The following is a 57671-nucleotide window of genomic DNA, read 5'->3' on the forward strand; positions in this document are numbered from 1 at the left end:
GACAACGTGAACCCCACGATCGTGCCGCGCACCTCTACCGCGCGCAGCCGTGCCCCGCGGGAGAAGTCCGCCTGACCTGCCACCCGCCGAGGTAGAGCCCCGGTCCGCCGAGGGAGAGCCCCGGTTGGCTGAGGTAGAGGCGTGGTCGGGTTTCAGGCCCGCGGGGTCGGGTCCGCGGTGGGGGTGGTCTCGGTGCTCGGGGCTGCGGCGCCGTCGCCGTGGTCTGTCGGGTGTGGGTTCTAGGAGCGCCGCTTTGACGCCCTTTCGCATCCGAGCCCACCCCCACCGCTCGGCCGTCGCCGGACCGTGGCTCGGGCTCCGGGCCAACTCGCCGAGGTAGAGGCCTGGCCTGCCGAGGTAGAGGCCTGGTCCGATGACGTCCGCTCGCCCTGCGTTGCAGCGTCGCCGACGGATCGGACGGCGGTCCGGTCGCCCAGAAGACATCGGCCGGCCGACCCCTCGGCTGAACCTGACACCGCGGGCGGTCGCCCGAGGTGAGCGACGACCAGGGCGAGACCACCCCGCCACCCAAGGTGACCAGACCGCCGTCGGGCACGTCACCACGCCATCACCTCGGCGGGGCGGGGCTCTGCCTCGGGTCAGGCGTCGGCGCCGACCTTGGAGCCGTAGAGGGTGTCGATCGTGTCGGCGAAGTCCTTGATGACGAGCCCGCGCTTCACCTTGAGCGACGGCGTGAGGTAGCCGTTCTGCTCGGTGAAGTCGGTCGTGAGCACGGTGATCTTGCGGATCGACTCGGCGCGGGAGACGGCCTCGTTCGCGTGCGCGACGGCGCGGTCCAGCGCGGCGAGGACGTCGGGGTCCTGCGCGGCGGTGTCGACGTCCATGGCCGGCAGGCCGTGGGTCGAGAGCCAGCCGGGCAGCATCTCGGCGTCGAGCGTGACGAGGGCGCCGATGAAGGGGCGCTGGTCGCCCACGACGACGACCTGGCTCACGAGCGGGTGGGCGCGCAGGCGGTCCTCGAGCACGGCGGGGGCGACGTTCTTCCCGCCGGCGGTGACGATGATCTCCTTCTTGCGGCCGGTGATCCGCAGGTACCCGTCGTCGTCGAACGCACCGAGGTCGCCGGTGCGGAACCAGCCGTCCTGGAGCGCCTCGGCGGTGAGCTCGGGCTGGTTCCGGTAGCCGCGGAAGACGTGGTCGCCCTTGACGAGGAGCTCGCCGTCGTCGTCGATGCGCAGCGAGGTGCCGGGGAACGCGGGCCCGACGGTGCCGATCTTGGTGAGGCCGGGCAGGTTCACGGCCGTGGGGGCGGTCGTCTCGGTGAGGCCGTAGCCCTCGAGGATGCGCAGCCCGACGCCTCGGTAGAAGTGGCCGAGCCGCTCGCCGAGGGGCGCGCCGCCGGAGATGGAGTACGTGAGCTGCCCGCCCATCGCGGCCCGCAGCGTCGAGTAGACGAGCCGGTCGGCGACGGCGTGCTGGACGCGCAGCCCGAACGACGGTCCGCCGGCGGTGTCGAGCGCGCGCGACCAGGTGATGGCGACCTTCGCGGCCCGGTGGAAGACCTTGCGCTTGGCGCCCGTCCCGGTCTTCTGCTCGGCCGTGTTGTAGACCTTCTCGAAGACGCGTGGCACGGCCAGCAGGAACGTGGGGTGGAAGGTCCCGAGGTCGGCGACGAGGTTCTTCGTGTCCCACGAGTGCGCCAGCACGGCGTTCGACGCGACGACGACGACCTGGATGAAGCGTGCGAACACGTGAGCGAGCGGCAGGAAGAGGAGGGTGCGGGCGCCGTCGGAGTCGAGGATCTCGGCGAGGCCCGCGCGGCCGTTGAGCGCGAGGTGGACGAAGTTGCGGTGCGTGAGCTCGACGCCCTTGGGCCGCCCGGTCGAGCCGGAGGTGTAGATGACCGTCGCGAGGTCGTCGACCCGCTGGGCGGCGCGACGGCGGTCGATCTCCGCGGCGGGGACGTCGGCGCCCGCGGCGCGCAGGGCGTCCACGGCGCCGTCCTCGACGACGAGCACGTCCTCCAGGTCGGGGAGCCGGTCGCGGACGGACGCGACCTCCGCGGCGTGGGACGCGGTCTCCACGACGGCGAGGCGGACCGCGGCGTCGGAGCAGATCCAGTGCACCTGCTCGGCCGACGACGTCTCGTAGACGGGCACGGGGACGGCGCCGACGGCCCACGTGGCGAAGTCGAGGAGCGTCCACTCGTAGCGCGTGCGGGACATGATCGCGACGTGGTCGCCGGGCTCGATGCCCCGGGCCACGAGCCCGCGCGCGACGGCGACGACGTCCGCCTCGAACTCCTGCGCGGTGACGGGCTCCCAGGGGCCGTCCGCGGTGGTCCGGCGCTCGACGAGCGTCGTGTGGGGACCACGGGCGACGCGGTCGGTGAGGAGGGTGCTGATGGTCGCCGTGGGGGAGACCTCGACGAGGCTCGGCGACGCGTGTTCCGTCATGGGACTCTCCGCTGAGTGGGACGGCAGGTAGGGACGGCGTGACACTTTACTCCGTACTCCGAGTATCGCGTTCCTCGGCGGTCGGCGGGCGCGCCTAGGATCGGTGGGTGACGAACCAGCCCGGCCCGCCCGCCGTCCCCGCCGAGATCCTCACGCTGCGCGCGAGCATCGACAACATCGACGCCGCGCTCATGCACCTGCTCGCGGAGCGCTTCAAGTTCACGCGCCGCGTCGGGGAGCTCAAGGCGCAGGGCGGGTTGCCCCCGGCCGACCCGGACCGGGACCGGCAGCAGATCGCGCGACTCACGGGGATCGCCGACGCAGCGGGCCTCGACCCGGAGTTCGCGGAGCAGTTCCGTGAGTTCATCGTCCGCGAGGTCATCCGTCACCACGAGCGGATCGCGGCGGAGCACGCCTCGGGCGAGGGCGCACCCGTCCTCGACACCTACTCCTGACGGCGTCCTGACCGTCGGCGTCCGCCGGCGCCAGCCCCGACGCGCGGTGGCGACGGCGGTCGATCTGACCGACCCTGGAGGGGTCCCAGGGTGGGCCCCGGCGTCGGCAGGACCTGCGCGCCGGGCGGCCCGCCCGCCACGCCGACGGACGCTAGAGGTGTTCGCATGAAGATCGATTGGCTCAAGCCCCTCCTCGGCCACCCGGGCCCCTTCGCGACGGTGTACATCGACGCGACGCGGGCCAACGAGGCCGGGGACCGCGAGGTCGAGAACCGCTGGAAGGGCGTGCGGCGCACGTTGCGCCAGGAAGGCGCGCCCGACGCCGTCCTCGACGACCTCGAGGAGGTGGTGCTGCGGCCGACGCGGGTCGGCGGCACCCACGGGCGCGTGCTGATCGCGGACGACACGGGCGTGCTCGTCGACCGCGTCGTCAAGGACCCGCCGGCGCTCACCAAGGGGTCGTGGGGGCCCGTCCCCGCGCTGCTCCAGGCGGCGCGCGCGGCGGACGAGTCCGTCGACTACGTGCGCGTCGTCGTCGACCGCCAGGGCGCGGACCTCACGTGGTCCGTCGCGGGGGGACACCTGCCGTACGCGGAGCCGGAGTCGGTCGAGGGCGGCCACGACGTCATCAACAAGGTCCGGACCGGCGGCCTGTCCCACAAGCGCATCGAGTCGCGCGCGGAGGACTCGTGGGAGCGCAACGCGGAGGCGGTGGCGGCCGAGCTCGAGCGCCAGGCGGCGGAGTACCACCCCGAGCTCGTCCTCCTCACCGGGGACGTGCGCGCGGTGCCCCTCGTGCGCGGGGCGCTGGGTCGCGCGACGGCGGAGCGCGTCGTCGAGGTCCCGGGCGGCGGCCGAGGCCCGGGCATCAACGAGGCCGCGTTCGAGTCGAACGTCGCCGACGCGCTCGACAGCTTCCGCGAGCGGCGGCGCGAGAAGGTCCTCGCGGAGTTCCGCCAGGAGCAGGGCCGCGAGTCGGGCGCCGTGACGTCCGTCGAGGACGTCGTCGCGGTCCTCGCGCGCGGCCAGGTGAAGGAGCTCGTCCTGGCGGACGAGTACGGGCAGGACGCAGCGCTCGACGGCCGCACGCTCTGGATCGGGCCGAGCCCGATGCACATCGCGGCGTCGCGCGAGGAGATCCAGGACCTCGGTGTCACGGACGGTCTGGAGAAGCTCCCCGCGACGGTCGCGCTCGTGCGCGCCGCGATCGGCCAGGACGCCGGGCTGACGTTCGCGCCCGAGGGCAGCGTCGAGCTCATCGAGGGCGTGGGGGCGACCCTGCGCTGGGCCGACGAGGGCACGCCGCGCGAGGTCGCGGCGACGATGTCCGGCGACGACGCCAGGCTGCGCGGCGAGATCATCTGACCCGCCCGCTGCTGTGGGCATGGAATGGGCCCGGTTCTGACCGCAGAACCGGGCCCATTCCATGCCCACAACGGGTGGGGGTCAGGCCTTCTTGCGGGCCTCGGGCTCGCCGAGCTCGGAGGAGACGACGACGATCCCGCCCTGGACGGCCGAGTCGCCCTGGCCCTCCGTGGCCGCGACGAGGTCGAGCGTGCCGGTGACGCGCCCGCCGTTGCGGACGTCGACGACCGACGCCTCGACGCCCGCGAGGGAAGCCGCCGGGACGGCGACCTGCGCGGCGAGGATCGGCGTGCGCATGGAGACCTTCGCCTCGGACTTGATCTTGCGCAGCGCGGCGAGCGCGTGGCCCGCGGCCGTGAGCACGGCCGGGTCGGCGTCGCCGGCGGCCGTGCGCGCGACGTCGGAGGTCGGCCACGGCGCGCGGTGGATCGAGCCCTCCGACGCGCGCCACCACGACCAGACCTCCTCGGTCGCGAACGGCACGAACGGCGCGAAGAGGCGCAGCAGCGTGTCGAGCGCGATCGCGAGCGCGACGCGTGCGGACCGGGTCTCGGCCGAGACGTCGGACGCCGCGGCCCCGGCGCCGTACGCGCGGTCCTTGACGAGCTCGAGGTAGTCGTCGCAGAACGTCCAGAAGAACGTCTCCGTGGTCTCGAGGGCGCGCGTGTGGTCGTACGCCTCGAACGCCTCGGTCGCCTTCTCGACGACGGTCGCGAGGCCCGCGAGCATCGCGCGGTCGAGCGCCTCGGTGACGAGCGCGGGGTCGAGGACGATCTCGCCCGTCCCGGTCTCGGCGTCGACCCCGAACGACAGCGCGAACTTCGACGCGTTGAGGATCTTGATGGCGAGCCGGCGGCCGATCTTCATCTGGCCGACCTCGAACGCCGCGTCGGTGCCCAGGCGGGCCGAGGCGGCCCAGTACCGGACGGCGTCGGAGCCGTGCTCCTCGAGCAGGCCCATCGGCGTGACGACGTTGCCCTTGGACTTCGACATCTTCTTGCGGTCGGGGTCGAGGATCCAGCCGGAGATCGCCGCGTTCTTCCACGGCAGCGAGCCGAACTCCAGGTGCGAGCGCACGACGGTCGAGAAGAGCCAGGTCCGGATGATGTCCTGGCCCTGCGGGCGCAGGTCCATGGGGAACACGCGCTCGAACAGGTCGGGGTCGACCTCCCAGCCGCCCGCGATCTGCGGCGTCAGCGACGACGTCGCCCACGTGTCCATGATGTCGTTCTCGCCGACGAACCCGCCCGGCACCCCGCGCTGGTCCTCGGTGTACCCGGCGGGCACGTCGGACGACGGGTCGACCGGAAGGACGGCCTCCGACGGGACGAGCGGGTGGTCGTGGTCGATCTCGCCCGACTCCAGCACCGGGTACCAGAGCGGGATCGCCACGCCGAAGAAGCGCTGGCGCGAGACGAGCCAGTCGCCGTTGAGGCCGCCGACCCAGTTCTCGTAGCGCACGCGCATGAAGTCGGGGTGGAACGCGAGCTCCTTGCCCCGGCCGAGCAGCTCGGCGCGCAGGTCGCGGCGCGTGCCGTCCTCGGCGACCCAGTCGCGGCCGCCGTTCCGGATGTACCACTGGCGCGAGGTGACGATCTCGAGCGGCTTGTCGCCCTTCTCGAAGAAGTTCGCCTTGCGCTGCGTCGGCACGGGCTCGCCGTCGAGGTCGCCCGCGTCACGCAGCGCGTCGACGACGACCTGGCGCGCGGAGAACGTCGTCTTGCCCTCGATCTCGGCGAACACGCCCTGGCCGGAGTGCGACGTGATCCAGTCCGGCGTCTCGCGCACGATGCGGCCGTCGCGCGTGATGATCGAGCGCGTCGGGAGCTGCAGCTCGCGCCACCACTGCACGTCGGTGAGGTCGCCGAACGTGCAGCACATCGCGATGCCCGCGCCCTTGTCGCGCTCGGCGGCGGGGTGGGCGAGGACGGGCAGCTCGACGTCGAACAGCGGCGAGCGCACCGTCGTGCCGAACAGGTGCTGGTAGCGCTCGTCGTCCGGGTGCGCGACGAGCGCGACGCACGCGGCGAGCAGCTCGGGGCGCGTCGTCTCGATGTACACCGGCGCGCCGTCGTCGGGCGTGCCCGGCGCGACCCGGTGGAACGCGACCTTGTGGAAGTGCCCGGGGTAGTCGCGCGCCTCGAGCTCGGCCTGCGCGACCGCGGTCTGGAACGTCACGTCCCACAGCCCCGGCGCCTCGGCCTGGTAGGCCTCGCCACGGCCGAGGTTGCGCAGGAACGCGCGCTGCGCGGCCGTGCGCGACCGCGCGTCGATCGTCTGGTAGTGCTGCGCCCAGTCGACCGAGAGCCCGAGCCGGCGCCACAGCGCCTCGAACTGCTTCTCGTCCTCGGCGGTCAGGCGCTCGCACAGCTCGATGAAGTTGCGGCGGCTCACCGGGACCTGGTCCGCGGCCTTGACCGACTTGCCCTCGCCGCCCTCGTGCGGGGGCTCGAAGCCCTCGACGTAGGGCAGCGTCGGGTCGCAGCGCACGCCGTAGTAGTTCTGCACGCGGCGCTCGGTGGGCAGGCCGTTGTCGTCCCAGCCCATCGGGTAGAACACCTCGAGGCCGCGCATGCGCTGGAACCGCGCGACGACGTCGGTGTGCGTGTAGGAGAACACGTGCCCCACGTGGAGGGAGCCGGAGACCGTCGGCGGCGGGGTGTCGATGGAGAAGACCTGCTCGCGGGTCTTGGAGCGGTCGAACGCGTACGTCCCCTGCTCGGCCCAGCGGGCGTCGTACGTCTCCTCGAGCCCGTCGAGGCTCACCCGGTCGGGTACTCCCGCGACCACCGCGCGGACGACGTCGCCGGCTACGCGGCCGGCGGAGGAGGTCGTTGCTGCAGTGGCATCGGCCGCGCCCGTCGGCGCGTTCGTCGGGAAGTCGCTCATGGTCGCCCATTCTCCCAGATCTCGGGGCCGCTCCCGACGGCGTCTCGCGTCCCGGCCGCCGTCGTCACCGGGTGCCGGGCGCGGTGCCCGGGCCGTCGGGCCCGTCCGTGCGGGACAGCCGCGCGGCCAGGTCGGTGGCCGTCCCCAGGAGGCGTTCCCAGACCGCCGGGTCGAGCAGGTCGAGCGCGTGCTCGCTGAACAGGAAGAGCCGGTCCCCGGCCACCTCGGCCGCGAGCGGGAGGGGACCGCGCACGAGCGTCTCGACGATCTCCGGGGTGAAGACGGCGCGCGCCGTGCCGGCGGGGGACCGCACGGGCCCGTAGGCGCGGTGGCGGTCGCCGAACGGGCCGTCGACCGGTAGCTCCCACACGCGCTCGACGCCCCGCGGAGCCCGGGCACCCCGCAGCCCCCGGGCGGGCATCGTCTCCACGACGACGCGCGGCAGGGTGCGGTCGAGCGCGACCATCGCATAGGTGAACGCGAAGGGCTCGCCGTTGCGGTAGCCGGCGCTGTAGGTGTAGGTGGCGACCTCGACGGGGCGGCGACCGCGGGTGCGGACCACGTTCCGCGCGACGCGGAGGATGCCCAGGTGGAACGCCCCGCTGGGGAGCGCGGGCTCCTCGACCCGCGGGTCGACGTCGAACCCGTTCGCCGCGGCGAACCGGCTCAGCCGGTACGCGAGCTCCCGCCCCTCCTGCGACGCACGGCGTGCCCCGCGCACGACGAGCAGGACGACGAGGGCCGTGACGGCCGCCAGCACCAGAACGACGAGCGGGCGCCCGGCGCCGAGGGCCGTCAGACCGAAGGCGAGGAAGCCGTAGACCACGGTGGCGCACAGCGCGGCGACGGCCACCAGGAACGCGACGAGCACGACGCGCAGCACGAGACCGAGCACCTGGACGACGACCGACGTCGAGGGCCGCGTTCGCGTGTCGCGAGCGTGCTGTCGCAGGGCGCGGTGGTGCGCGCGCACCGCACCGCGGTCGACGGGATCGACGAGGGCCCGCACGTCGAGGGTCACGGGCCTCGGGGGAATGGTGCTCACCACGAGAGGCTAACGGTCGTCCCGCGGCGGCGGTCCGGTCGTCTGCCGGGGTGGGGGCTCGTGCGTGCGGGACGGGCTCCCACGCCACAACAGGTCCAAGGTCCCTGGGGGTGGTTGGTCATCGACTCGTAACCTGCACGCAAAGGTACGGGTGCTCGTGGGCGCACCTCGATCTGATCCTCGCGCCGACCACCTGGGAGCTGCCATGACCCTCACGACCACCGACAGCGCGCGCACGACCGGGGCGCTGCCGCCCGGCGTCGTCCTCCCGCAGGCCCTCGACGCGGCGCTCGCGGCATGCCCGGGCGTCGTCGTGCCGTCCTCGCGCGACGAGCTGTACCGCCTCGCGCTCGGGCCCGACGGCGGTCCGCGGTTCGTCGTCGAGTACGACGCCGACGGCACGCTCGTGCCCGAGGCAGAGGTGGTGCGGTGCCGGAACGGCATCGCCGTGAACTATCCCGAGGACTACATGCGCCGGCGCGACCCGGACTGCATGCGCATCGCCGACGACCTGCCCACCGACAAGCCGCGCTACCGCGACGTCTTCGGGACGGGGTTCGGCGCCGTGAGGGACGAGACCCTCGCGTGGCTCGCGACCCAGGAGCTCGTCGTCGTGCCGTTCCGTGCGGGCGGACGCACCCACGGCTACCCGTCGCTCGCCGTCTGCCCGGTCAACGCGGCGTTCTTCGCCCTCGCCCTCGTCGACCTGCAGGGGTGGGCCACGTTCGACGAGCTGGGGCCGTTCGAGCCGCGCTCGATCCTCTACGTCGCCCCGCCGTTCCGCCACACGCGCTTCGACGGGCGCCAGGTCGTCGTGCACGACCGCTCCGAGACGCTGCACGAGGTCTTCGCCTACAACCTCTACCCCGGTCCGAGCGCGAAGAAGGGCGTGTTCTCGGTGCTGCTCGACGTGGGCGAGCGCGAGGGGTGGGTCACGGCCCACGCCTCGTCGGTCCGCGTCACCACGCCGTACGAGAACGAGACCGTCGTCATGCACGAGGGCGCGTCGGGCGGCGGCAAGTCCGAGATGTGCCAGGAGATCCGGCGCCAGGAGGACGGGCGGATCCTGCTCGGCACGAACGTCGTGACCGACGAGCCCTACGTCATCACGCTGGGGGAGACGAGCGCGCTCGACCCCGTCACCGACGACATGACCCTGTGCCACGCCGCGCTCCAGACGGGTGACGGCCGCCTCGTCGTCACGGACGCGGAGGAGGGCTGGTTCGTGCGGGTCGACAACCTCACCGGCTACGGCCAGGACGTCCACCTGGAGCGCGCCTGCATCCACCCCGACGTCCCGCTCGTGTTCTTCAACATCGACGGCGTCCCCGACGCCACCGTGCTGCCGTGGGAGCACTCGCTCGACTCCGACGGCCGACGGTGCCCCAACCCGCGGGTCGTCGTGCCCCGCCACCTGCTCACCGACGTCGCGGGGCCGGCGGAGGTCGACGTCCGGACCTTCGGCGCCCGCATGCCGGCGTGCACCCGGGACCACCCGACCTACGGGATCATGGGCATGACCCACGTCGTCCCCGCCTCGCTCGCGTGGATCTGGCGGCTCGTCGCGCCGCGCGGGGACAAGAACCCGTCGATCGGCGAGTCGCGGTCGGCGACGGAGGCACTGGCCCACGGCGGCATGGTCGCCGAGGGCGTCGGGTCGTACTGGCCGTTCGCGACCGGGACGAAGGTCGCGGCCGCGAACCTCCTGCTGCGCCAGCTCGTGGAGATGGACCGGACCCGGTACGTCCTGACGCCGAACCAGCACATCGGCGCGTACAAGGTCGACTTCGCCGCCGAGTGGCTCACGCGCGAGTACCTGGCGCGGCGTGGCGGCGGGCGGCTGCGCCCCGAGGAGCTCACCCCGGCCCGCTGCCCGCTGTTCGGGTACACGCTCACGGAGATGAAGATCGACGGCCAGCTCGTGCGGCCCACGTTCCTGCGGCCCGAGCTCCAGTCCCAGGTCGGGCTGGAGGCCTACGACGCCGGGGCGCGGATCATCACCGACTTCTTCGCCAGCGAGCTCCGGCAGTTCCTCACCGACGACCTCGACCCGCTGGGGCGCCAGATCATCGAGGTCTGCCTGCGCAACGGCTCCGTCGAGGAGTACGCGGCGCTGACCCCCGTCTACGTCTGAGCGCACGGCCGGGACCGCCGCAGCAGGCGGCCCCGGCCCGCTCGGGCGAGACCTCGCCCGGCGCGTACTAGGGTCGGAGCATGGGTCTGACGATCGGCTACGCCGCCATGCTCGAGCAGTTCCACCCGACCGAGGCCGTCGCGCTCTCGGCCTACGCGGAGGAGCACGGCTTCTCCGGCACCATGGCGGCCGACCACTTCCAGCCGTGGGTCCCGGCGCAGGGCGAGTCGTCGTTCGTGTGGAACGTGCTCACCGCGCTCGGCGAGCGCACGACGGGCGACCTCGGGCCGGGAGTCACCGCGCCGACGTTCCGCTGGCACCCCGCGATGGTCGCGCAGGCCTCGGCGACGCTCGCCGCCATGTACCCCGGCCGGCACTGGCTCGGGCTGGGTTCGGGCGAGGCGCTCAACGAGCACGTCGTCGCGGGCTACTGGCCGGAGGCGCCCGAGCGCATCAACCGCATGTTCGAGGCGATCGACGTCATCAAGAAGCTGTTCCAGTCGGGGCTGGACAACAAGGACGTCAAGCACTCCGGGCAGTTCTACAAGATGGAGTCCACGCGCCTGTGGACCATGCCTGAGGTCGCGCCCGAGATCCTCGTCGCGACGGCCGGCCCGGTCACGGCCAAGCGCGCCGGCCGCCACGCGGACGGCCTCATCACCGTCGGCGCGCCGCTGGAGAAGATCTCCATGTTGTTCGGCAAGTTCGACGACGGCGTGCGCGAGTCCGGCCGCGACCCGCAGGCGATGCCCAAGGTGCTCCAGCTCCACCTGTCCTGGGCCGCGACGGACGAGGAGGCGCTCGCCAACGCGATGACCGAGTGGCCCAACGGCGGCATGAAGTTCCCCAAGGCCGACATCCGCTCGCCGCACGACTTCGAGCAGATGGCCAAGCTCGTGCGCCCCGAGGACTTCGAGGGCCGGATGGTGATCTCGGCCGACCCCGACGCGCACCGCGCGTACATCCAGAAGTTCGTGGACCTCGGCTTCGACCGGATCTATCTCCACAACGTGGGCCGCAACCAGCGGGAGTGGATCGAGGTCTTCGGTCGCGAGGTCCTGCCGAAGCTGGCCCGATGACGCCCGACGCAGGTCCCCTCGTGCCCGACGGCGTCGCGCGCGAGGGCGACGACGCGCGCCTGTCCGCGTGGGCGCCGTCGGGCCTCGGCGAGGTGCGTCCTGGCGACGACCTCGCCGCGCTCGTCGGTGACCTGCTGGCCGGGGCGGCGCCAGGCGACGCGCTCGCGGAGGGCGACGTCGTCGTGGTGACGAGCAAGGTCGTGTCCAAGGCGGAGGGCCGCGTCGTCGCCGCCGCCGACCGCGAGCAGGCGATCACGGACGAGACGGTGCGCGTCGTGGCGACGCGCGAGCGCCCGGGACAGCCCCCGCTGCGCATCGTCGAGAACCACCTCGGCCTCGTCATGGCCGCCGCGGGGGTCGACGCCTCCAACACGCCCGAGGGGACGGTACTGCTCCTCCCGCTCGACCCGGACGCCTCGGCCCGGGCGCTGCGGAACGCGCTGCGAGCCCGGTTCGGGCTCGCCCGCCTCGGCGTCGTCGTCACCGACACCGCCGGCCGTGCGTGGCGCGACGGGCTGGTCGACGTCGCCATCGGCGCGGCGGGGATCGTCGTCGCCGAGGACCTGCGCGGCGGCGTGGACGCGCACGGCCGCCCCCTCTCCGTCACGGTCACGGCCGTCGCCGACGAGGTGGCCTCCGCGAGCGAGCTCGTGCGCGGCAAGACGGCGGGCCGACCGGTCGCCGTCGTCCGCGGCCTCGGCCGGTACGTGGGCGACGACGACGGCCCGGGGGCGCGCACGCTCGTCCGATCCTCCGCCGACGACCTCTTCCGGGAGGGCAGCGCCGAGGCCTACGACCGCGGGTACCGGGACGGGTTCGGCGAGGGCTTCCGCGAGGGGTCGGGGAACGAGCCCCTCCCCGCCGGCTGACCCGCGCGCAGGACGGGCGGCAATCTCCTGGCTCGCGGGTCGACCGGCGGGCTAGCCTGCCGGGATGCTGCCCGCCGAGTGGATCCCGCACCGCCGCCCCGACGACCGTGAGCACGTCGGCTGGATCCGTCCCGACGGCGACGCCTGGGTCGCCGTCTCGCTCCTCGGGCGCGAGCTGACCGGCCCGGTGGAGTGGCTGGAGGCCGAGGAGGCGCTCGACGGGCTCAGCCTCGCGTGGCTGGCCGAGGTGTGGATGCTCGAGCAGGAGGACGCGCCGCCGCTGCGTGTCCGGCTGGTCGAGGTCACCCCGGACGGCGTGGTCGTGCAGACCGACGACTTCGGCGCGATCGACGTCCCCGTCGAGCGCTACGACCTCCCGTGGCCGCCCCCGCCGACGCTCCGGCCACGCCGGCCCGGCGACCCGGACGGTCGTGTGCTGTCGCTCTGACCGCGACGACCGCCCGGGCGAGCGCCCCCGGCGCGGTCAGCCCGCGTCCGTCGTGCCCTCGTAGAGGCCGATCTGGTTCCCGTCGGCGTCCTCGAACGCCGCCCACCAGGACGTCGGGCTGATCTCGGACTTCTCCAGGATCACGCTGCCCCCGAGCTCGCGGACCTTCGCGAGCGTGTCCTCGATCGAGTCGACCTCGACATAGCTGCGGGGGGTCGTGAACCCTTCCGACCGCGGCGCGAGCCCGCCGCCGCTGATCTGGTTCGGGGCGCGCCACATGGGGTAGCCCTCGAAGCCCGGGATCTCCGCGATCTGCCAGCCGAAGAGCTCGCCGTAGAACTGCGTGGCCCGGCCGCTGTCGCTCACCGGGATGTCGATGTGCGTGATGTCTCCGTGCGCCATGGTTCCTCCCCGTGCCGGTGACGGGCGGACACCCGCCGTCTGCCAGCCTAAGGACCACGGACGCGGTCGCAACACCGGTGCGCGGCTACGCCGTCTCCGGGGCGGGGGCGCCCTCCGACGCCGAACCCTCAGCCTGGACCTGAGGGTCACGCCCGGGCTCCGGGTCGGGACTCGCGCCCCGGGGAGGGGCCGCCTCGTCGCGCTCCGCCGCGGTCGGATCGTCGACCTCGGCGGTGTCGGGCGCAGAGCCCGTCCGACGGTCGCGGGGCACGTCGTCGCCGGAGAGCCAGCGCAGCCAGCCCGACCCGGGGTCGGGCTCCAGCACGAGCGCGCGCACGAGCAGCGTGAGCGGGATCGCGAGGATCGCCCCGAGCGGCCCGATGACGAAGGTCCAGAACACGACGGAGACGAAGCTGAGGGTCAGGCTGAGGTTCACGGCGTCCGCCACGAACTTGGGCTGGACGAGCACCTGGAGCACGACGTTCACGACGCAGTAGACCGCGACGACGGCGAGCGCGAGCTGCCACCCGCCGACGACGAACGCCATGATCGCGGGCGGGACGAGGCCGAGCACGAAGCCGATGTTGGGGATGAAGTTCGTGACGAACGCGAGGATGGCCCACACCGTCGGCGCGGGGACCGAGAGCAGCCACAGCGCGACGCCGTCGACGACCGCCACGACGGCGCCGAACGACGCGTTGACGACGAAGTAGCGCCGCACCCCGCCGCTGAACCGGGACGCGCGGTCGATCGTCGCGGCGCGCTCGGTGCCGAAGACGGTCATCGCGGTCGAGTAGCGCGCGGCGTCCGCCGCCATGAAGATCGCGTAGGCGAGCACGAAGAAGAAGGCCGTCGCGATGCCGAGCGCCATGCCCGACACGTTCCCGGCGAGGCTGAGGACGCGGGCGGGCTCCAGCCAGGACGTCGCCGCCTCCGCGACGTCCGTGTCGATCCCGACGGCGGAGAGCTGGTCGACGACGTCCTCGACCGAGCGCACCAGCGCCGGCAGATACTCGCGCACCAGGTCGGCGAACCGGAAGCCCGCGAACACGAGCATCGCGACGAGCACGGCGAGGATGAGGTAGGCGACCACCACGACTGCCGTCGTCGCTGCCCACCGGGGCCAGCCCCGGCGCTCGAGCGGGAACCGCACGGGGTGGCAGATGATGACGATCACCGCCGCGAGGAGGATCGGTGCGAGCACCTCCCGGGCCGTGTGGACGCCCGCGAGCACCACCACGCCTGCGGCGAGCGCCAGGAGCGTGCGGGTGGAAGGAGGCAGCGCCGAGGCGCGCGACGTCGTCGTGGTCACGCGCCGACGATAGCGGGCGGGCGTCGTCGCGCACGCGCGCGCCTGCCGCGGTGCGGCCGGCGGCGCGTCCGCGCGGTCAGGCCTTCGCGGCCTTCGCCGCGGCCTTCTGCGCCTTCTTGAACGTGCGGACCTCCGCGAGCGACTCCGGGCTCGTCACGTCGGCGATGGACCGGCGCGACCCCTCGTCCCCGTAGTGGCCCGCCGCCTCGCGCCACCCCTCGCGCTGCACGCCGCGCTGCTTGCCGAGGAGCGCGAGGAAGATCCTGGCCTTCTGGTCGCCGTACCCGGGCAGCGCGCGCAGCCGGGCGAGGACCTCCGCGCCGGTCGGCGCCGCCGTGCCGCCGTCGCCGGCGCCGGGCGCGGTCCAGACCCGGGTCGCGTCGCCGTCGTACTCGTCGACGACGACGCGCGCCAGGTCCTGCACCCGGGCCGCCATGGAGCGCCCGTACCGGTGGATGGCCGGGGGCGTCGTCGCGAGCGTGACGAACTCGTCGGGGTCCGCCTCTGCGACGGCGCGCGGGTCGATGGAGCCGAGGCGGTCGCGGATCTTGCGCGGTCCCGCGAACGCGTGCTCCATCGGGTACTGCTGGTCGAGGAGCATGCCGACGAGGAGGGCGAACGCGTCGTCGCTGAGGAGAGCGTCCGCGTCGGGGTCACCGGTGATCCAGAGCTGGTCGGTCATGCCGTCCATCATGGCAGGACGGCGGCGCGCGCGTCCGGGCGCGGGCTCGGCGAACCCGGGCGACGGGTCGTCGCCCGGGGCATCCGTATACGGGGTGCTACGGACGCGTAGATCGCGAAAGATACGCAATCGCACCGATGGGCGCGGGTCGCGGACGCCGTAGCGTCGATCCGTCGGTCGCCCGGTGCGCCGACGTCTCCCGCACCCGGCGCCACGGACGGCGCCGGCCTGGACCGGAGGTTCCCATGTTCCGAAGGAAGCTGCTCACGCTCGCGACCACGACGGCGCTCGCCGTCGGCGCGGCCGTCGGCCTCGTCGCGCAACCGGCGTCCGCCGCGACGCCCGTCCCCGACCACGTCTTCTCGCCGTACTACGAGATGTGGCTGGGCGACGACATCAGCGCCGTGTCCCAGCAGGCGGGCGCCGACCACATCACGCTGGCGTTCGCCCAGACCGAGCGGCAGGGGTCGTGCACCCTCTACTGGAACGGCGACACGTCCCTGCCGATCGCCCAGTCGAGCTTCGGCGCCCAGGTCGACGCGATCCAGGCGCGCGGCGGCAACGTGATCCCGTCCCTCGGCGGCTGGACGGCCGACGACGCGACCGAGGACGGGCAGCTCACGGAGCTGGCGGACTCGTGCACGGACGTGAACAAGATCGCGGCGCAGATCCAGAAGCTCATCACGACGTACGACGTCGAGCGCATCGACTTCGACATCGAGGCGGACTCGATCAACAGCAGCGCCGGGGTGGACCGTCGCAACAAGGCGCTGAAGATCGTGCAGGACTGGGCCAAGGCCAACGGCCGGACGTTCGAGGTCCAGTACACGCTGCCCACCACGACGCAGGGCCTGGCCGCGGCGGGCAAGAACCTGCTGCGCAACGCCGTGACGAACGGCGTCGAGGTCTCGGTGGTCAACGTCATGACGTTCGACTACTGGGAGGGTGACCGCGCGAACATGGCGCAGGACACCGTCACCGCGACGACCGGCCTGGTGAGCTTCCTCACGACGATCTACCCGTCGAAGACCGACGCGCAGCTGTGGAACATGGTCGGCATCACGGAGATGATCGGTGTCTCCGACTGGGGCGTCGGGGAGACCTTCTCGCTCGCGAATGCCGACTCCGTGCTCGCCTTCGCACAGCAGAAGGGCGTCGCCTACCTGTCGTTCTGGGCGCTGCACCGCGACACGGGCGGCTGCGCGGGTGCGCAGACGACGCAGGACGACTGCTCCGGTCTGGCGCAGCAGAAGTTCGAGTTCTCGAAGAAGTTCGCGTCGTTCACGTCCGGTGCGACCGACCCGACGGACCCGACCGACCCGACCGACCCGACCGACCCGACCGACCCGACGGACCCGACCTGCACGGCGGCGCCGTGGAGCGCGTCGCAGGTGTATGTGGGCGGGACGACGGCGTCCTTCGAGGGCCACACGTGGAAGGCCAAGTGGTGGACTCTCGGGGAGAAGCCGGGTGCCGCGACCTGGGGCCCGTGGACCGACCTCGGCGCGTGCTGATCCGCTAGCGCTCGCGGACGCCCGGTCGGACTTCCGGCCGGGCGTCCGTCGTCTCGTGCGGCACGGCCGTGGGCCGGGCGACGAGGCGCGCGCGCAGCTACGCAGACGTCGCGGTCGACGCCCGCACGAGTCTCCCGGTCCGGAACTGGTCCACCCCCGTGCGGCGCAGGACGGCGCTCGTCCAGCCGGGCAGGAGCCGCAGCCCGTCCTGGCCCGTGACGCGTCGCAGGTCCTCGACGCGGAACTCCTCGCCCCGGCGCTCCAGCACGAACTCACTCGCGGCGTCGACGTTGCGCACCCAGTCGACGTCCGGCCCGTACGTGAGGGCGAGGACGACGCGGACCGGTTCGGTCGGCGAGTCGCGGTACGCGAACGCGAAGACGGGCGTGCGGTAGACGCGGCCGCTGCGTCGGCCGACGTGGCGCACGACCGCCATCGGCCCGACCCCCGTCGCGACGCGCAGCATCACGGGGTTGAGGAAGCGCTTGTTGCTCCGGGTCACCCAGTGCGGGATCGGCATGGCGACCATCCTGCCCGGGTCCGGCGTCGTCCGCCTCAGGCGGCGCCCGCGCGCGCCCGGTGCGCGGCCGGGCTCACCCCGCGCACGCGCTTGAAGGCGGCGCTCAGCGCGAACGGAGACGCGTACCCCACGGCGCGTGCGACGGACGTCAGCGTGGCGTCGGGCTCCAGCAGCAGGTCGGCGGCGAGGTCGAGGCGCCAGCCCGTGAGATAGCTCATCGGCGGCTCGCCGACGAGCGCGGTGAAGCGGCGCGAGAACGCCGCGCGCGAGAGCCCGACCTCCCGCGCGAGGGAGTCGACGGTCCAGGCGCGGGCCGGGTCGTGGTGGATGAGGCGGAGCGCCGCGCCGACCACCGGGTCCGCGTCGGCGCGGTACCAGCCCGGCGCGTCGTCGCGTGAGAGCCAGGTGCGCAGGCAGGAGATGAGGAGCAGGTCGAGCAGGCGGTCGAGCACCGCCTCCTGCCCGGGCAGGTCCTGGACGACCTCGCGCGCGAGCATCTCGACGAGCGTCCCGTCGACGTCGCCGCTGCGCAGCACCACGCGCTGCGGCAGCACGCGCAGCACCCGACGGCCCACCTCGCCGTCGAGCGGATAGGTGCCCGTGACGATGACGGTCTCGCCGCCGGGGTCGTTGCCCCACGAGCGCACGCCGAGCACCGTCATGGGGGAGGGCCCGCCGTCGACCGCGCGGCACATGTCGGACTCGGGGCCGACGACCACCTGGGGCGCGGTCGTCGGCGCGTCCGCCACGACGTAGTGGGCGGGGCCGCGCAGCAGGACGACGTCCCCCGCACCGACGTGCACGCCCGGGTCCGTCCCGTCGTCGCCCACGGCCGGCCCGACCCAGCCCGACCCGCGCAGGACGGGCACGATCGTCAGCGGCGCCTCGTCCTCGATGCGCATGCCCCAGGGGGCGCGGAGGTGGCTGCGCAGGAGAAAGGCACCGCGGGCGCGCGGCCCGTCGAGGAGCCCGGCGACGACGTCCATCCGGTCAGGGTACGCACGGTCCCGGGTCCGCGACCAGACACCGAACGGCGCGGGCGGCGAGAGACGATCGCGTATGGAGTCGAGCGGTAGAGCCATGTTGCGTCTCGCCGGTGCCCGGTTGACTGGCATTCGTCCCCGCACGAATCCTCGACAGGAGAGACGCCATGAGCGCCACGACACCGCGCCCGACAGCCGCCCCGACGGCCGCCCCGACCGACGCCCCCGCACCCGGCCCGGTCCTCGTCCTCGGCGCGACGGGCAAGACCGGCCGCCGGGTCGCCGACCGCCTCGACGCGCTCGGGCTCCCCGTGCGCCGCGCCTCCCGCTCCGGCGCCGTCCGCTTCGACTGGGAGGACGAGACCACGTGGCGCCCCGCCGTCGAGGGGGCAGCGGCGGTGTACGTCGTGTACGTGCCCGACCTCGCGGTCCCGGGCTCCCCGGAGACCGTCGCCCGGTTCGCGGCCCTCGCCCGGGAGGCGGGCGTGCGCCGGCTCGTCCTGCTCTCGGGTCGCGGCGAGGTCGAGGCACAGCGTGCGGAGGTGCTCGTCGCCGACGCGTTCCCCGGCCGCACCGTGGTCCGGTGCGCGTTCTTCGACCAGAACTTCAGCGAGAGCTTCCTGCTCGAACCCGTGCTCGACGGCGTCCTCGCGCTGCCGGTGGACCAGGTCGCCGAGCCGTTCGTCGACCTCGAGGACGTCGCCGAGGTCGCGGTCGCGGCGCTCGTCGACGAGGCGCACGCCGGCCGCGTCTACGAGCTCACCGGGCCGCGCGCGATCACGTTCGGCGAGGCCGTGGCTCAGATCGCGGCCGCGAGCGGGCACGACGTGCGGTTCGTGCCGATCACCATGGACGAGTTCGTCGCGGGGCTGCGGGCGATCGGGCTGCCCGACGACGTCGTGGGCCTCATGCGCTACCTCTTCACCGAGGTGCTCGACGGGCGCGGGACCCCGGTTGCCGACGGGGTCCGGCAGGCGCTGGGTCGGGACCCGCGGGACTTCCGGGAGTTCGCCGCGCGCGAGGCCGCGACCTGGTCGGCGACGGTCGCGTCGACGTCCGGGCAGCCCTCGTGAGCGTCTTCGCCGTGCTCGTCGTCGCGGGTGCGGTCGCGACGGGGCTCGCGGGCGGGGTGCTCTTCGCGTTCTCCACGTTCGTCATGGGCGGGCTGCGCCGCCTCCCCGCCGCGGACGGGGCTGCGGCCATGGTTGCGATCAACAAGGACGCGCTGCGACCCCCGCTCATGCTCCTGCTCGCGGCGAGCGTGCTCGTGCCCGCGGCGGCGGCCGTCGTCGGCCTCGTCGGCGGGACGCCCGGAGCGGGGTGGGCGCTCGCGGGCGCCGTGGTCGCGCTCGTCGGGATCCTCGGCGTGACCGCGGTGGGCAACGTCCCGCTCAACGAGCGCCTCGACGCGGCGGCGGCCCGGCCCGCGGACCTCGCCGCCGCGTGGGGTGCGTTCCTCCCGCGCTGGCTCGCATGGAACCACGTGCGGACCGTCGCGGGCGCGGCCGCGACCGCGCTGCTCGCGCTCGCCCTCGTCTGACCCCCGGCGCGCCCCGCCCGAGGCGCCCGAGACGGCCGAGACGTTCCGAGCCTCGGCCGCGGAATAGCCGCGGCCGGGGCCCGGTTGCGCACGACATGAGCGACGTCACAGCGGCCGTGCCCGCCGATGAGCACGAGACCATCCGTCGGGTGCTCGAGGGCACCGAGACCTGGGCCGTCGTCGGCCTGTCGAACAACACGTCGCGCGCCGCGTACGGCGTGGCGCGCGTGCTCCAGCAGCACGGCAAGCGCATCGTCCCCGTCCACCCGTCCGGGGAGACCGTGCACGGCGAGGCGGGCTACGCGACGCTCGCGGACGTCCCGTTCCCCGTGGACGTCGTCGACGTGTTCGTGCGTTCCGAGCTCGCGGGCGACGTCGCCGACCAGGCCGTCGCGATCGGCGCGAAGGCCGTCTGGTTCCAGCTCGACGTGATCGACGAGGACGCCGCGCGCCGCGTCCGTGAGGCCGGGCTCGACATGGTCATGGACCGCTGCCCCGCCATCGAGCTGCCGCGCCTCGGCGCGACCACCACCACGAAGGAGGCGTGACCGTGACCGCGATCGACACCACGTCCGACCTGGGCTCGCGCGCCGCGACCCGTCTCACCGACGAGCTGGTCCTGTGGTTCGTGAGCGTCGACCCGCACGACGCCCCCCAGCCGACCCCCGTGTGGTTCCTGTGGGACGGCGCGGACGAGGTCGTGGTCAAGTCCCAGCCGCGCACCGCGAAGCTGCGCAACGTCCGCGGCAACGCTCGGGTCGCGGTGCACCTCAACAGCACCCGATCGGGGGACGACGTCGTCGTCCTCACCGGCACCGCCGCGATCGACGACTCCGGCCTCTCGCCCGACGAGCGCACCGCGTACGACGCGAAGTACGCCGAGGGGATCCGCGGCCTCGGCATGACTGCCGACGGCTTCCACGCGGACTACTCCGTGACCGTGCGCGTCCGCCTGGAGCGCCTCCGCGGCTACTGATCGAGCACTGCTCAGCGCTCGAGGCGGGCGGTGGCCTGGTCGAGGGCCGTGTCGAGCTCGTCCTTCGGGATGCGCACCTCGCCGATCGACACGGAGAAGGGCGACTCGTCCAGCCCGAGGGCCCGAGCCGCGGGATCGAGGTCGAGACCCTCTCCGTCCTCGGAGACACCGGTCCTGACGTAGACGGGCATGCCCGACACCTCGGGCAGCACGACCACCAGCACCGCGGCCAGCGCGTCCGGGTGCAGGTCGGGGTGTCGCGCGTCCTCGCCCGGGAGCAGGCTCACCCCGACGCCCAGGTCGCACGCGCCCTCGCAGTTACTCGAACCGGTGTAGAGGCTCGCCTCGACGGGGAGCTCCGCCTCGTCCAGCGCGTCCTGGACCGCGGGCAGGGCCCGTTCGACGTCCGCGTACGAGACGTTCGAGGTGTCGAACGGGGAGCGCCCGTCGAGCACCGCGCAGCCGGAGAGGAGCACGACGCACGTCGCGACGAGACCGGTCGCGACGAGGGTCCGCACGGTGCGGGGGACCAGGGAGAGGCGCACCCGCCGAGGGTACGCGAACGGGCGCTCAGTCCTGCGGCGCGAACGTCAGCACCGGCCGGCCCGTGCGCGGGTGCGTGAGCACCTCGCACCGCACGCCGTAGACCGGGTCCAGCACCTCGGGGACCAGGACCTCGCGCACGTCGCCCGCGGCGACGACCCGGCCGTCCGCGAGCACGACGACGTGGTCGCACGTCTGGGCCGCGAGGTTGAGGTCGTGGAGCGCGGCGAGGACGGCCACGCCGTCGTCGGCGAGGTCGCGCAGGACGCGCATCGTGTCGAGCTGCGCGGCGATGTCGAGGTGGTTGGTCGGTTCGTCGAGCAGGAGCAGCGCGGGCTCCTGGGCGAGCGCGCGCGCCAGGTGCACGCGCTGGCGCTCGCCGCCGGAGAGCGTCGCGACCTCCCGCTCGGCGAACCCGGCCATGCCCGCCCGGGCGAGCGCCGCCGTCGCCACCTCCCGGTCGTGCGCGGAGTCGCCCGCGAGGAGCGAGCGGTGCGGGATGCGACCCAGCAGGACGGCGTCGAGCACGGAGAGCGGGAGGTCGGTCGTCGCGTCCTGCTCGACGAGCGCGAGGACGCGCGCGCGCCTCCGCCGCGGCATCGCGAGCAGGTCCGCGCCGTCGAAGCGCACGTGCGCGGGATCGTCAGGCCCGGAGGACGGGGCGCGCACCCCGGCGAGCACGCGCAGGAGCGTCGACTTGCCGGACCCGTTGGGCCCGAGCAGCCCGCTCACCGCGCCGGTCGGGGCGGTGCAGTCGACCCCGTCGAGGATCAGGCGGCCGTCGACCGACCACGACACGCGCGCGGCGTCCAGCCCGCCGGGACTCCGCGGACCCGGGCTGCGCCGGGCAGCGTCGCCGAGGCGGTCCCGTACGACGGCCTCGCCGACCGCGGGTGCCTCCTGAGCCGTCGTGCGCGTCGCCTCGCTCATGCGGTCTTCCTCCCGCGCCACAGGAGCAGGGCGAACACCGGCGCGCCGATCGCGGCGGTGACGATCCCGACGGGCAGCTCGCGCGGCGCGAACACCGTGCGCGCGAGCGTGTCCGCCCAGACGAGGAACGTCGCGCCGAACAGCGCGGACAGCGGCAGCAGCAGGCGGTGCCGCGCGCCCGTGAGGAGTCGGACCGCGTGCGGCAGGATCAGCCCGACGAACCCGATCGACCCCGACTGGGAGACGAGCGCCCCGGTGAGCAGCGCGACGCCCACGAGCAACGTCCAGCGCACGCGCGCGACGTCGACGCCGAGCGTGGACGCCGCCGTGTCGCCGAACGTGAAGGCGTCCAGCACGGAGCCGGTCGAGGCGAGCAGCGTCCCGAGCACGAGGGTCGCGCCGCCCGCGACCGCGACCGACGTCCACGTCGCGCCCGCGACGGACCCCATGAGCCACGAGAGGATCTCGCGGTAGGAGTCGCCGGTCGCGGACCAGAAGATGACGAAGCTCGTCGCGGCCGCGGCGAGCTGGCTCACCGCGAGGCCCGCGAGCACGGTCCGCGTGGGCGTGAGCGCCCCGAGAGCGCCCGCGAGGCCGAGCGCCGCGACGAGCGCGAGCACGGCGCCCCCGAACGCCGCGACCGGCAGGAGCACGGTCCACCCGGCGACGAGCACGAGCACCGCGCCGAGCGACGCGCCCGACGACAGGCCGAGGAGGTACGGGTCCGCGAGGGGGTTGCGCGTGAGGGACTGCATGACGACGCCGCACACGGCCAGACCGGCGCCGACCGCCGCGGCGGTGAGCACGCGGGGGAGGCGGAGCTGCCACACCATGCCGTCCTGGAGCGCCCCGAGCGGTTCGAGGCCGAGCAGCCCGCCGAGCCCGAGGTGCGTCGCGACCGAGCGCCACACGTCCCCGACCGCGAGGTCCGCCGGGCCGATCGTGACGGTGACCAGGACCGTCACGACGAGAGCGCCGACGCCGGCCGGCACCCACCAGCCCGCGCCGCGGCGCGCGCCGGTCCCCGCGCCGTCCCGTGGGGCGGGCGGCGCGGGTGCGGGCCGGGTGCGCAGCGTGGTCACAGGCCGAGCGCCTCCAGCTGTGCCGCGAGGTCCACGACGGCATCGACGTTGCGCACGCCGGCCTCGGTCGCCGGGAACGGGATCGTCAGGTAGCGGCCTTCGCGCACCGCGGTCATCTCGGCCGTCGCCGGGTTGGACTCGAGCCGCTCGATCTTGGCCTCGGCGGTGTTCCACGCGGCGTCGACGAGGACGAGGACGTCGGGGTCGGCGGCGATCGCCTCCTCCCACGCGAACGCGGTCCAGGTGTCGTGCACATCGCCTGCGACGTTCTCGAGCCCGACGGCGTCCATGATCATCTGCGGCGCGCCGATGCCCGCGCCGACGTACGGGATGTCGTCGCCGGACGAGTACCACAGGGCCGTGAGCTCGCGCTCGTCCCGGGCGACGCCGTCGAGCGTCGCGCGCTGCTCCGCGACGAGGTCGGCGGCCGCGTCGTGCGCGTCGAAGATCGTGCCGACCTCGGTGATCTCGGCGAACACGTCGTCGAACGTCAGCGGGTCCGGCATGTACTCCGGCGCCTTGCACGCGGCGGGGGAGACGTACGTCGCGACCCCGAGCTGCGCGAGGGTCTCCCGGTCGCCCGCACCGTCGGCCGTGAGGTTGGACTCCCAGCCCGCGTAGACGAGGTCAGGCTCGGTCTCCAGGACCGCCTCCGCGCCGGGCACCTGGTCCGAGAGCGGCTCTGCGACCGCGGGGACGTCCGCCGCGGCGTCGGCGAGCGACTCGGGGACCGGGCCGTCCGCGAAGGCGCTCGCGACGATGCGGTCGCCCAGCCCGAGCGCGAGCAGCATCTCCGTGGTGCTCGACTTGATCGTGACCACGCGCTCGGGTGCCGCGTCGAACGTCACCTCGAACCCGCAGTCGTCGAGCGTGAGCGGGTAGGTCGTCGCTGCCGCACCGCCCGCCGGCGCGGTGTCGCCGCCCGCGGTCGGGTCGTCACCCGGCGTGGTGCCCGACGAGCAGGCGGCGAGCAGCAGGGCGAGCGTGGCGGTCGGGAGCGCGAGGACGGCGCGGCGGGCGGGCTGGCGGTGCACGGTGGGGGAAGAGGTGCGGGAAGAGGGCACGGGCGAGGTCTCCGGGGGTCGGGCGCGGTGCGGCGTGCTCTCGGCGGGCACGCCGCTGCGGCGGTGCGTTCTCGATGCCGACCGGCGAGCGCCGGCCGGGACCGACGCGTCATCTCGCGTCGCGCGGACCCGCGGCACAGACCCGTGCCGCCCGGACGGGCCAGTGCAGGGCCCGTGGTCCTCCGTCAGCCTAGTCCTTCCCACGGTCCGGCGTGGCAGAGTGTCCGTCGTGACAGCGCCATCGAACCTGCCTGCCCAGAGCCCCTCGACCGCACCGCTGCGCGCGGTGGTGACCGGCGCGTCGTCGGGCATCGGCGAGGCGTGCGTGCGGTACCTGCGCGCCCGCGGCTGGGACGTCGTGGCGTTTGCGCGACGCGCGGACCGGCTCGCCGAGGTCGCGGAGCGCACGGGCGCCCACCCGGTCGTCGGGGACGTCACGTCGGACGAGGACGTCGCACGCCTCGTCGCGGAGGCCGGTGCGCGCGGGCCGGTGCACGCGCTGCTCAACATCGCCGGGTTCGGGCTCGGCGTCGACCACGTCGACGAGGCGAGGATCGACGAGTGGCGCGCGATGTACGAGACGAACGTGCTGGGCACCGTGCGCGTGACGAAGGCGTTCCTGCCGCTCCTGCGCGCGTCGCGCCGGGGCGACATCGTGCTCATGACCTCCACGGCGGGGCACGACACGTACGTCGGCGGGTCCGGCTACGTCGCGTCCAAGCACGCGCTGCTCGGGGTCGCGAAGACGCTCCGGCTGGAGCTCGTCGGCGAGCCGATCCGCGTCATCGAGATCGCCCCCGGCCTCGTGCACACGCCGGAGTTCTCGCTCAACCGCTACCACGGGGACCAGGCGGGGGCCGACGCGGTCTACGCGGGGGTCGTGGACCCGCTCACCGCGGACGACGTCGCGGACGTCGTGACCTTCGCCGTGACGCGCCCGCACCACGTCAACATCGACTCGCTCGTCCTGCGTCCCGTCGCCCAGGCGTCGACGTACTCGCTGTGGCGCGCTCCGCTCGTCCCCAGGGGCGTCGACCCCGTCTGAGCGCCGGTCGAGCACGGCTCGGCGGCCGGGACCGTGGCGTGAAGGCCGCGACGGGCGTTGACTGGGAGCGACGAGAGGGCGGCAGATGAGGGGCAGCGTGCGGCAGCGTGAGCACGCCGGGGCGTGGGCGGCGCTCGCGGGGGTCGTGTGCGCAGCCGTCGGGTTCGCGGTCGCCGAGCTCGTCGCGGCTCTCGTCGGGCCGGGGTCGAGCCCGCTGTTCGCGGCCGGGGCCGGGGTGGTCGACGCCGTGCCCGGCCCGGTCAAGGAGTGGGCGGTCGCGACGTTCGGGACCGCCGACAAGGCGGTGCTGCTCGGCGGCATGGCGGTCGTCCTCGCCGTGGGCGCGGCGCTCGCGGGCTGGCTCGAGCTGCGCCGCCCGCCGTGGGGGTCCGTGCTGCTGGGCGCCGTCGGCGCCGTCGGAGCCGTCGTGGCCGCGGCCCGGCCGGGCGCGAGCGTCGCGTGGGCGCTGCCCTCGCTCGTCGGGGTCGGGGTCGCGATCCTGCTGCTCCGCGCATCCCTCGCCCCGCTGCGCGGGCCCGCGGGGGCGACTCTCGCCGGTGGCAGCCTGGACAGCGACGCGGCGGGCACCGGCGCCGCACGTGCGTCGATGGACCGTCGTCGCTTCATCCTCGTCACCGGCCTGGCCGCCGCGGCGGGCGTCGTCGCGCTCGCGACGTCCCGCGCGGTCTCGGCCGGGTCGCGCGCCGTCACGGCCGCACGCGAGGCGCTGCGGCTGCCACCGCCGGCGACGCCTGCCCCTGCCGTCCCCGCCGGGGCGGACCAGGGCGTCCCAGGCCTCGCGCCGTACGTGACGCCGAACGGCGACTTCTACCGGATCGACACCGCGCTGCGCGTGCCGCAGGTCGACCCCGCCACGTGGACGCTCCGTGTGACGGGGCTCGTCGACGAGCCGTTCGAGCTCACGCTCGACGATCTGCTCGCGCTCCCGCTCACCGAGCACCACGTGACGCTGACGTGCGTGTCGAACGAGGTCGGCGGCGACCTCGTGGGCAACGCGCGATGGCTCGGGTACCCCGTGCGCGAGCTGCTCGCGCGCGCCGGGGTCGGCGACGGCGCCGACATGGTCCTGTCCACGAGCGCGGACGGCTGGACGGCGAGCACGCCGCTCGACGTGCTCACCGACCCCGACCGGGCATGCCTGCTCGCGGTCGGGATGAACGGCGAGCCGCTGCCCGCGGAGCACGGGTTCCCCGCGCGGCTCGTCGTCCCGGGGCTCTACGGCTACGTGTCCGCGACCAAGTGGGTCACCGAGCTCAAGGTCACGACCTTCGCCGACGACGTCGCGTACTGGTCCACGCGCGGCTGGTCCGAGCGCGGCCCGATCAAGCTCGCGTCGCGCGTCGACACGCCGCGCGCGGGGGCGCCGGTGCCGGCGGGCGTCGTGACCGTCGCGGGTGTTGCGTGGGCGCAGCACACGGGGATCGCGGGCGTGGAGGTCCGGGTCGACGACGGCACGTGGCACCCGGCGACGCTCGCCGAGACGGTGGGACCCGACACGTGGCGGCAGTGGTCGTACGCCTGGGACGCGACGCCGGGCGAGCACCGTCTGACGGTCCGCGCGACCGACGCCGACGGCCGCACGCAGACCGCCGACGTCGCCCCGCCCGCACCCGACGGCGCGTCGGGGTGGCACGAGGTCACCGTCCGGGTGGGCTGACGGCCGGCGCCCGGCCCGTGGACCCGGGTTGTCCGCCCCGGGCCCGCCCTGGCACCATGTCCGCGTGACCTCTCCGCGCGCCACGAGCAGCCCGCTCGTCGTCGCGCGCCCGCAGGTCCTCTCCGCCACCTGTTGTTGAGGGCTCGCGGCGCCCTGCGCAGCCTCGACCTGGTGTCCGCGAGCAGCCTCCCGCCCCTCCCTCTCCGTGAGGGGCGTGACGGCCGCCGGTCTCGTGCCACGGGCTCATCGATGAGTCCCGCGCGACACCCGGGTCTGCACCTCCGGACGCCCGCCGAGCACAGGACGCGAGACCACCATGTACGTTCCCCCGAGCTTTCCCCGCTACCGCCCGACGACGCTCGCCGCGCCGTCGCGCGAGGCCGCCCGCCCGCCCGCGGCGACGACCGCCGTCGGGCACGACGCCCGCCCGCCGCTCACGCTCGAGTGGCTCGTCGCGCGGGACATCGACGCCTACACCGCGCGCCGCCGGGCGGCGGCTACCATGGAGGCACAGGCGTCGACCCGGCCATCACCGGCGAGCCTCCGGAAGAACGGGACCCGCGCCGTCGGGCAGGCCTGACGGCCCTGCGGCCAGGTCCCCACTAGAACCGGACGGGTGGGCCCGTCACAGCCTGCGACGAGCGGTCGGCGACCGCCCGCCGGGCCCGACGGCGTCGGGCGCGGGGGACGAGCGCCGGCAAGCGAGGTGGTACCGCGGCGAGCCCGCCCCTGGGTGGGGGAGTCGTCCTCGCAGGAGAGCACGACCGACCCGTACCACCACGGCGGACCTCCGCCGGCCGCTACCCACCGGAGTCCTCGAGACCATGGCCTACCCGCTGCACCGCGACCTCTCGTCCGATCCCACCTCCGACTCCACGACCGCCGACGCGCACCCCGGCGCGGCGTTCGGCGTCCCGGCCTCCCCGGACCTGCCCGCGATCGAGCGCGAGGTGCTCGCCTACTGGGACGCGGACGACACGTTCCGCGCGTCGGTCGAGCGCAACCCCGCCGGCGAGAACGGCAGCAACGAGTTCGTCTTCTACGACGGGCCGCCGTTCGCCAACGGCCTGCCTCACTACGGGCACCTGCTCACGGGCTACGCGAAGGACGTCGTCCCGCGCTACCAGACCATGCGCGGCAAGCACGTCGAGCGCCGCTTCGGCTGGGACACGCACGGCCTTCCCGCCGAGCTCGAGGCGATGGACCAGCTCGGGATCAAGACCAAGGAGGAGATCCTCGAGCTCGGGATCGAGCGGTTCAACGACGCGTGCCGCGCGTCGGTGCTGAAGTACACGAGCGAGTGGCAGGACTACGTGACCCGCCAGGCGCGCTGGGTCGACTTCGAGCACGACTACAAGACGCTCGACCCGACGTTCATGGAGTCGGTCCTGTGGGCGTTCAAGCAGCTCTACGACAAGGGCCTCGTCTACGAGGGCTTCCGCGTGCTGCCCTACTGCTGGAACGACCAGACGCCGCTGTCCAACCACGAGCTCCGCATGGACGAGGACGTGTACCAGGTCCGCCAGGACCCGGCGGTCACGGTCGGCTTCCGGCTCGAGACGGGCGAGCTGGCCCTCATCTGGACGACGACGCCCTGGACGCTGCCGTCCAACCTCTTCGTCATGGTCGGCCCCGACGTCGAGTACGTCGTCGTGGAGTCGTCCTTCACGGGCGTCACGGAGCGCTACGTGATCGCGGCCGAGCGCCTCGGGGCGTACGCGCGCGAGCTCGCCGACGAGGGCGTCGAGGACGTGACGACGCAGGTCGTCGAGCGGCTCACGGGCGCCGACCTCGTCGGGCGGTCCTACACGCCGCCGTTCTCCTACTTCGCGGGCCACGCCGGCGCGCACCGCGTGGTCGAGGCGGACTTCGTCACGACGACGGACGGTACGGGCCTCGTGCACAACGCCGGCGCATTCGGCGAGGAGGACAAGGTCGTCTCCGACCGCGAGGGCGTCGAGCCCGTGCTGCCGGTCGCGTCCGACGGCAAGTTCGTCTTCCCCGTCGTCGACTACGAGAGCCTGCAGGTCTTCGACGCGAACGCGCTCATCATCGACCACCTCAAGGGCCGCACGCGCCACGACGCCGCGGTCGCCGCGGGCGAGCAGACCCCCGACCTCGCGCTCGGCGCGACGAGCCCCGGGACGGTGCTGCTGCGCCGCGAGTCGTACGCGCACTCCTACCCGCACTGCTGGCGCTGCCGGCAGCCGCTCATCTACATGGGCGTGTCGTCGTGGTTCGTCGCGGTGTCCAAGTTCAAGGACCGCATGGTCGAGCTCAACGAGCAGATCTCCTGGACCCCGGAGCACATCCAGCACGGCCAGTTCGGCAAGTGGCTCGAGAACGCGCGCGACTGGTCGATCACGCGCAACCGGTTCTGGGGCAGCCCCGTGCCGGTGTGGCGCTCGGACGACCCGCAGCACCCGCGCGTCGACGTCTACGGCTCGTTCGCCGAGCTCGAGCGCGACTTCGGCACGCTCCCGCGCAACGAGAAGGGCGAGCCGGACCTGCACCGCCCGTTCGTCGACCGCCTCACGCGGCCGAACCCCGACGACCCGACGGGCCGCTCGACCATGCGCCGCGTCGAGGACGTCATGGACGTCTGGTTCGACTCGGGGTCCATGCCCTACGCGCAGGTGCACTACCCGTTCGAGAACACCGACTGGTTCGAGCACCACAACCCCGGCGACTTCATCGTCGAGTACATCGGCCAGACGCGCGGCTGGTTCTACACGCTGCACGTGCTCGCGACGGCGCTGTTCGACCGCCCGGCGTTCCGCTCGGCCGTCTCGCACGGCATCGTGCTGGGCTCCGACGGCCGCAAGATGAGCAAGTCGCTGCGCAACTACCCGGACGTCAACGAGGTCTTCGACCGCGACGGCTCCGACGCGATGCGCTGGTTCCTCATGAGCTCGCCCATCCTGCGCGGCGGCAACCTCGTCGTCACCGAGGACGGGATCCGCGACGCCGTGCGCCAGGTGCTCCTCCCGCTGTGGAGCACGTACTACTTCTTCACCCTGTACGCGAACTCCTCGAAGGCGCAGGCGCGGGCGGGCGAGCCCGGCGATGCCGCGGGCTACGTCGCGCAGCGCGTCGCGCCCGAGCGCGTGGCCGGGCTCCTGGCGCTCGACCGCTACCTGCTCGCGCGCACGCACGACCTGGTGGTGCGCGTGACCGGGCAGCTCGACGCCTACGACATCGCGGGCGCGTGCGAGACGGTCCGCGAGCACCTCGACGTCCTGACGAACTGGTACGTGCGCACGCAGCGCGACCGCTTCTGGGCCGAGGACGCCGACGCGTTCGACACGCTCTACACGGCGCTCGAGACGCTCACGCGCGTCATGGCCCCGCTCGCACCGCTGCTCGCCGAGGAGGTGTGGCGCGGCCTGACGGGTGGGCGCTCGGTGCACCTCACCGACTGGCCGGCGTCCACCGAGGAGGTCGGCGAGCGGTTCGTCGGCGAGGACGGCTCGTCTGCCGTGGCCGTGCGCCACGTCCCGGACGCGTCCCTCGTCGCCGACCCTGCGCTCGTCGCCGACCCTGCGCTCGTCGCCGCGATGGACGAGGTCCGCGCCGTGGCGTCGGCCGCGCTCGGCCTGCGCAAGGCGAACCAGCTCCGCGTGCGCCAGCCGCTCGCGCGCCTCACGGTCGTCGTCGACGACCCCGAGGCGCTCGCCCCGTACACCGACCTGCTCGCCCGCGAGCTCAATGTCAAGGCGGTCGACCTCGAGTCGACAGACTCCGACGCCGCGGACCGGTTCGGCATCACCCAGCGTCTCGCCGTGAACGCCCGCGCCGCAGGCCCGCGCCTGGGTCGCGGCGTCCAGGCCGTCATCAAGGCCTCGAAGGCCGGGGCGTGGCGCGTGGACGACGCCGGGGACGTCGTCGTGACGACGGACGACGGCGACGTCGCGCTCCTGGCCGCGGAGTACGAGCTGACGACCGTGGTCGCCGACCGCGGCGTGGCCGAGGGAGAGGCGCCGAGCGTCGCCGCCGCGGTGCTCGCGGGCGGCGGGTTCGCCGTCCTCGACCTCGTGCTCGACGACGCGCTGCTCGCCGAGGGTTACGCGCGCGACGTGATCCGCGACGTGCAGGACGCGCGCAAGGCCGCCGGCCTCGACGTGGCCGACCGCATCCGGCTGTCGCTCGACGTGCCGCGCGAGTGGCTCGTCGCGGTCGAGGAGCACCGCGAGCTCGTCGCGCGCGAGACGCTCGCGGTCGAGGTCGTCGTCGAGACGTCGCCGACCGACGTGCGCTCCGTGCGCGTCGAGAAGGCAGACGGCACCGTTCCGGCCGCCGGCCCCGACGAGGAGGCGAACCTGTGAGCGCCGCGCGCAAGGACCCCGGCGCCGCACGCCGGCAGAGCACGAAGGACGCCCGCGCGGCGGCGGAGGACGCCGCCGCGCAGGCGGACCTCGAGCGCGTCTACCAGCACATCGTGTCCCGTGCTCCTGAGCACGACTTCGACCCGACGATCGACCGGGTGCGGCGCCTGTTCGAGCTGCTGGGCGACCCGCAGCACGCGTTCCGGACGATCCACCTCACCGGGACCAACGGCAAGACGAGCACGGCGCGCGTCGCCGAGCGCCTGGTGCGCGAGCACGGCCTGCGCACCGGGATGTTCACGAGCCCGCACCTGACCAGCGTCACCGAGCGCATCGTCGTCGACGGCGAGCCGTTGTCGCCGCGGCGGTTCGTCGAGGTCTGGGACGACGTGTACCCGTACGTCCAGGTCGTCGACGCCGAGCTCGCCGAGGCCGGGCAGTCGCAGCTCAGCTTCTTCGAGGTGCTCACGGGCGTGGCGTTCGCCGCGTTCGCCGACACGCCCGTCGACGTCGCGATCGTCGAGGTCGGCATGGGCGGGGAGTGGGACTCGACCAACGTGGTCGACGCGGAGGTCGCCGTCGTGACGCCCGTCGCGCTCGACCACGAGCGGTGGCTCGGCAGCACGCTCGAGGAGATCGCGACGGTCAAGTCGGGCATCGTCAAGGACGGCGCGACCGTCGTCTCCGCGGCGCAGCGCCCGGAGGTCGAGGAGGTGCTGCGGGCCCGCGCCGAGCGCGTCGGTGCGCGGCTCCTGCGCGAGGGCGTCGACCTCGACGTGGCGGCACGGCAGGTCGCGGTCGGGGGGCAGCTCCTGGACCTGCGCACGCCCGCCGCGCTCTACGCCGAGGTGTTCCTCCCGCTGCACGGCGAGCACCAGGCGCACAACGCGCTCCTCGCGCTCGCCGCGGTGGAGGCATTCCTCGGTGGGCGTGCGCTCGACGGGCAGGTGGTCGAGGCCGCGTTCGCCGACGTCACGTCGCCCGGGCGGCTCGAGGTCGTGCGGTCGAGCCCGACCGTCCTCGTCGACGCCGCCCACAACGCCGCGGGGGCGGAGGCGCTCGCGGGCGCGCTCACCGAGGCGTTCGACCTGCGTCACCTCGTCGGGGTGGTCGCGATCATGGCGGACAAGGACGCCGAGCCGCTGCTCGCGGCGCTCGAGCCGGTGCTGTCAGAGGTCGTCGTGACGCGCAACAGCTCGGAGCGCTCGGCCGACCCGACCGACCTCGCCGAGCTCGCCGTGGACGTGTTCGGCGAGGACCGCGTGCACAGCACCGAGCGGCTCGACGAGGCGCTCCAGATGGCCGTCGACCTCGCGGAGCGAGACGACGCGGTGGGCGTCGGGACGGGCTCGGGCGTGCTCGTCACGGGTTCCGTCGTGACGGTCGCCGACGCCAGGATCCTCCTCGGTCGCGGCTGACTCCTCCGCCGGGCGCGCGGCGCTCCGCCGCAGCGGAGCGCCGCCCTCGGGGACCGCGCGCGGTCCCGTGCGCCCGGGTGTTTGATGGAGGCGACGACGGCGACGGGCACGCCGGGCGGGGGTCGTCAGCGTCCGGAGCACCGGGCGCACGGACCGATGGAGGGATGACCGGTGAAGAAGCTGCTCAATGATCCCCAGGACGCGGTGTCGGAGTCCCTGGAGGGCTTCGGCCAGGCGCACGCGGATCTCGTGGAGGTGCACGTCGCGCCGCCGTACGTCTCGCGAGCCGGTGGCGCGGTCCCCGGGAAGGTCGGCCTGGTCTCGGGCGGCGGGTCGGGGCACGAGCCGCTGCACGCGGGCTTCGTCGGGGCCGGCATGCTCGACGCCGCGGTCCCCGGCGCGGTGTTCACCTCGCCGACGCCGGACCAGATCGTCCCGGCGATCCTCGGTGCCGACTCGGGCGCGGGCGTCCTCGCCATCGTGAAGAACTACACGGGCGACGTGCTGAACTTCGAGACGGCGGTCGAGCTCGTCGAGGCGGAGGGCACGCAGGTGACGAGCATCCTCGTCAACGACGACGTCGCCGTCGAGGACTCGCTCTACACCGCTGGTCGCCGCGGCGTGGCGGGCACGGTCGCGGTCGAGAAGATCGCGGGCGCCGCGGCCGAGCGCGGCGACGACCTGGGGGCGGTGACGGAGATCGCGGGCCGCGTCGTCGCGAACGTGCGCTCGATGGGCGTCGCGCTCACCGCGTGCACGGTCCCGCACGTCGGCAAGCCGAGCTTCGACCTCGGCGACGACGAGGTCGAGATCGGGATCGGGATCCACGGCGAGCCGGGACGGCACCGCATCCCGATGGCGTCGGCGGACGAGATCACGCAGCGGCTCGTGGACCCCGTCGCGGACGACCTGGGCCTGTCCGGGGGCGAGGACGTGTTGCTGTTCGTTAACGGAATGGGCGGTACGCCGCTGTCCGAGCTGTACGTCGTCTATCGTCAGGCGAGGAGGCTGCTCGAGGGGCGCGGCGTACGGGTGACGCGCTCGCTCGTCGGCAACTACGTCACGTCGCTGGAGATGCAGGGTGCGTCGGTCACCGTGCTGCGCCTGGACGACGAGCTCACCGCCCTGTGGGACGCTCCCGTCCACACGGCTGCGCTGCGCTGGTGAGGCGGTGCCCTTTCGTGCAGTCTCCGAGAGCCGGCGGACCGCCGGCTCGACGGCGAGGAGAGGTGGGGCATGACGCTGGACGTGGCCTGGGCGGACCGGTGGACGCGGCTGAGCGCGGAGCGCATCGCGGCGGCACGGGACGAGCTGACCGAGCTGGACCGCCAGATCGGTGACGGCGACCACGGCGAGAACCTCGACCGGGGGTTCCGCGCGGTGGTCGCCAAGCTCGACGGCGCGGCCGCCGGCGACCAGCCGCTGGGCCAGATCGGCGACGTGCTGAAGCTGGTCGCCACGACGCTCATGTCGTCGGTCGGCGGCGCCTCGGGTCCGCTCTACGGGACGGCGTACCTCCGGGCCGCGAAGGTGACCGGGCTCGCTCAGCTCGACGCGCACGGCGTCGTCGCGCTCCTCGAGGGCGCGCTCGAGGGCATCACCGCCCGTGGCAAGGCCCAGCCGGGCGAGAAGACGATGGTGGACGCCTGGCAGCCCGCCGTGGACGCGGCGGAGGGGGCTGCCGACGGTGGCGCGTCGACCGCCGACGTCCTCGCCGCGGCCGCGACGGCGGCGCGCGCGGGCGCCGAGGCGACGATCCCGCTCGTCGCCACCAAGGGCCGCGCGAGCTACCTCGGGGAGCGCAGCGCGGGCCACCAGGACCCGGGGGCCACGTCGACCGCGATCCTGCTCGAGGCCGCGCGCGACGCGGCGACCGCGTGAGCGGCACGGTCGGGGCGCGGGCGCGCGTCGCGCTGGTCCTCGTCTCGCACTCGCAGCGCCTCGCGGAGGGTGCTGTCGAGCTGTCCGCGCAGATGGCTCCCGGCGTGCTGCTGCTCGCCGCCGGGGGGACGGACGACGGCGGGCTCGGCACCAGCTACGACCGCGTGTCCGCGGCGCTCGAGGAGGCGCTCGGCGTCGCGGACGGCGTGGTCGTGCTGGCCGACCTGGGCTCGGCGGTCATGACCGTCGAGTCGGTCCTCGACATGGAGGACGGGTTCGACGGGAGGGTCCGGCTCGCGGACGCCCCGTTCGTCGAGGGGGCCGTCGCGGCGGCGGTGACCGCCCACGGCGGCGGGGACGTCGCAGAGGTGCTCGCGTCCGCCGAGCACGCGGGCGGGACGTTCGCTGTCGGGGTCGGCGCTCCCGAGGGCGAGGGTGCGGGCGCCGGTGCCGCGGCACCCGCGGACGGCGCGGCGCGCGCGGTCGTCGTGCTGCGCAACCCGCTCGGGCTGCACGCACGCCCCGCGGCGGTGCTGGCCCGCCTCGTCGCGGGCTTCGACGCGAGCGTCGCGATCGACGGCGTCAACGGGGCGAGCGTGCTCGAGCTCATGAAGCTCGGCGCGACCGGCGGCCAGGAGCTCACGGTGACGGGGGAGGGTCCCCAGGCCGCCGACGCGGTGGCCGCGGTCGTGGAGGCCGTGGAGGGCGGGTTCGGCGAGGTCTGAGCCGGGTCGTGTGACCGTCGTCACGGGTATTGCAGTTGATGCAATATTGCACCGGATGCAAGAATCGTCCTCGTGCCCACGACTCTCCCTGACGTGCCCGCTCGCCCCTCCCTGGCCGAGCGGGCCGCGGCATGCCTCGCGCCGTCCCCCGGCGGGCTGCGGGAGCGCAAGAAGCGCGCCCGGCGCGAGGGGCTCGTCGAGGCCGCGCAGACGCTCGTGCTGGAGCGCGGCCTCGACGCCGTGACCGTCGAGGACATCTGCGCCGAGGTCGGGGTCTCGCCGCGCACGTTCTTCAACTACTTCCCGTCGAAGGACGACGCCGTGCTCGGCCTCGAAGACCTCGCCGTGCGACCCGAGATCGTGGCGACCTTCATCGAGGGCGGCCCCACGGGCGCGCTGCTCGACGACCTCGAGGTCGTCGTGGCCGACGTGCTCGCGCAGCAGATCGTCACGCCCGAGCGCATGGCCCGCACGCTCGAGCTCGTGCAGCGCGAACCGCACCTCGTCACCCGGCACGTCGCCTGGGTCGAGGGACACCGCGCCGAGCTCGTCGACATGTTCCGCGCACGCCGCGCCGTGCGGCCCTTCGTCCCCGACCCCGAGCTCCTGGCCCTCGTGGTCATGAGCCTGCTGCGCGCGAGCACGCTCGAGTGGCAGCAGCACGACCGCGAGGGCGAGCCGGTGGACCACCTGCCGACCGTCGTCGGGCAGCTCCGGGCCCTGCTCCAGGACTCCCGCGCCCCCGATCCCGCGGCCCGCTAGCCGCGGGCCCCTCCGGCCCGCGAGGGCAGCGACGCCACGGCGTCCTCATCGCTACCCGCTCCTCCCCACCACCCGACGACGGGCCGCGCCCGTCGGCGCGCGCCCGCCCGTCCTGACCGAACCGGATCCTCATGGCCTCCTCCACCGCTGCACCGCCCGTCGACGGCGGCAAGCCGCTCATCGTGCTCACCCCGCGCACCGTGTGGGTGATCTTCGGCGCGCTCATGGCGTCGATGTTCCTGTCCTCGCTCGACCAGTCGATCGTCGGCACCGCGATGCCGACGATCGTCGGCGAGCTCCACGGCGTGGAGCACCAGGGCTGGGTCATCACGGCCTACATCCTGGCGATCGCGATCGTCATGCCCCTCTACGGCAAGTTCGGCGACCTCTGGGGTCGTCGGTGGCCGTTCCTCGTCGCGATCGGGCTCTTCACGATCGCGTCGGCGGGCGCGGGCTTCGCGCAGACGTTCCCCGAGCTCGTCGCCTGGCGCGGCGTGCAGGGCCTCGGCGGCGGCGGCCTCATGATCCTGTCGCAGGCGATCATCGCCGACATCGTGCCCGCCAAGGACCGCGGCAAGTACATGGGGCCCATGGGCGCCCTGTTCGGCATCGCGGCCGTGATCGGCCCGCTCCTCGGCGGCTGGTTCACGGAGGGCCCGGGCTGGCGCTGGGCGTTCTGGATCAACGTCCCGATCGGCGTCGCGGCGTTCGTCGTCGCGTGGGTCGCGCTCAAGCTCCCGTCGCACCGCTCCGGCCGCAAGATCGACGTCGCCGGCATCTTCTTCCTCGTCGTGGCCACGTCCGGCATCGTGCTCGTCACGAGCTGGGAGTCGCTGACCAGCTCGCGCGGCTACGACTGGTCGGACCCGTGGCTCCTGGGCCTCGTGGCCGCCGTGGTCGTCTCGGTCGCCGCGTTCGTCGTGGTGGAGAACCGTGCCGAGGAGCCGCTGCTCCCGCTGCACCTGTTCAAGAACCGGACGTTCACGATCGCGACCCTCATCGGCCTCGTGCTCGGCATGGGCATGTTCTCGGCGCTCGCCTTCCTGCCGACGTTCCTCCAGATGTCCACCGGCGCGGGGGTCACCGAGTCCGGGTTCCTCATGCTGCCGATGATGGTCGGCGTCATGATCACGGCCATCGGGTCGGGTATCGCGATCACGAAGACCGGCCGCTACAAGATCTACCCGGTGCTGGGCCTCGCGATCACCGCGGCCGGCATGATGTGGCTCACGCGCATCACGGGCGACATGTCGATGTGGCTCTTCGGCGCGATGATCTTCGTCATGGGCGCCGGCATGGGCCTCGTCATGCAGACGATCGTCCTCGCGGTGCAGAACTCGGTCGACCCGCACGAGATCGGGACGGCGACGAGCGCGAACAACTTCTTCCGCGAGATCGGCGCGGCCGTCGGCACGGCGCTGTTCAGCACCATCTTCACGTCGCGCCTCGCAGACAACCTCGAGGGCGTCTTCGCGGGGCTGCCCGCCGGCTCCGCGCCCGCCGGGGCCGAGGGGTCGTCGCTCACGCCCGAGATGGTGCAGCAGCTCCCCGAGCCGATCCACACCGGCGTCGTCGACGCGTTCACCGACGCCCTCGCCCCGGCCTTCTGGTACCTCGTCCCGCTCGTGCTCGTCGGGTTCGTCCTCGCGCTCTTCCTGCGCGAGGTCAAGCTCTCCGACGTCGCGGGGATGGTCGCGCGCGGCGAGGCCGTCGCGGACCACGGCGCCCTCGTCGAGGACGCTCCTGCGCAGGACGCGGCTGCGGACGCTCCTGCCGACGCGGCCGTCGTGACCGCGGGTGCCCCCGGAGCGGGCGGTGACCACCCGGAGGACCGGGACCGCGACGCCGCGCCGGTATCCTGACCGGGTGAGCACCTCGCCGTCGCAGCCCGCCGCGCAGCCGTCCCGCTACGGCCGCGCGGCGGGCCCGGTGCGCCCCTCGCCGGGCGACCGCATCAAGCCGAAGAAGCCCGCGAAGGCCCAGTTCGCGTCGACCACGCTGCTGCTCGAGGCGTTCCTCGTGGTGTTCGCCACGCTCGTCGCCTACGGCCTGCGGGACGTGCCGTACTCGCGCGGGCCGCTCGAGCTGCCGAGCGCGACGTCGATCTGGCTCGTGGGGGGCGTCCTCGCCGTCGTGCTCGTCGTCCTGTCCCGCATGGTCGGCACGCCGGGTGGCTACGTCGCCGGGTCGGTCGTCCAGGTGCCGGTCCTGGCGTTCGGCCTCGTCGTGCCGATGATGTTCGTCGTCGGCGGGATCTTCGTCGTGCTGTGGGTCGTCTCGATCCGGCTCGGCGGGCGCATCGACCGCGAGCGCGCGGCGTACGACGCCGAGCACCCCGAGACCGCGCCGAACACCGACTGAGGCGAGGCGTGCCCGCGCCCTCGCGCGGGTGGTCACGGCGTCCCGCACGCCGGCGCGGCCGGTAGGCTCGGCGACCATGACCGACGTCGCACCCGCACTGACCGAGACCATCGAGCGCACCCTCATCCTCGTCAAGCCCGACGGCGTCCGCCGCGGCCTGTCCGGCGAGGTCCTGCGCCGCGTCGAGGCCAAGGGCTACACGCTCGCCGCCGTGCGCCTGCTCGACGCGACACCCGAGCTGCTCGCGGCCCACTACGCCGAGCACGAGGGCAAGCCGTTCTACCAGCCGCTCGTCGACTTCATGCTGTCGGGCAAGGTGCTCGCGGTCGTCGCCGAGGGCCAGGGCGTCATCCCCGGCTTCCGCTCCCTCGCGGGCGCGACGAACCCGACCGAGGCGCTCCCCGGCACCATCCGCGGCGACCTCGGCCGCGACTGGGGGCTCAAGGTCCAGCAGAACCTCGTCCACGGCTCCGACTCGGCCGAGTCCGCCGCGCGCGAGATCGCGCTCTGGTTCCCCGAGCTCGGCTGACGCACCGGCACGCAGCACCGCGCCCCGTCTCGGCCGCACCGGCCGGGGCGGGGCGCCGCGCGTCCGGGCACCTCCGGCGACGGCGCCCGGCCGCGCGGGGCGCAGATCCGCGGGTTCGTCGGGGGCCGCCACTAGGCTCGGGTCCGTGCACCTCAAGACCCTGACGCTGCGCGGCTTCAAGTCGTTCGCGTCCGCGACGACGCTGAGCTTCGAGCCCGGGGTCACGTGCGTCGTCGGGCCGAACGGTTCGGGCAAGTCCAACGTCGTCGACGCGCTCGCGTGGGTCATGGGGGAGCAGGGCGCCAAGACGCTGCGCGGCGGCAAGATGGAGGACGTCATCTTCGCCGGGACGTCCGGGCGGCCGCCGCTCGGGCGCGCCGAGGTCTCCCTGACGATCGACAACACCGACGGCGCGCTCCCGATCGACTACACCGAGGTGACGATCTCCCGCACGCTGTTCCGCAGCGGCGGCTCCGAGTACGCGATCAACGGCTCCGCGTGCCGCCTGCTCGACATCCAGGACCTCCTCTCCGACTCCGGCCTCGGTCGGGAGATGCACGTGATCGTCGGGCAGGGGCAGCTCGACGCGGTCCTGCGCGCGACGCCCGAGGACCGCCGTGGCTTCGTCGAGGAGGCCGCGGGCGTCCTCAAGCACCGCAAGCGCAAGGAGAAGGCGCTCCGCAAGCTCGACGCGATGCAGGCCAACCTCACCCGGCTGGCCGACCTCACGACCGAGATCCGCCGCCAGCTCGGCCCGCTGGGACGCCAGGCCGAGATCGCCCGCAAGGCCGCGACGATCCAGGCGGACCTGCGCGACGCCAAGGCCCGCCTGCTCGCGGACGACCTCGCCCAGCTCACCGCGACCCTCGAGCAGGAGATCGCGGACGAGGCGGCGCTGCGGACGCAGCAGGCGGAGGTCGAGCGGGCGCTCGCCACGGCCCGCGACGGGCTCGGCCGCCTCGAGCGCGAGGCCGCGGAGGCGGCTCCCGCGCTCGGTGCCGCGACCGACGTCTGGTTCCGGCTGTCGTCCCTGCGCGAGCGCCTGCGCGGCACGCAGACGCTCGCGGAGGAGCGCGTCCGCCTGCTCGGTCGCCCGGAGCCCGCCCAGCGCGGCCAGGACCCCGACGAGCTCGAAGCCCAGGCGGAGCGCGTGCGTGCGGCCGAGGCCGAGCTCGAGGCGGAGGTCGCGCGCGCACGGGACGCGCTCGCGGCCGCCGTCGCGGACCGCGAGGACGTCGAGCGGTCGGCGGGCGAGGCCGAGCGCGCGGTCGCGACCCTGCTCCGCGGTGCCGCCGACCGCCGCGAGGGCCTCGCGCGCCTCGCCGGCCAGGTCGCCGCGCAGCGCACCCGGGTCGAGGCCGCGGAGGCGGAGATCGGGCGGCTCCGCGAGTCGCTGGCGGAGGCCGAGCACCGGGGCACCCAGGCACGCACGGACTTCGCGGTGCTGGAGACCCAGGTGGTCGGCGCCGAGGAGGGCGAGGAGGGTCTCGACGCGGAGCACGAGGCCGCCGCCGACGAGGTCGAGCGGACGACGACCGCCGTGCGCGGGCTGGAGGACGCGGCCTCCGCCGCGGACCAGGAGCGCGCCACGTGGAGCGCGCGGATCGAGGCGCTCGAGCTGAGCCTGGACCGCAAGGACGGCGCCGGTGCGCTGCTCGCCGCCGACGGTGTCGGCGTGGTGGGCTCGCTCGCGGCGCTGCTGGGCGTCGAGGCCGGGTACGAGGACGCCGTGGCGGCGGCGCTCGGCCCCGCGGCGGACGCCGTCGCCGTGGAGTCGGTCGACGCCGCTGTCGACGCGCTGCGCTACCTGCGCACCGAGGATGCCGGGCGGGCGGGGCTCGTCGTCGCGGTCGACGCGGCGCACGGGGAGGGGCACGACGCGGTCGCCCTGCCCGACGGCGCGCGCTGGGCCGTCGACGTCGTGACGGCGGGCGGGGGCGTCGGCCACGCCGTGCGCGCCCTGCTCACGGACGTCGCCGTCGTCGAGGACCTCGCGCAGGCGCGCGCCCTGGTCGCCCGCCACCCCCGCGTCGTGGTCGTGACGCGCGGGGGCGACCTCCTGGCGGCGACGCGCGGGTGGGGCGGGTCGGCCTCGGCGCCGAGCGTGCTGCACCTGCAGTCCGCGCTCGACGAGGCGCGTGCCGCCCACGACGACGCGGCGGCCCGCGGGGAGCGCGCGCGGTTCGCCCTCGTGGGCGCGCGCGACGCAGCCCAGGAGGCGCGCGCCCGCTACGACGACACCCTCGACCGGCTCAACCAGTCGGACGCCCAGCTCGCGGCGGTCGCGGAGCAGCTCGGCCACCTGGGTGCGACGGCGCGCTCGGCCGCCGCCGAGGCGGAGCGGGTGCGTGCCTCGCTCGAGCGCGCGTCGCAGGGGCTCGACGCCGCGCGCGAGGCGCTCGCGGGCCTCGTGGAGCGGCTCGACGTCGCGGAGGCGGCGCCGGAGCAGTCCGAGGAGGCCGTCGCCGAGGCGACCGCGGAGCGCGACCGTCTCCTCGCGCTCGCGTCGGCCGCCCGGACCACGGAGACCGAGGCGCGCCTGGCCCTGCGCACGAGCGAGGAGCGCGCGCGTGCCGTGGCGGGCCGGGCGCAGTCGCTCGCGCGCGCCGCGGCGGCGGAGCGCGAGGCGCGCGAGCGGGCCGCCCGGCGCGAGGCCGCCCGGGTGCGCCAGTCCGAGCGCGCGTCGGCCGTGCGCGACGGGGCGGCCCAGGCACTGGGCGCCGTCGACCGGTCCCTCGCCCGTGCGGGTGCCGAGCGTGAGGCCGCCGAGGCGGCGCGCGCCGAGCGCGACGCCGCCGTGACGGGGGCCCGCCGCGAGGTCGACGACCTCGCCGCACGACTGCGCGAGCTGACCGACGTCGCGCACCGGGACGAGGTGGCGCGCGCGCAGCAGCAGCTGCGCATCGAGCAGCTCCAGGCGCGCAGCGTCGACGAGCTCGGCCTCGACCCGGCCGTCCTCGTGGAGGAGCTCGGGCCGCACCGCGACGTCCCGGTCCCGTCCGACGACGACGAGCCGCGCACCGTACCCTACGACCGCGCGACCCAGGAGAAGCGGCTGCGCGCCGCCGAGCGGGATCTGGGCCGGCTGGGCAAGGTGAACCCGCTCGCGCTCGAGGAGTTCGCGGCGCTCGAGGAGCGGCACAAGTTCCTCGCGGACCAGCTCGCCGACCTCAAGAAGTCGCGCGCCGACCTCCTCGAGATCGTCAAGGAGATCGACGAGCGGGTCGAGCGGGTGTTCACGGACGCCTACCGTGACACCGCCGAGCAGTTCGAGCGGGTCTTCGCGCGCATGTTCCCGGGCGGCGAGGGACGGCTCGTGCTGACGGACCCCGACGACATGCTCACGACCGGGATCGAGGTCGAGGCCCGACCGGCGGGCAAGAAGGTCAAGCGGCTCTCGCTGCTGTCCGGCGGCGAGCGCTCCCTCACGGCGGTCGCGCTGCTCGTGGCGATCTTCAAGGCCCGGCCGTCGCCGTTCTACGTCATGGACGAGGTCGAGGCCGCCCTGGACGACGTCAACCTCGGCCGTCTCCTCGAGATCTTCCGCGAGCTCCAGGAGGACTCGCAGCTCATCGTCATCACCCACCAGAAGCGCACGATGGAGATCGCCGACGCGCTCTACGGCGTGACGATGCGCGGCGACGGTGTGACGACCGTCATCAGCCAGCGGATGAACGAGGCCCGCGAGGACGTCCCGGTGTGAGGGGGATCACGCCGGGTCCGCGTGCTCCCAGGACCTGGGGGAACGCTGGAGAATCGTTGGAATTCCGGGCCTTGTGAAGATGTGGTGCCGATCGGGCAGCTCGGCGTGGCTGCGGTCGCGCCCGCTGCGGCGACCCGGATACTGGACCTCATGGTCTGGATGTTCGTGTGGCTGGGGCTCACGCTCGGCGTCGCTGCCGTCGTGTTCCTGTTCGCGAGCGTCGTCGCGCGCTCGGAGGCCCAGAACTCGACCGCGCAGGGTGACCGGTCCGACGAGCAGGGCATGCGCGGGTTCTGGCGCGACTTCCGCTCGGGGCTGCGTCGGCGGCGTCGGCGCGGGAACCTCGACGCGCACCACGTCGGGACCGTGCGTATGCCCCGTCCGGTCGACACGAGCATCGACGACTTCTTCACCGCGACCGAGGTGACGTCGCGCGCGTACGTCGACGCCGAGGAGCTGACCGACGTGCTGCACCGCGCACGCGAGCGCGTGCGGCCGCTGCACACGGGCGAGCGTCCTCCCCAGGCGTGACCCGGGCGTGACCCGGCGTGGCCGGCGCGATGCCGGTGCGACCCGTCGTGCGGCCGCCACGTGACCACCGCGTGGCCCTCGCCCGCGTCTGAGAGACTTCCGGGGTGAACGACCTCCTCCCGCTCTGGATCGCCCTCGGCGTCCTGCTCGTCGTCGGCCTCGTCACCTTCGGGACCGTGTCGGTCCGCCGACGCCGTCGCGACGTCGTCGAGCCTCCTCCCGCCGCACCGACCGCACCCCCCGCGACCCGCGAGCCGGCGACGGGCTCTCCGGGTGCCGCGGTGGCCGAGGCCCCGCCCGCGGCGGAGGAGACCCTCGCGCCCGCGCCGACGGTCGAGCGTCCCGAGCCTGTCGGCGGTCGCCTCGTCCGGCTCCGCGAGCGGCTCGCGCGCTCCGGCTCGCCGCTCGGTGCCCGGCTCCTCTCCGTGCTCTCGCGCGACCACCTCACGGAGGACGACTGGGACGAGCTCGAGGAGACGCTCCTGCTGGCAGACGTGGGCGCCGGGCCGGCCGGCGAGCTCATCGACGCGCTGCGCACGAAGGTCCGCGTCCTCGGCGTCCGGGACGCCGCGAGCGTGCGCGACCTGCTCCGCACCGAGCTCGTCGCGCTCGTGGACCCGTCGCTCGACCGGTCGCTCGCGACGACTCCCCGTGCCGGCGAGGACGGGAGCCCGGTCCCGGCGGTGGTGCTCGTCGTCGGCGTGAACGGCACCGGCAAGACGACGACGGTGGGCAAGCTCGCGCGCGTGCTGGTCGCGGAGGACCGCAGCGTCGTGCTCGGCGCGGCGGACACGTTCCGCGCTGCGGCGGCGGACCAGCTCGAGACCTGGGGCTCGCGCGTGGGCGTCCCGACCGTGCGGTCCGACCGCGACGGCGCCGACCCTGCCGCCGTGGCCTTCGACGCCGTGCGCCGCGGCCGCACCGAGGGCGTGGACGTCGTGCTCGTCGACACGGCCGGGCGGCTCCAGAACAAGCAGGGCCTCATGGACGAGCTGGGCAAGATCCGGCGCGTCATCACCAAGGAGGCGCCGCTGTCGGAGGTGCTCCTCGTGCTCGACGCGACGACGGGCCAGAACGGGCTCAACCAGGCGCGCGTGTTCGGCGAGGTCGCGGGCGTGACGGGCATCGTCCTGACGAAGCTCGACGGGACGGCACGCGGAGGAATCGTCGTCGCGGTGCAGCGCGAGCTGGGCGTCCCCGTGAAGCTCGTCGGGCTGGGGGAGGGCCCCGACGACCTGGCCCCGTTCGACCCGGAGCAGTTCGTGGACGGCCTCCTCGGCGACTGACGGACGCCCCGCGCCGGGTCACGGTCGTGTCACGGTGCGATCACGAGCGTGTCGCGATCCGGACGCCGCGCGACACCTCCACCCGGGTGAAACGGAACGTTTACGTCCGAGGAACGCTTGTCACACCCGCGTAACACGGCGACACCGCGGGGGAAACCCGCTCCCACCACCGTAGTCCCCGACCGGCCGCCCGGCTGGCGAGGGGAGATGATCCGATGGAGTGGGACACCGGGGCAACCGCGTGGATGCTGACCTCAGCATCCCTCGTGCTCCTGATGACGCCCGGACTGGCGTTCTTCTACGGCGGCATGGTCCGCGCCAAGTCCGTGCTGAACATGATGATGATGTCGTTCGGCGCGATGGCCGTCGTGGGCGTCGTCTACGTGCTGTGGGGCTGGTCGATGTCCTACGGCGAGGCCGGGACGGGTGGCCTCGTCGCCAGCCCGTTCGCGCAGTTCGGCCTCTCGGGGGCGATCACGGACGCCGACGGCAGCGCCGTGGCGAGCACGCTCGGCAACTACCCGAACGTGGTGGACATCGCGTTCCAGGTGACGTTCGCGATCATCACGGTCGCGCTCATCTCGGGTGCGCTGGCCGACCGCGTGAAGTTCGGCACCTGGCTCACCTTCACGGCGATCTGGGTCACCGTGACGTACTTCCCGCTCGCCCACATGGTCTGGGGCGGCGGCTTCCTCTCGAGCAACGAGAACGGCCTCGCGGCACGCATCTTCGGGGTGACCGACGGCGCCGCCACGGTCGCGCCGATCGACTTCGCGGGCGGCACCGTCGTCCACATCAACGCCGGTGTCGCGGCCCTCGTGCTCGCGATCCTCATCGGCAAGCGCAAGGGCTTCGGCAAGGAGCCGATGCGCCCGCACAACCTGCCGTTCGTCATGCTCGGCGCGGCCCTCCTCTGGTTCGGCTGGTTCGGCTTCAACGCGGGCTCGGCCTTCGGGGCGAACGAGACCGCGGGCCTCGCCTGGGTCAACACGACGAGCGCCACCGCGGCGGGCATCATCGGGTGGCTCCTCACGGAGAAGATCCGCGACGGCCACGCGACGTCGCTCGGTGCCGCGTCCGGCGTCGTGGCGGGTCTCGTCGCGATCACCCCGGCCGCGGGCGCCCTCAACCCGGTGACGTCGATCGTCCTGGGCCTCGTCGCCGGCGCGCTCTCCGCGCTCGCGGTCGGCCTCAAGTACCGCTTCGGCTACGACGACTCGCTCGACGTCGTCGGCGTCCACCTGGTCTCCGGCCTCTGGGGTACCGTCGCGATCGGCTTCCTCGCCACCGACACGGGCCTGTTCTTCGGCGGCGGCGCGCAGCAGCTCGTCGTGCAGATCCTCATCGCCCTCGTCGCCATCGTGTTCTCGGCGGCCACCACGCTCGTCATCGGTCTGATCCTCAAGGCCACGATGGGCTGGCGGGTCAGCGAGGACGCCGAGGTCGGCGGCATCGACCTCGCGGTCCACGGCGAGACGGCGTACGAGTCCATCCAGCAGGGCAGCGTCATCAAGGAGGTGCGGGCATGAAGCTCGTCACGGGAATCATCCAGCCGCACCGGCTCGACGACGTGAAGTCGGCGCTCGAGGCCGCGGGCGTGCGGGGCATGACGGTCAGCGAGGCCAGCGGCTACGGGCGCCAGAAGGGCCACACCGAGGTCTACCGCGGTGCGGAGTACACGGTCGACCTGGTGCCGAAGGTCCGCGTCGAGGTCCTCGTCGACGACGCCGACGCGACCGTGGTCACCGAGGTGATCGTCAAGGCGGCGCAGACCGGCAAGATCGGCGACGGCAAGGTCTGGACGGTCCCGGTGGACGACGTCGCCCGTGTGCGCACGGGCGAGCACGGCCCCGGCGCCCTGTGAGGCGACGGACCATCGGATGACCGACCACGCCGACACCCCGACCACGGGCGGGGTCGCGGGGGGATCGGCGGGGCGCCTCGAGCAGCAGCCGGGCGAGCAGAGCGCGGAGGTCCCGCACCCCGAGGGGGTGCGGGACCTCCGCGCGCGGATGCTCGACGTCGCGCGGTCCAGGAGCGGGCCCGGCCGCAGCGGCGTCGCGCGCCGGGCCGCCGTCGTCGACCTCGTGACGTCGTCGCTGCAGGGCCTGTGGCGTGAGGCGACCGACGGGGTCGCGCCCGACGGCATCGCGCTCGCCGCCGTGGGCAGCCTCGGCCGGGGCGACATGGGGCCCGCGAGCGACCTCGACCTCGTCCTCGTCCACGACGGCCGCAGCCACGGGGCCGACGACGTCGCGCGCGTCGCCGAGCGCCTGTGGTACCCGCTCTGGGACGCCGGGGTCGACCTCGACCACTCGGTGCGCTCGCTCTCCCAGTGCCGCCAGGTGGCCTCCAAGGACGTCCCCGCGGCCGTGGGCTGGCTCGACGTGCGCGCGGTGGCCGGCGACGCGGTCGTCGTGCACCGGGCGTCGTCCGCGGTCCTCACCGACTGGCGGTCCGCGTCGCGCCGCCGCCTGCCGGACCTGCTCTCCTCGACGCGCGAGCGCGCGGAGCGGTCCGGGGAGCTGGCGTACCTCATAGAGCCCGATCTCAAGGAGTCGCGCGGCGGCATCCGGGACGCCGTCGTGCTCTCGGCGCTCGCGGCGACGTGGCTCACGGACCGTCCGCACGGGTCGGTCGACCGGGCGTACGCGCACCTGCTGGACGTGCGCGACACCCTGCAGGTCGTCACCGGACGGCACACGAGCCGGCTCCTGCTCGCCGACCTCGACGAGGTCGCCGCGCTGTCCGGGTTCGACGACCCGGACGAGCTGCTCGCGAGCCTCGCCGCGGCCGGCCGCGAGGTCTCCTACGCGCTCGACACGACGGTCCGCCGCGCCCGCCAGGCGCTCCAGCGGCCGTCGATCGCCCGCCGTCCGGTCCTCGTCCGGGGTCGCCGGGCGGCACCGCGCCTGCGGTCTGTCGGCGACGGGCTCGTCGAGCACGACGGCGAGCTCGTGCTCGCGGTGGACGCCCACCCCGCGTCCGACCCGCTCCTGTCGCTGCGCGCCGCCGCCACCGCCGCCCGGACGGGCCTCACGCTCTCCCCGGTCTCGGTCGCGAGCCTCGCCCAGTGCCCGCCGCTGCCCGAGCCGTGGCCGCGGGCTGCGCGCGCGGCGTTCCTCTCGCTGCTGGGCTCGGGCCAGGCCCAGGTCGCCGTGTGGGAAGCGCTCGACCTCGCCGGCGTGGTGACCACGTGGATCCCCGAGTGGGCGGGCGTGCGGAACCGTCCGCAGCGCGCCGCCGTGCACCGGCACACCGTCGACCGGCACCTCGTGGAGGTCGTGGCGCGCGCGGCCCGGGACCGCAAGGACGTCGAGCGACCGGAGCTGCTCCTGCTGTCCGCGGTGCTGCACGACATCGGCAAGCGCGCGGGCGCCGTCGACCACTCGGTCGAGGGCGCGCGGCTGGTCCCTGCGATCCTCGGCCGCATGGGCTTCGAGCCCGACGTCGTGGCCGACGTGGAGCGCCTCGTGCGGCACCACCTCACGCTGTCCCGGCTCGCCGTGAGTGCGGACCCGGACGACCCGGCGACGGTCGCCGAGCTCGCGGACGCCGTCGACCACCGGGCGGACCTGCTCCGGGTGCTGCGCGCGCTCACCGAGGCGGACGCGTCGTCCCTCGGGCCGAGCGCGTGGACCGCGTGGCGGGCGCGGCTCGTCGACGACCTCGTGGGGGAGACGCTGCGCGCGCTGGGCGCTGTGCGGAAGGACGTGCCGAGAGACCCGGACGCCGCCGGGTAGGCTGGTCCCTCGCGGACGGCCTGTCCTCTTCCAGCCCGCGCCCGGTCTCGGGCGACGGCAGGCGGGAGCGCCGCCGCGGACGAGACTTCCGACGACTGGTGAGGATGACGCGGTGTTCAACACGCTGTCGGACCGACTGACATCGACCTTCAAGAACCTGCGTTCCAAGGGCCGGCTGTCCGAGGCGGACATCGACGCGACGATCCGGGAGATCCGGCGCGCGCTGCTCGACGCCGACGTGGCGGTGCCCGTCGTGCGCGAGTTCAGCGCGACCGTGCGCGAGCGAGCGCTCTCGTCCGAGGTGTCGGGCGCGCTCAACCCGGCGCAGCAGGTCGTCAAGATCGTCAACGAGGAGCTGGTCGGCATCCTCGGCGGCGAGAGCCGGGGGCTGCGCTTCTCCAAGACGCCGCCGACCGTCATCATGCTCGCGGGCCTCCAGGGTGCGGGCAAGACGACGCTGGCCGGAAAGCTCGCGCTGCACCTGCGCGAGCAGGGGCACACGCCGCTCCTCGTCGCCGCGGACCTCCAGCGTCCGAACGCCGTCACCCAGCTCACCGTGGTCGGCGAGCGCGCCGGGGTCCCGGTGTTCGCCCCGCACCCGGGCAACCAGAGCGGGGTCGAGGTCGACGACGTCATCGGCGACCCCGTCGCCGTCGCGCGCGAGGGCGTCGAGACGGCCCGTCAGCGCCAGCACGACGTCGTCATCGTGGACACCGCCGGCCGCCTCGGTCTCGACGCGGTGCTCATGCAGCAGGCCTCGGACATCCGCGACGCCGTCCAGCCGGACGAGGTCCTCTTCGTCATCGACGCGATGATCGGCCAGGACGCCGTCGCGACCGCGAAGGCGTTCGAGGAGGGCGTCGACTTCACGGGCGTCGTGCTCACGAAGCTCGACGGCGACGCGCGCGGTGGTGCCGCGCTGTCGGTGCGCGGCGTGACCGGGCGCCCGATCCTCTTCGCGTCCACGGGCGAGAAGCTCACCGACTTCGAGGCGTTCCACCCGGACCGCATGGCGTCGCGCATCCTCGACATGGGTGACGTCCTCACGCTCATCGAGCAGGCCGAGAAGGCGTTCGACGCCGAGCAGGCCGCGAAGATGGCGGAGAAGGTCGCCACGGGCCAGGACTTCACGCTCGCGGACTTCCTGGTGCAGATGCAGCAGATGAAGAACATGGGCTCGATGAAGAAGATGCTCGGGATGCTCCCGGGCATGGGCCAGATGCGCGAGGCGCTCGACAACTTCGACGAGCGCGAGGTCGACCGCATCGAGGCGATCATCCGCTCGATGACCCCCGCGGAGCGCGACAACCCGAAGATCATCAACGGCTCGCGCCGCGCCCGCATCGCGCGCGGCTCCGGCGTGACGACGAGCGACGTCAACCAGCTCCTCGAGCGGTTCGCCGGCGCGCAGAAGATGATGCGGCAGATGAGCCGCGGTGGCGGGATGCCGGGCATGCCGGGCATGGGCAACCTGCCGGGCATGGGTGGCAAGAAGGCGCGGGGCCGCCAGGCGCCGCAGCGCAAGGTCAAGGGCCGTTCCGGCAACCCGGCCAAGCGCGCGGAGCAGGAGCGCGCCGCCGCCGCCCGCGCGGCAGGCGAGGTCACGGGTCCGTCGGCACCCGCAGGCTCGGCGTTCGGCATGGGCCGGACCGACGAGCCCGCCCAGCCCGCTCCGGACGACCTCCAGCTCCCGCCCGGGTTCGAGAAGCTGCTGGGTCGCTGACCGCCCGCCGCTCGGGCGCGACACCTCGCTGAGCACCCGGGGTGCCACCCGGGCGCGCCTCGGGTGCGTCCCGCGGTCGCCCGAGCGCTAGGTTATGTCCGTGGCACCCGCCCGGTGCCTCCCCGAGCCCGCGAACCGGGCCGTCCGTCCTCACCCAGGAGCCGCATGTCCGCGCTGGAAGGCCCCACGCTGCACGTCCGCGGCCACGTCATCGTCGGCGACGACCGCGAGGTGGGCGACCTGTGGGTCAAGGACGGGCGGATCAGCCTCACGCGGCCGTCCGCCCAGGGCACCAACATGGTCGAGCTCGAGGGCTGGGTCCTGCCCGGCCTCGTCGACGTGCACTGCCACGTCGGCCTGGGTGCCCAGGGCGCGGTCGACGCGGCGACGGCGCAGGACCAGGCCGTCTCGGACCGCGACAGCGGCGTCCTCCTCGTGCGCGACGCCGGCTCGCCGCTCGACACGCGGTGGGTGCACGGCCGGCGCGACCTGCCGCGCCTCGTGCGGGCTGGTCGCCACCTCGCGCGCCCCAAGCGCTACCTGCGCAGCTACGGGCTCGAGCTCGACGACGTCGCACAGCTTCCCGAGGCCGTGCGGCGCGAGGCGCGCCAGGGCGACGGCTGGGTGAAGATCGTGGGCGACTGGATCGACCGCGACCTCGGGGCCGACGGCGACCTGCGACCGCTGTGGCCCGACGACGTGCTCGCCGAGGCCGTCGCCGCGGCGCACGCCGAGGCCGCGCGCGTCACCGTGCACGCCTTCTCCGAGGAGGTGATCCCGTCCCTGCTCGCCGCGGGCGTCGACGGGATCGAGCACGGCACGGGGATCGACCCGGACCTCATGTACGAGATCTCCGAGCGCGGGGTCGCCGTCACGCCGACCCTGCTGCAGGTCGGTCAGTTCGAGGCGATCGCCCGGCAGGCCGACGGGAAGTACCCGGTCTTCGCGGCGCGCATGCGACGGCTCCACGAGCGCCGGTACGAGCAGGCGCGGGCGCTGTACGAGGCGGGCATCCAGATCCTCGTGGGGACCGACGCGGGCGGGACGATCGGGCACGGTCGCCTCGCGGACGAGTGCGCCGAGCTCGTGGCCGCCGGCATCCCCGACGCGGCGGTGGTCGCGGCGGCGAGCTGGCAGGGCCGGGAGTACCTCGGCTACACGTCGCTCGTCGAGGGCGCGTCGGCGGACTTCGTCGTGTACCCGCAGGACCCGCGCCAGGACGTCGGTGTCCTGCGCGCCCCGACCGCGGTGGTGCTGCGCGGCGAGATCGTCGCCCCGCACGCGGGCTGAACGGTCGCGCGCGGGTTGGTCCCGGCGGGTCCGGTCTGGCACAATGTCCCGGTACTCGGCGTGCCCCGGCCCCTCTCTCCGGCGCGTGCCGTGTCCTGAACCCCTTCCTCGTCCTGTCCCCACGGGGCGGGTCCGGGTTCGCCCGAACCAGAACCAGGAGAGACCACCACTGTGGCCGTCAAGATTCGTCTGAAGCGTCTCGGCAAGATCCGTGCGCCGTACTACCGTGTCGTCGTCGCGGACTCGCGCACCAAGCGTGACGGTCGCGTGATCGAGGAGATCGGCAAGTACCACCCGACCGAGGAGCCCTCGTTCATCGAGATCACCTCGGACCGCGCCCAGTACTGGCTCGGCGTCGGCGCGCAGCCGTCCGAGCAGGTGCTCGCGCTCCTCAAGATCACGGGCGACTGGCAGAAGTTCAAGGGCCTCCCCGGCGCCGAGGGCACGCTCAAGGTCAAGGGCGAGAAGGTCGACCCGACCGCCGCGATCGAGGCTGCCGCCGCCGACGCCGAGAAGGTCAAGGCCAAGGCCGCGGAGAAGAAGACCGAGGCTCCGGCCGAGGAGCCCGCCGACGCGGCCGACGAGGCCGCTGCCGACGAGCAGGCCTGATGATCGCCGACGCGCTCGAGCACCTCGTGCGCGGCATCGTGGACAACCCGGACGACGTCCGGGTGAGCGCGAAGACGCTGCGTCGCGGTGACCTGCTCGAGGTCCGGGTGCACCCGGACGACCTCGGTCGCGTGATCGGTCGTGGCGGGCGCACCGCTCGTGCCCTGCGCACAGTGATCGGCGCGCTCGCGACCGACGGGCCGGTCCGCGTCGACGTCGTGGACGTCGACCGCCGCTGAGGCCCGCACCATCGTGCCCCGCGAGGGGCCACGGGCATGGCCCGGCCCGCCGACCGGCGGGCCGGGCCTTCCTGTACCCACAGACCGACCGGACGCCCACCCGGCGCCGCCCGGACCAGGATCACCAGAGGAGTGACGACCATGGAGCTGACCGTCGCGCGCGTCGGCAAGGCGCACGGACTGCGTGGCGAGGTCGCGCTCGACCTGCGCACCGACGAGCCCGAGGAGCGCCTCGGGGTGGGCGCGCGCCTGGAGACGCGCCCCGCGACCGCCGGCCCGCTGACCGTCGGGACCGTGCGCGTGCACCAGGGGCGCTGGCTCGTCGGGTTCGAGGGCGTTCGCGACCGCACTGCCGCGGAGGCCCTGCGCGGCGTCGAGCTCGTGGTCGAGGTCGACGCGTCCGACGAGGAGGACGCCTGGTACCCGCACGAGCTCGTGGGCCTCCGCGCGGAGGACGAGGACGGTCGCGTGCTCGGACGCATCGACGGACTCGAGCACCTGCCCGCGCACGACGTCCTCGTGCTGCGCGAGACGGGCGGCGCCCGCACGCTCGTCCCGTTCGTCCGGCAGATCGTCCCGCTCGTCGACGTGGCCGGTGGGCGGGTCGTGCTCGACCCGCCGGGCGGGCTGCTCGCGTCGGACGCGGACCGGCTCGAGGTGGCGACCCCGGACGGCGGCGACGCGGCCGGCTCTGTCGCGCGCGGGCAGGACGACCAGCGCGACGGCGAGGCCTGACCGTGCGCATCGACGTCGTCACGATCTTCCCCGACTACCTCGCCGCGCTCGACCTGTCGCTCGTCGGCAAGGCGCGCGCCGCGGGGATCCTCGACCTGCGCGTCCACGACCTGCGGGACTGGACGACGGACCGGCACCGCACCGTGGACGACACGCCCTTCGGCGGCGGGGCGGGCATGGTCATGCGTCCCGACGTGTGGGGCCGCGCGATCGACGACGTGGCGGGCCTGTCGACCGGGACGGCGGACGGGGCCGGGGCGAGCGCGGTGCACCTGGTCGTGCCGACGCCGTCGGGCGAGACCTTCACGCAGCGCACGGCCGAGGCGCTCGCGACCGAGGAGCACCTCGTCGTCGCCTGCGGACGCTATGAGGGGATCGACGCGCGCGTCGCCGAGCACTACCGGGCGGCCGGGATGCGGGTCAGCGAGCTGTCGATCGGCGACTACGTCCTCAACGGGGGAGAGGTCGCCGCGCTCGTCATGGTCGAGGCCGTCGGGAGGCTGCTGCCGGGTGTCGTCGGCAACCCCGAGTCGCTGGTCGAGGAGTCGCACGGCGCCGCGGGCCTGCTCGAGTACCCCGTGTACACGAAGCCGCCGGCCTGGGACGACCTCGAGGTGCCGGAGGTGCTGCTCTCGGGCCACCACGCGCGGATCCACCGCTGGCGTCGCGACCAGGCCCTGCGCCGGACCGCCGCACGGCGACCGGACATGGTGCACGCGCTCGACGTCGACACGCTCGACCGGCACGACCTGGAGGTCCTCGCCGAGACGGGGTGGGTCGTCGCCGACGGCCGCCTCGTCCTCTCCGGACGCGACGCGTCCTGACTCACCGCCGCGCCGTGAGCGGCGTCGGCCACGGGGCCGGCTGCCGCCCGACCCGCGGGGTGTGGCAGAATGGTCGATCGGTGTGTGCCGCCCCGGAACCTCTGCCACAGGGGAGCCCGCGCCCGGATCCTCGGGCGGACTGGCACGACGCGTCGACGACCGCGAGGTGGTCGACCGCCCATGCGCAGCACGGCACACCCCACCGACAGACGACGACGGCCCGGCGCGCCCGGGCCACGAGCACGCGTCCGACCTGTGGCGGACGAGGAGAAGCACCATGCACACGCTGGACAGCGTCGACGCAGCATCGCTGCGCAGCGACGTCCCGGACTTCCGTCCCGGCGACACGCTCAAGGTCAACGTCAAGGTCGTCGAGGGCACCCGCTCCCGCGTCCAGGCGTTCCAGGGCGTCGTCATCGCCCGCCAAGGCAGCGGGATCCGTGAGACGTTCACGGTCCGCAAGATCAGCTTCGGCGTGGGTGTCGAGCGCACGTTCCCCGTGCACTCGCCGTCCATCGAGTCGGTCGAGGTCGTGACGCGCGGTGACGTGCGTCGCGCCAAGCTGTACTACCTGCGCGCGCTGCGCGGCAAGAAGGCGAAGATCAAGGAGAAGCGCGACACCGCGCCCGCTCGCTGATCGGCTGTCGGCAGGTCCTGCCGCTCCGCTCGTACGACGGCGGTCGTCCCCTCGGGGGACGGCCGCCGTCGTCGTCCCCGGGACACGCGGTCCGAGGGCCGGTCCGTTTCTCGGAAGACGGCAGAAGGTGGCATTGTGAACGCGTGACCGACAGCGCCCCGCCCCGCGGCCCGCAGCCCGACGCCGGCACCGAGCGCGCGGCGCTCGGTCCTCGCGACGACGAGGAGACCCCGCAGCACGGGGAGCACCTCGCGGAGCCGGGTGCGCACCGGTCGGGCCGCGGGTCCGGGGAGCGCCCGGTGCGGAAGTCGTCGCTGCTGCGCGAGACGGCGATCATCGTGGTCAGCGCGCTGGTGCTCTCGCTGCTCATCAAGACGTTCCTGGTGCAGGCGTTCTTCATCCCGAGCGCGTCGATGGAGAACACGCTGGTCGAGGGTGACCGCGTGATGGTGTCCCGGCTCGTGCCAGGGGCGTTCGACGTGCACCGGGGCGACATCGTGGTGTTCAAGGACCCGGGCGGGTGGCTGCCGCCGCCCGTGCCGCAGGCCGAGAGCCCGGTGTCGGAGGCGGTGCGTGCGGCGCTGACGTTCGTCGGTCTGCTGCCGCAGGACACCGGCGAGCACCTCATCAAGCGGGTGATCGGCACGCCGGGCGACCACGTGGTGTGCTGCGACGCGGAGGGTCGGGTGAGCGTCAACGGGGTGTCGATCGACGAGACGTACATCAAGCCCGGCTCGATCCCCAGCCAGGATCCGTTCGACCGGACCGTCCCCGCCGACATGCTGTTCGTCATGGGTGACAACCGGCAGAACTCGGCGGACTCGCGCTACAACACGGGCAAGCCCGGCGGCGGGTTCGTGCCGATGGGCAACGTCGTGGGCACGGCGTTCGTCAAGGTCTGGCCGCTCTCCCACCTCGGTCTGCTGCGCAACCCCGGCGACGTGTTCGCCGACGTCCCCGCGGTGGAGCCGTGACGCTCGACGCGGTCGCCCCTCCCGCCGTTCCTGCGTCCGCCGGGGCGTCCGTCGCACCGGTGGACACGGCACCGGCGCGCGTGCGCCGTGCTCCCGCGCGCCGCCGTCCGGACCTGCGCCAGGAGCGTGCGATGCTGCGCGACGGCGCGCGGCTCGTCGCCGGCATGGACGAGGTCGGTCGTGGCGCGCTCGCGGGCCCGGTCTCCGTGGGCGTCGTCGTCGTCGACCTCGCGACGAAGCCGTGCCCGCCCGGGCTCACCGACTCCAAGCTCCTCACCGCCGCCGCCCGCGAGGCCCTCGTGGCGCCCGCACGGGCGTGGTGCGTCGCCTGGGCCGTGGGCCACGCCGGTCCTGCCGAGATCGACGCGCACGGGATCGTCGGTGCGCTGCGCCTCGCGGGCCGTCGGGCGCTCGCCCAGGTGCGCCGCACGGTCGGCGACGTCGACGCCGTCCTCCTGGACGGCAAGCACGACTGGCTCAGCCGCCCTTCCGCGGTCGACCTCTTCGAGGCGTTCGACCTCGACCCGCACGACGACGAGCAGCTCGTCGACCCCCGCGTGCGCACGCTGGTCAAGGCGGACCTCGAGTGCGCCTCGGTCGCCGCGGCGAGCGTCCTCGCCAAGACCGAGCGCGACGGCCTCATGACCAGCCTCGCGCGGCAGTACCCCGCCTTCGGGTGGGACCAGAACAAGGGCTACGGCGCGGCGGCGCACGTCGAGGCCCTGCGTGAGCGCGGCCCGACGCCGCAGCACCGCCGGTCCTGGCGGCTGCCCGAGCGGGGCGACGAGGGCCTCGACGCCCCGGCGTACGGGGCGCCCGTGGACGTCCTCGAGCTCGACCCCGACGCGGGCCTGCTCACGAGCTGAGGCGAGCGCGGAGCGCTCGATGGTCCATGATGGTGGCGTGAGCGCCGAAGACCTCGAGAACTACGAGACCGAGATGGAGCTCGCGCTGTACCGCGAGTACCGCGACGTGGTGGGCCTGTTCTCGTACGTGGTGGAGACCGAACGTCGCTTCTACCTGGCGAACCAGGTGGACCTCCAGGTGCGTTCCGCCGCGGGCGAGGTGTACTTCGAGCTGCGGCTCGCCGACGCGTGGGTGTGGGACGTGTACCGGTCGGCGCGGTTCGTGAAGTCGGTCCGCGTGGTGACCTTCAAGGACGTCAACGTCGAGGAGCTCGCGAAGGCGGAGCTCCAGCTCTGACCACGGTCCTGGCCGTCCACAGGCCCGGTATCTGAGGGTCCCTTCCACAGCTCGCCGCGGGCCGCTTGGCGCCGCGTGTCCCGTCGCCCACGGTGGGCGGCGGAGGTGATCCCATGGGAGCGAAGGACGCCGTCGGGCGGTACGGGGAGAGGGTGGCCGCAGCCCACCTGGTCGAGGCGGGATGGACCCTGCTCGACCGCAACTGGCGCGGGACGCGCGGAGAGCTCGACGTCGTCGCCATGGACGGCGACGTGCTGGTCGCCGTCGAGGTGAAGACACGTCGCGGCACCGGCTTCGGGCACCCCGCCCAGGCCGTGACGCCCGCCAAGCTCGGCCGTCTGCGCCGGCTCACGGGGGAGTGGCTCGCGACGCACGACGTGCGCGCGCGGTCGGTCCGCATCGACGTCGTCGCGGTGCTCGTGGCCCGTGCTGGCGCGGCGCAGGTGGAGCACCTCGTCGGGGTGAGCGCCTGATGGGCCTCGGGACGACCCGGGCCGTCGCGCTCGTCGGGCTGTCGGGCCACGTCGTCGAGGTGCAGGCGCACCTCGCGGCCTCGGTGCCCGGCTTCGTGCTCGTCGGGCTGCCGGACGCGGCGCTCAGCGAGTCGCGGGACCGCGTGCGCGCCGCCGTCACCTCGTCGGGCATCCCGTGGCCCCAGCGCAAGGTCACGATCAACCTCTCGCCGGCGGCGCTCCCCAAGTCCGGTACGGGCTTCGACCTCGCGATCGCGGTCGCGCTCCTCGCCGGCGCCCAGGTCGTCCCCGCGCGCGCCGTGGAGGACGTGGTGCACCTCGGCGAGCTCGGCCTCGACGGCCGGCTCCAGCCCGTGCGCGGCGTCCTGCCCGCGGTGGCCGCGGCCGTCGCCGCCGGGTTCCTCGACGTCGTCGTGCCCGCGGCCGACGCCGACGAGGCCCGCCTGGTCCCCGGCGCGCGCGTCGTGGGGGCGACGACGCTCGCCGACGTCGCGCGGCTCCACGGGGCGTCGCTCGACGACAGGGGCGGTGACGTGTCGCCGGTCGTGGTGCCCCGGGCCGCCGCAGAGCGTCCGCGGCCCGGCGACCTCGCCGACGTCATCGGGCAGGAGGAGGCCCGGCACGCGCTCGAGGTCGCTGCCGCGGGAGGGCATCACCTGCTGCTCGTCGGCGCGCCGGGAGCGGGCAAGACGATGCTCGCCTCCCGCCTGCCCGGGATCCTGCCCGAC

The 57671-nt window shown here is 74.1% G+C and carries 53 protein-coding genes (1 of these 53 running past the window's edge); 41 read left to right on the forward strand and 12 right to left on the reverse strand.

Annotation, left to right across the window (positions count from 1 at the left end; all coding sequences use genetic code 11):
- Positions 1 to 599 precede the first annotated feature (599 nt).
- Positions 600 to 2417: an AMP-dependent synthetase/ligase gene (locus tag NF338_RS14260; protein ID WP_264031404.1), complete on the reverse strand. Its 1818-nt coding sequence runs from the start codon at positions 2415 to 2417 to the stop codon at positions 600 to 602.
- Positions 2418 to 2524: 107 nt separating this feature from the next.
- On the opposite strand from NF338_RS14260, the gene NF338_RS14265 reads away from it, so the two are divergent.
- Both NF338_RS14265 and NF338_RS14270 read left to right on the forward strand, forming a co-directional pair.
- Positions 2525 to 2872, forward strand: a complete 348-nt coding sequence (locus NF338_RS14265; protein ID WP_087471692.1) for a chorismate mutase — start codon at positions 2525 to 2527, stop codon at positions 2870 to 2872.
- Positions 2873 to 3037: 165 nt separating this feature from the next.
- Complete coding sequence (locus tag NF338_RS14270; RefSeq protein WP_264031405.1) at positions 3038 to 4237, forward strand: Vms1/Ankzf1 family peptidyl-tRNA hydrolase; 1200 nt, start codon at positions 3038 to 3040, stop codon at positions 4235 to 4237.
- Between the two features lie 81 nt (positions 4238 to 4318).
- Here NF338_RS14270 and valS read toward each other — a convergent pair whose 3' ends face one another.
- A complete protein-coding gene (gene valS, locus NF338_RS14275; RefSeq protein ID WP_264031406.1) occupies positions 4319 to 7126 on the reverse strand; it encodes a valine--tRNA ligase in 2808 nt (935 codons plus the stop codon).
- Positions 7127 to 7190: 64 nt separating this feature from the next.
- On the reverse strand, positions 7191 to 8171 hold the full coding sequence (locus NF338_RS14280) for a hypothetical protein (RefSeq protein WP_264031407.1): 981 nt from the start codon (positions 8169 to 8171) through the stop codon (positions 7191 to 7193).
- Between the two features lie 205 nt (positions 8172 to 8376).
- Between NF338_RS14280 and NF338_RS14285 the strand changes: the two genes are divergently transcribed.
- The 4 genes from NF338_RS14285 to NF338_RS14300 all read left to right on the forward strand — a co-directional run bounded on the left by NF338_RS14285 (position 8377) and on the right by NF338_RS14300 (position 12701).
- Positions 8377 to 10305, forward strand: coding sequence for a DUF4914 family protein (locus NF338_RS14285; RefSeq protein ID WP_264031408.1), 1929 nt, complete (start codon positions 8377 to 8379; stop codon positions 10303 to 10305).
- Between the two features lie 80 nt (positions 10306 to 10385).
- Positions 10386 to 11384: a TIGR03557 family F420-dependent LLM class oxidoreductase gene (locus NF338_RS14290; RefSeq protein WP_264031409.1), complete on the forward strand. Its 999-nt coding sequence runs from the start codon at positions 10386 to 10388 to the stop codon at positions 11382 to 11384.
- Positions 11381 to 12253: a coenzyme F420-0:L-glutamate ligase gene (gene cofE, locus NF338_RS14295; protein ID WP_264031410.1), complete on the forward strand. Its 873-nt coding sequence runs from the start codon at positions 11381 to 11383 to the stop codon at positions 12251 to 12253. Before NF338_RS14290 ends, cofE begins: the two co-directional genes overlap by 4 nt.
- Positions 12254 to 12317: 64 nt before the next feature.
- Positions 12318 to 12701, forward strand: a complete 384-nt coding sequence (locus NF338_RS14300) for a hypothetical protein (protein ID WP_264031411.1) — start codon at positions 12318 to 12320, stop codon at positions 12699 to 12701.
- A gap of 36 nt (positions 12702 to 12737) precedes the next feature.
- Here NF338_RS14300 and NF338_RS14305 read toward each other — a convergent pair whose 3' ends face one another.
- The 3 genes from NF338_RS14305 to NF338_RS14315 form a co-directional block, all read right to left on the reverse strand.
- Positions 12738 to 13103, reverse strand: coding sequence for a VOC family protein (locus tag NF338_RS14305; RefSeq protein WP_204541003.1), 366 nt, complete (start codon positions 13101 to 13103; stop codon positions 12738 to 12740).
- Between the two features lie 85 nt (positions 13104 to 13188).
- Positions 13189 to 14415 carry an AI-2E family transporter gene (locus NF338_RS14310; RefSeq protein ID WP_264031412.1) on the reverse strand — a complete coding sequence of 409 codons (1227 nt, stop codon included), beginning with the start codon at positions 14413 to 14415 and terminating at the stop codon, positions 13189 to 13191.
- A gap of 76 nt (positions 14416 to 14491) precedes the next feature.
- Positions 14492 to 15097, reverse strand: coding sequence for an HhH-GPD-type base excision DNA repair protein (locus NF338_RS14315; RefSeq protein ID WP_264031413.1), 606 nt, complete (start codon positions 15095 to 15097; stop codon positions 14492 to 14494).
- A gap of 245 nt (positions 15098 to 15342) precedes the next feature.
- On the opposite strand from NF338_RS14315, the gene NF338_RS14320 reads away from it, so the two are divergent.
- A complete protein-coding gene (locus tag NF338_RS14320) occupies positions 15343 to 16611 on the forward strand; it encodes a chitinase (RefSeq protein WP_264031414.1) in 1269 nt (422 codons plus the stop codon).
- A gap of 97 nt (positions 16612 to 16708) precedes the next feature.
- Here the strand turns inward: NF338_RS14320 and NF338_RS14325 are convergent, their stop codons facing one another.
- On the reverse strand, positions 16709 to 17131 hold the full coding sequence (locus NF338_RS14325; protein WP_264031415.1) for a nitroreductase family deazaflavin-dependent oxidoreductase: 423 nt from the start codon (positions 17129 to 17131) through the stop codon (positions 16709 to 16711).
- 35 nt (positions 17132 to 17166) lie between these two features.
- Positions 17167 to 18117: an AraC family transcriptional regulator gene (locus NF338_RS14330; RefSeq protein WP_264031416.1), complete on the reverse strand. Its 951-nt coding sequence runs from the start codon at positions 18115 to 18117 to the stop codon at positions 17167 to 17169.
- 164 nt (positions 18118 to 18281) lie between these two features.
- On the opposite strand from NF338_RS14330, the gene NF338_RS14335 reads away from it, so the two are divergent.
- The 4 genes from NF338_RS14335 (at position 18282) to NF338_RS14350 (ending at position 20630) form a co-directional block, all read left to right on the forward strand.
- The gene (locus NF338_RS14335; RefSeq protein WP_264031417.1) at positions 18282 to 19187 is read left to right on the forward strand and encodes an NAD(P)H-binding protein; all 906 of its coding nucleotides are present in this window, start codon (positions 18282 to 18284) and stop codon (positions 19185 to 19187) included.
- Positions 19184 to 19654 (forward strand): anthrone oxygenase family protein, encoded by a 471-nt coding sequence (locus NF338_RS14340; RefSeq protein WP_264031418.1) that lies wholly within the window; start codon positions 19184 to 19186, stop codon positions 19652 to 19654. Before NF338_RS14335 ends, NF338_RS14340 begins: the two co-directional genes overlap by 4 nt.
- Before the next feature lie 95 nt (positions 19655 to 19749).
- On the forward strand, positions 19750 to 20202 hold the full coding sequence (locus NF338_RS14345; RefSeq protein ID WP_264031419.1) for a CoA-binding protein: 453 nt from the start codon (positions 19750 to 19752) through the stop codon (positions 20200 to 20202).
- 2 nt (positions 20203 to 20204) lie between these two features.
- Positions 20205 to 20630: a TIGR03667 family PPOX class F420-dependent oxidoreductase gene (locus NF338_RS14350; protein ID WP_264031420.1), complete on the forward strand. Its 426-nt coding sequence runs from the start codon at positions 20205 to 20207 to the stop codon at positions 20628 to 20630.
- Positions 20631 to 20641: 11 nt separating this feature from the next.
- On the opposite strand, the gene NF338_RS14355 is transcribed toward NF338_RS14350, so the two are convergent.
- The 4 genes from NF338_RS14355 to NF338_RS14370 are packed head-to-tail and all read right to left on the reverse strand — an operon-like array spanning position 20642 to position 24219.
- A complete protein-coding gene (locus NF338_RS14355; protein ID WP_264031421.1) occupies positions 20642 to 21175 on the reverse strand; it encodes a hypothetical protein in 534 nt (177 codons plus the stop codon).
- A 25-nt stretch (positions 21176 to 21200) separates the two neighbouring features.
- Positions 21201 to 22103, reverse strand: coding sequence for a putative F420-0 ABC transporter ATP-binding protein (locus tag NF338_RS14360; protein WP_264031422.1), 903 nt, complete (start codon positions 22101 to 22103; stop codon positions 21201 to 21203).
- Entirely contained in the window at positions 22100 to 23185 is a 1086-nt protein-coding gene (locus NF338_RS14365) for a putative F420-0 ABC transporter permease subunit (protein ID WP_412846903.1), read from the reverse strand. Before NF338_RS14365 ends, NF338_RS14360 begins: the two co-directional genes overlap by 4 nt.
- On the reverse strand, positions 23182 to 24219 hold the full coding sequence (locus NF338_RS14370; protein WP_264031423.1) for a putative F420-0 ABC transporter substrate-binding protein: 1038 nt from the start codon (positions 24217 to 24219) through the stop codon (positions 23182 to 23184). The genes NF338_RS14365 and NF338_RS14370 overlap by 4 nt, the downstream gene beginning before the upstream one ends.
- A gap of 259 nt (positions 24220 to 24478) precedes the next feature.
- On the opposite strand from NF338_RS14370, the gene NF338_RS14375 reads away from it, so the two are divergent.
- The 30 genes from NF338_RS14375 to NF338_RS14520 form a co-directional block, all read left to right on the forward strand.
- Complete coding sequence (locus tag NF338_RS14375; protein WP_264031424.1) at positions 24479 to 25294, forward strand: SDR family oxidoreductase; 816 nt, start codon at positions 24479 to 24481, stop codon at positions 25292 to 25294.
- An 85-nt stretch (positions 25295 to 25379) separates the two neighbouring features.
- A complete protein-coding gene (locus NF338_RS14380; RefSeq protein ID WP_264031425.1) occupies positions 25380 to 26972 on the forward strand; it encodes a molybdopterin-dependent oxidoreductase in 1593 nt (530 codons plus the stop codon).
- 316 nt (positions 26973 to 27288) lie between these two features.
- Positions 27289 to 27552: a hypothetical protein gene (locus NF338_RS14385; protein WP_264031426.1), complete on the forward strand. Its 264-nt coding sequence runs from the start codon at positions 27289 to 27291 to the stop codon at positions 27550 to 27552.
- Between the two features lie 244 nt (positions 27553 to 27796).
- Complete coding sequence (ileS, locus tag NF338_RS14390) at positions 27797 to 31297, forward strand: isoleucine--tRNA ligase (protein WP_264031427.1); 3501 nt, start codon at positions 27797 to 27799, stop codon at positions 31295 to 31297.
- Positions 31294 to 32715 carry a bifunctional folylpolyglutamate synthase/dihydrofolate synthase gene (locus NF338_RS14395; RefSeq protein ID WP_264031428.1) on the forward strand — a complete coding sequence of 474 codons (1422 nt, stop codon included), beginning with the start codon at positions 31294 to 31296 and terminating at the stop codon, positions 32713 to 32715. Before ileS ends, NF338_RS14395 begins: the two co-directional genes overlap by 4 nt.
- Positions 32716 to 32886: 171 nt before the next feature.
- Positions 32887 to 33882, forward strand: coding sequence for a dihydroxyacetone kinase subunit DhaK (gene dhaK / locus NF338_RS14400; protein WP_264031430.1), 996 nt, complete (start codon positions 32887 to 32889; stop codon positions 33880 to 33882).
- Positions 33883 to 33951: 69 nt separating this feature from the next.
- Positions 33952 to 34596, forward strand: coding sequence for a dihydroxyacetone kinase subunit DhaL (gene dhaL, locus NF338_RS14405; protein WP_264031431.1), 645 nt, complete (start codon positions 33952 to 33954; stop codon positions 34594 to 34596).
- Positions 34593 to 35321 (forward strand): dihydroxyacetone kinase phosphoryl donor subunit DhaM, encoded by a 729-nt coding sequence (gene dhaM, locus NF338_RS14410; RefSeq protein ID WP_264031432.1) that lies wholly within the window; start codon positions 34593 to 34595, stop codon positions 35319 to 35321. Before dhaL ends, dhaM begins: the two co-directional genes overlap by 4 nt.
- A gap of 72 nt (positions 35322 to 35393) precedes the next feature.
- A complete protein-coding gene (locus NF338_RS14415; protein WP_264031433.1) occupies positions 35394 to 36083 on the forward strand; it encodes a TetR/AcrR family transcriptional regulator in 690 nt (229 codons plus the stop codon).
- 131 nt (positions 36084 to 36214) lie between these two features.
- Positions 36215 to 37945 (forward strand): MDR family MFS transporter, encoded by a 1731-nt coding sequence (locus tag NF338_RS14420; RefSeq protein WP_264031434.1) that lies wholly within the window; start codon positions 36215 to 36217, stop codon positions 37943 to 37945.
- A gap of 4 nt (positions 37946 to 37949) precedes the next feature.
- A complete protein-coding gene (locus NF338_RS14425; protein WP_318783092.1) occupies positions 37950 to 38444 on the forward strand; it encodes a DUF4233 domain-containing protein in 495 nt (164 codons plus the stop codon).
- Positions 38445 to 38520: 76 nt separating this feature from the next.
- Positions 38521 to 38973 carry a nucleoside-diphosphate kinase gene (gene ndk / locus NF338_RS14430; protein WP_264031435.1) on the forward strand — a complete coding sequence of 151 codons (453 nt, stop codon included), beginning with the start codon at positions 38521 to 38523 and terminating at the stop codon, positions 38971 to 38973.
- Positions 38974 to 39118: 145 nt separating this feature from the next.
- Positions 39119 to 42676, forward strand: a complete 3558-nt coding sequence (gene smc, locus NF338_RS14435; protein ID WP_264031436.1) for a chromosome segregation protein SMC — start codon at positions 39119 to 39121, stop codon at positions 42674 to 42676.
- Between the two features lie 84 nt (positions 42677 to 42760).
- Positions 42761 to 43207: a hypothetical protein gene (locus NF338_RS14440; protein WP_264031437.1), complete on the forward strand. Its 447-nt coding sequence runs from the start codon at positions 42761 to 42763 to the stop codon at positions 43205 to 43207.
- Positions 43208 to 43311: 104 nt separating this feature from the next.
- A complete protein-coding gene (gene ftsY / locus NF338_RS14445; protein ID WP_264031438.1) occupies positions 43312 to 44493 on the forward strand; it encodes a signal recognition particle-docking protein FtsY in 1182 nt (393 codons plus the stop codon).
- A 215-nt stretch (positions 44494 to 44708) separates the two neighbouring features.
- Positions 44709 to 46022: an ammonium transporter gene (locus tag NF338_RS14450; protein ID WP_087471723.1), complete on the forward strand. Its 1314-nt coding sequence runs from the start codon at positions 44709 to 44711 to the stop codon at positions 46020 to 46022.
- Positions 46019 to 46357, forward strand: coding sequence for a P-II family nitrogen regulator (locus NF338_RS14455; RefSeq protein ID WP_087471724.1), 339 nt, complete (start codon positions 46019 to 46021; stop codon positions 46355 to 46357). The genes NF338_RS14450 and NF338_RS14455 overlap by 4 nt, the downstream gene beginning before the upstream one ends.
- Positions 46358 to 46373: 16 nt before the next feature.
- Positions 46374 to 48236 carry a [protein-PII] uridylyltransferase gene (locus NF338_RS14460; RefSeq protein WP_264031439.1) on the forward strand — a complete coding sequence of 621 codons (1863 nt, stop codon included), beginning with the start codon at positions 46374 to 46376 and terminating at the stop codon, positions 48234 to 48236.
- A gap of 112 nt (positions 48237 to 48348) precedes the next feature.
- Complete coding sequence (gene ffh / locus NF338_RS14465) at positions 48349 to 49959, forward strand: signal recognition particle protein (protein WP_264031440.1); 1611 nt, start codon at positions 48349 to 48351, stop codon at positions 49957 to 49959.
- A 165-nt stretch (positions 49960 to 50124) separates the two neighbouring features.
- Positions 50125 to 51249, forward strand: a complete 1125-nt coding sequence (locus NF338_RS14470) for an amidohydrolase family protein (protein WP_264031443.1) — start codon at positions 50125 to 50127, stop codon at positions 51247 to 51249.
- A gap of 171 nt (positions 51250 to 51420) precedes the next feature.
- Complete coding sequence (gene rpsP, locus NF338_RS14475; RefSeq protein WP_087471728.1) at positions 51421 to 51858, forward strand: 30S ribosomal protein S16; 438 nt, start codon at positions 51421 to 51423, stop codon at positions 51856 to 51858.
- On the forward strand, positions 51858 to 52097 hold the full coding sequence (locus tag NF338_RS14480; protein ID WP_087471729.1) for an RNA-binding protein: 240 nt from the start codon (positions 51858 to 51860) through the stop codon (positions 52095 to 52097). Before rpsP ends, NF338_RS14480 begins: the two co-directional genes overlap by 1 nt.
- A 141-nt stretch (positions 52098 to 52238) precedes the next feature.
- Entirely contained in the window at positions 52239 to 52832 is a 594-nt protein-coding gene (gene rimM, locus NF338_RS14485; RefSeq protein WP_264031444.1) for a ribosome maturation factor RimM, read from the forward strand.
- A 2-nt stretch (positions 52833 to 52834) separates the two neighbouring features.
- Entirely contained in the window at positions 52835 to 53656 is an 822-nt protein-coding gene (trmD, locus tag NF338_RS14490; RefSeq protein ID WP_264031445.1) for a tRNA (guanosine(37)-N1)-methyltransferase TrmD, read from the forward strand.
- Between the two features lie 277 nt (positions 53657 to 53933).
- The gene (rplS, locus tag NF338_RS14495; protein WP_087472897.1) at positions 53934 to 54293 is read left to right on the forward strand and encodes a 50S ribosomal protein L19; all 360 of its coding nucleotides are present in this window, start codon (positions 53934 to 53936) and stop codon (positions 54291 to 54293) included.
- A gap of 143 nt (positions 54294 to 54436) precedes the next feature.
- A complete protein-coding gene (gene lepB / locus NF338_RS14500) occupies positions 54437 to 55267 on the forward strand; it encodes a signal peptidase I (RefSeq protein WP_264031446.1) in 831 nt (276 codons plus the stop codon).
- Positions 55268 to 55326: 59 nt separating this feature from the next.
- The gene (locus tag NF338_RS14505; RefSeq protein WP_412846914.1) at positions 55327 to 56133 is read left to right on the forward strand and encodes a ribonuclease HII; all 807 of its coding nucleotides are present in this window, start codon (positions 55327 to 55329) and stop codon (positions 56131 to 56133) included.
- A 37-nt stretch (positions 56134 to 56170) separates the two neighbouring features.
- A complete protein-coding gene (locus NF338_RS14510; protein ID WP_024840525.1) occupies positions 56171 to 56470 on the forward strand; it encodes a DUF2469 domain-containing protein in 300 nt (99 codons plus the stop codon).
- 113 nt (positions 56471 to 56583) lie between these two features.
- Positions 56584 to 56943, forward strand: coding sequence for a YraN family protein (locus NF338_RS14515; protein ID WP_087471732.1), 360 nt, complete (start codon positions 56584 to 56586; stop codon positions 56941 to 56943).
- Positions 56943 to 57671 carry the beginning of a YifB family Mg chelatase-like AAA ATPase gene (locus NF338_RS14520; RefSeq protein WP_264031447.1) on the forward strand. The gene runs 810 nt beyond the window's last position, so only the first 729 of its 1539 coding nucleotides appear in the window; the start codon lies at positions 56943 to 56945; its stop codon lies beyond the right edge, outside the window. The genes NF338_RS14515 and NF338_RS14520 overlap by 1 nt, the downstream gene beginning before the upstream one ends.

It is taken from the genome of Cellulosimicrobium sp. SH8, assembly GCF_025818875.1.
Lineage (GTDB): Bacteria > Actinomycetota > Actinomycetes > Actinomycetales > Cellulomonadaceae > Cellulosimicrobium > Cellulosimicrobium cellulans_D.

Bases quoted from the DNA above. Each gene is read 5' to 3' on its own strand.
- NF338_RS14270 (WP_264031405.1), top strand. From the start codon at position 3,038: ATGAAGATCGATTGGCTCAAGCCCCTCCTCGGCCACCCGGGCCCCTTC.
- cofE (WP_264031410.1), top strand. From the start codon at position 11,381: ATGACGCCCGACGCAGGTCCCCTCGTGCCCGACGGCGTCGCGCGCGAG.
- rplS (WP_087472897.1), top strand. From the start codon at position 53,934: ATGCACACGCTGGACAGCGTCGACGCAGCATCGCTGCGCAGCGACGTC.
- ndk (WP_264031435.1), top strand. From the start codon at position 38,521: ATGACCGACGTCGCACCCGCACTGACCGAGACCATCGAGCGCACCCTC.
- NF338_RS14380 (WP_264031425.1), top strand. From the start codon at position 25,380: ATGAGGGGCAGCGTGCGGCAGCGTGAGCACGCCGGGGCGTGGGCGGCG.
- rimM (WP_264031444.1), top strand. From the start codon at position 52,239: ATGGAGCTGACCGTCGCGCGCGTCGGCAAGGCGCACGGACTGCGTGGC.
- NF338_RS14385 (WP_264031426.1), top strand. From the start codon at position 27,289: ATGTACGTTCCCCCGAGCTTTCCCCGCTACCGCCCGACGACGCTCGCC.
- dhaL (WP_264031431.1), top strand. From the start codon at position 33,952: ATGACGCTGGACGTGGCCTGGGCGGACCGGTGGACGCGGCTGAGCGCG.
- NF338_RS14315 (WP_264031413.1), bottom strand. From the start codon at position 15,097: ATGACCGACCAGCTCTGGATCACCGGTGACCCCGACGCGGACGCTCTC.
- NF338_RS14480 (WP_087471729.1), top strand. From the start codon at position 51,858: ATGATCGCCGACGCGCTCGAGCACCTCGTGCGCGGCATCGTGGACAAC.
- NF338_RS14470 (WP_264031443.1), top strand. From the start codon at position 50,125: ATGTCCGCGCTGGAAGGCCCCACGCTGCACGTCCGCGGCCACGTCATC.
- NF338_RS14360 (WP_264031422.1), bottom strand. From the start codon at position 22,103: ATGAGCGAGGCGACGCGCACGACGGCTCAGGAGGCACCCGCGGTCGGC.
- NF338_RS14515 (WP_087471732.1), top strand. From the start codon at position 56,584: ATGGGAGCGAAGGACGCCGTCGGGCGGTACGGGGAGAGGGTGGCCGCA.
- valS (WP_264031406.1), bottom strand. From the start codon at position 7,126: ATGAGCGACTTCCCGACGAACGCGCCGACGGGCGCGGCCGATGCCACT.
- NF338_RS14305 (WP_204541003.1), bottom strand. From the start codon at position 13,103: ATGGCGCACGGAGACATCACGCACATCGACATCCCGGTGAGCGACAGC.
- NF338_RS14450 (WP_087471723.1), top strand. From the start codon at position 44,709: ATGGAGTGGGACACCGGGGCAACCGCGTGGATGCTGACCTCAGCATCC.
- NF338_RS14420 (WP_264031434.1), top strand. From the start codon at position 36,215: ATGGCCTCCTCCACCGCTGCACCGCCCGTCGACGGCGGCAAGCCGCTC.
- NF338_RS14345 (WP_264031419.1), top strand. From the start codon at position 19,750: ATGAGCGACGTCACAGCGGCCGTGCCCGCCGATGAGCACGAGACCATC.
- NF338_RS14325 (WP_264031415.1), bottom strand. From the start codon at position 17,131: ATGCCGATCCCGCACTGGGTGACCCGGAGCAACAAGCGCTTCCTCAAC.
- NF338_RS14330 (WP_264031416.1), bottom strand. From the start codon at position 18,117: ATGGACGTCGTCGCCGGGCTCCTCGACGGGCCGCGCGCCCGCGGTGCC.
- NF338_RS14300 (WP_264031411.1), top strand. From the start codon at position 12,318: ATGCTGCCCGCCGAGTGGATCCCGCACCGCCGCCCCGACGACCGTGAG.
- NF338_RS14335 (WP_264031417.1), top strand. From the start codon at position 18,282: ATGAGCGCCACGACACCGCGCCCGACAGCCGCCCCGACGGCCGCCCCG.
- NF338_RS14290 (WP_264031409.1), top strand. From the start codon at position 10,386: ATGGGTCTGACGATCGGCTACGCCGCCATGCTCGAGCAGTTCCACCCG.
- NF338_RS14455 (WP_087471724.1), top strand. From the start codon at position 46,019: ATGAAGCTCGTCACGGGAATCATCCAGCCGCACCGGCTCGACGACGTG.
- NF338_RS14260 (WP_264031404.1), bottom strand. From the start codon at position 2,417: ATGACGGAACACGCGTCGCCGAGCCTCGTCGAGGTCTCCCCCACGGCG.
- NF338_RS14285 (WP_264031408.1), top strand. From the start codon at position 8,377: ATGACCCTCACGACCACCGACAGCGCGCGCACGACCGGGGCGCTGCCG.
- NF338_RS14320 (WP_264031414.1), top strand. From the start codon at position 15,343: ATGTTCCGAAGGAAGCTGCTCACGCTCGCGACCACGACGGCGCTCGCC.
- ileS (WP_264031427.1), top strand. From the start codon at position 27,797: ATGGCCTACCCGCTGCACCGCGACCTCTCGTCCGATCCCACCTCCGAC.
- NF338_RS14460 (WP_264031439.1), top strand. From the start codon at position 46,374: ATGACCGACCACGCCGACACCCCGACCACGGGCGGGGTCGCGGGGGGA.